This window comes from Paenibacillus sp. MDV22-iso6, from assembly GCF_058408365.1.
The window spans coordinates 470,354-528,024 of sequence record NZ_JBZVDZ010000001.1; the positions used below are offsets into that span (position 1 = coordinate 470,354).

Annotated in this window: 51 protein-coding genes, 2 pseudogenes and 1 riboswitch (1 of these 54 cut by a window edge); of the genes and pseudogenes, 48 read left to right on the forward strand and 5 right to left on the reverse strand. The window is 45.0% G+C overall.

Going from position 1 to position 57,671, the window contains the following annotated elements; genetic code table 11:
* The 4 genes from AC4PM4_RS02035 to AC4PM4_RS02050 all read left to right on the forward strand — a co-directional run.
* On the forward strand, window positions 1-695 hold a 695-nt coding region (locus AC4PM4_RS02035; protein ID WP_491612604.1), incomplete at its 5' end, for an exosporium glycoprotein BclB-related protein.
* Window positions 696-940: 245 nt separating this feature from the next.
* Complete coding sequence (locus tag AC4PM4_RS02040; protein WP_072732702.1) at window positions 941-1,771, forward strand: AraC family transcriptional regulator; 831 nt, start codon at window positions 941-943, stop codon at window positions 1,769-1,771.
* Between the two features lie 76 nt (window positions 1,772-1,847).
* Complete coding sequence (locus AC4PM4_RS02045) at window positions 1,848-3,077, forward strand: multidrug efflux MFS transporter (protein WP_072732703.1); 1,230 nt, start codon at window positions 1,848-1,850, stop codon at window positions 3,075-3,077.
* Window positions 3,049-3,642, forward strand: coding sequence for a hydrolase (locus AC4PM4_RS02050; RefSeq protein ID WP_063565215.1), 594 nt, complete (start codon window positions 3,049-3,051; stop codon window positions 3,640-3,642). The genes AC4PM4_RS02045 and AC4PM4_RS02050 overlap by 29 nt, the downstream gene beginning before the upstream one ends.
* A gap of 119 nt (window positions 3,643-3,761) precedes the next feature.
* On the opposite strand, the gene ytaF is transcribed toward AC4PM4_RS02050, so the two are convergent.
* A complete protein-coding gene (ytaF, locus tag AC4PM4_RS02055; protein WP_063565214.1) occupies window positions 3,762-4,385 on the reverse strand; it encodes a sporulation membrane protein YtaF in 624 nt (207 codons plus the stop codon).
* 165 nt (window positions 4,386-4,550) lie between these two features.
* On the opposite strand from ytaF, the gene AC4PM4_RS02060 reads away from it, so the two are divergent.
* From AC4PM4_RS02060 to AC4PM4_RS02180, 25 genes and pseudogenes are all read left to right on the forward strand, one after another.
* Window positions 4,551-5,210: a DUF1232 domain-containing protein gene (locus tag AC4PM4_RS02060; RefSeq protein WP_090949669.1), complete on the forward strand. Its 660-nt coding sequence runs from the start codon at window positions 4,551-4,553 to the stop codon at window positions 5,208-5,210.
* 653 nt (window positions 5,211-5,863) lie between these two features.
* On the forward strand, window positions 5,864-11,062 hold the full coding sequence (locus tag AC4PM4_RS02065) for a S8 family serine peptidase (protein WP_491612606.1): 5,199 nt from the start codon (window positions 5,864-5,866) through the stop codon (window positions 11,060-11,062).
* A gap of 226 nt (window positions 11,063-11,288) precedes the next feature.
* Window positions 11,289-12,047, forward strand: a complete 759-nt coding sequence (locus AC4PM4_RS02070) for a YheC/YheD family protein (protein WP_400344554.1) — start codon at window positions 11,289-11,291, stop codon at window positions 12,045-12,047.
* Window positions 12,048-12,286: 239 nt separating this feature from the next.
* On the forward strand, window positions 12,287-13,291 hold the full coding sequence (locus tag AC4PM4_RS02075; protein WP_240321393.1) for a Gfo/Idh/MocA family protein: 1,005 nt from the start codon (window positions 12,287-12,289) through the stop codon (window positions 13,289-13,291).
* An 18-nt stretch (window positions 13,292-13,309) separates the two neighbouring features.
* A complete protein-coding gene (locus AC4PM4_RS02080) occupies window positions 13,310-14,233 on the forward strand; it encodes an AraC family transcriptional regulator (protein WP_024634223.1) in 924 nt (307 codons plus the stop codon).
* Window positions 14,234-14,245: 12 nt separating this feature from the next.
* Complete coding sequence (locus AC4PM4_RS02085) at window positions 14,246-15,337, forward strand: Gfo/Idh/MocA family protein (protein ID WP_400344559.1); 1,092 nt, start codon at window positions 14,246-14,248, stop codon at window positions 15,335-15,337.
* 290 nt (window positions 15,338-15,627) lie between these two features.
* Entirely contained in the window at window positions 15,628-16,377 is a 750-nt protein-coding gene (locus AC4PM4_RS02090) for a FadR/GntR family transcriptional regulator (protein ID WP_079694345.1), read from the forward strand.
* Window positions 16,377-17,570 carry a M20 metallopeptidase family protein gene (locus tag AC4PM4_RS02095; protein WP_491612607.1) on the forward strand — a complete coding sequence of 398 codons (1,194 nt, stop codon included), beginning with the start codon at window positions 16,377-16,379 and terminating at the stop codon, window positions 17,568-17,570. Before AC4PM4_RS02090 ends, AC4PM4_RS02095 begins: the two co-directional genes overlap by 1 nt.
* Window positions 17,571-17,584: 14 nt before the next feature.
* Complete coding sequence (locus AC4PM4_RS02100; protein ID WP_491612608.1) at window positions 17,585-19,144, forward strand: ABC transporter substrate-binding protein; 1,560 nt, start codon at window positions 17,585-17,587, stop codon at window positions 19,142-19,144.
* Between the two features lie 99 nt (window positions 19,145-19,243).
* Window positions 19,244-20,161 carry an ABC transporter permease gene (locus tag AC4PM4_RS02105; protein ID WP_063565206.1) on the forward strand — a complete coding sequence of 306 codons (918 nt, stop codon included), beginning with the start codon at window positions 19,244-19,246 and terminating at the stop codon, window positions 20,159-20,161.
* A gap of 39 nt (window positions 20,162-20,200) precedes the next feature.
* The gene (locus AC4PM4_RS02110; protein WP_491613057.1) at window positions 20,201-21,106 is read left to right on the forward strand and encodes an ABC transporter permease; all 906 of its coding nucleotides are present in this window, start codon (window positions 20,201-20,203) and stop codon (window positions 21,104-21,106) included.
* A gap of 26 nt (window positions 21,107-21,132) precedes the next feature.
* Window positions 21,133-23,190: a prolyl oligopeptidase family serine peptidase gene (locus AC4PM4_RS02115; RefSeq protein WP_491612609.1), complete on the forward strand. Its 2,058-nt coding sequence runs from the start codon at window positions 21,133-21,135 to the stop codon at window positions 23,188-23,190.
* The gene (locus AC4PM4_RS02120; RefSeq protein WP_063565204.1) at window positions 23,187-23,657 is read left to right on the forward strand and encodes a hypothetical protein; all 471 of its coding nucleotides are present in this window, start codon (window positions 23,187-23,189) and stop codon (window positions 23,655-23,657) included. The genes AC4PM4_RS02115 and AC4PM4_RS02120 overlap by 4 nt, the downstream gene beginning before the upstream one ends.
* Before the next feature lie 189 nt (window positions 23,658-23,846).
* A complete protein-coding gene (locus tag AC4PM4_RS02125) occupies window positions 23,847-24,452 on the forward strand; it encodes a pentapeptide repeat-containing protein (protein ID WP_063565203.1) in 606 nt (201 codons plus the stop codon).
* A 194-nt stretch (window positions 24,453-24,646) separates the two neighbouring features.
* The gene (locus AC4PM4_RS02130) at window positions 24,647-25,030 is read left to right on the forward strand and encodes a hypothetical protein (protein WP_072732710.1); all 384 of its coding nucleotides are present in this window, start codon (window positions 24,647-24,649) and stop codon (window positions 25,028-25,030) included.
* Between the two features lie 156 nt (window positions 25,031-25,186).
* Window positions 25,187-25,582 (forward strand): VOC family protein, encoded by a 396-nt coding sequence (locus AC4PM4_RS02135; protein WP_063565201.1) that lies wholly within the window; start codon window positions 25,187-25,189, stop codon window positions 25,580-25,582.
* Window positions 25,583-25,865: 283 nt separating this feature from the next.
* Complete coding sequence (locus AC4PM4_RS02140) at window positions 25,866-27,566, forward strand: NAD-dependent malic enzyme (RefSeq protein ID WP_063565200.1); 1,701 nt, start codon at window positions 25,866-25,868, stop codon at window positions 27,564-27,566.
* A 541-nt stretch (window positions 27,567-28,107) separates the two neighbouring features.
* Window positions 28,108-29,584, forward strand: a pseudogene (locus tag AC4PM4_RS02145) (Lsa family ABC-F type ribosomal protection protein).
* Window positions 29,585-29,807: 223 nt separating this feature from the next.
* Entirely contained in the window at window positions 29,808-30,374 is a 567-nt protein-coding gene (locus AC4PM4_RS02150; RefSeq protein ID WP_072732714.1) for a TetR/AcrR family transcriptional regulator, read from the forward strand.
* 353 nt (window positions 30,375-30,727) lie between these two features.
* A complete protein-coding gene (locus AC4PM4_RS02155) occupies window positions 30,728-31,882 on the forward strand; it encodes a glycosyltransferase family 2 protein (protein ID WP_491612612.1) in 1,155 nt (384 codons plus the stop codon).
* Window positions 31,883-31,915: 33 nt separating this feature from the next.
* Window positions 31,916-33,196 (forward strand): aminotransferase class III-fold pyridoxal phosphate-dependent enzyme, encoded by a 1,281-nt coding sequence (locus AC4PM4_RS02160; protein ID WP_491612613.1) that lies wholly within the window; start codon window positions 31,916-31,918, stop codon window positions 33,194-33,196.
* 60 nt (window positions 33,197-33,256) lie between these two features.
* Entirely contained in the window at window positions 33,257-34,288 is a 1,032-nt protein-coding gene (locus AC4PM4_RS02165; RefSeq protein ID WP_063565196.1) for a zinc-dependent alcohol dehydrogenase, read from the forward strand.
* An 85-nt stretch (window positions 34,289-34,373) separates the two neighbouring features.
* On the forward strand, window positions 34,374-35,618 hold the full coding sequence (locus tag AC4PM4_RS02170; protein WP_491612615.1) for an MFS transporter: 1,245 nt from the start codon (window positions 34,374-34,376) through the stop codon (window positions 35,616-35,618).
* 65 nt (window positions 35,619-35,683) lie between these two features.
* Complete coding sequence (locus AC4PM4_RS02175; RefSeq protein ID WP_072732719.1) at window positions 35,684-36,277, forward strand: DUF1349 domain-containing protein; 594 nt, start codon at window positions 35,684-35,686, stop codon at window positions 36,275-36,277.
* A gap of 48 nt (window positions 36,278-36,325) precedes the next feature.
* Entirely contained in the window at window positions 36,326-36,967 is a 642-nt protein-coding gene (locus tag AC4PM4_RS02180) for an HAD family hydrolase (protein ID WP_063565193.1), read from the forward strand.
* Here the strand turns inward: AC4PM4_RS02180 and AC4PM4_RS02185 are convergent.
* Window positions 36,964-37,779 (reverse strand): AraC family transcriptional regulator, encoded by an 816-nt coding sequence (locus AC4PM4_RS02185; RefSeq protein ID WP_491612616.1) that lies wholly within the window; start codon window positions 37,777-37,779, stop codon window positions 36,964-36,966. The genes AC4PM4_RS02180 and AC4PM4_RS02185 overlap by 4 nt on opposite strands.
* A gap of 242 nt (window positions 37,780-38,021) precedes the next feature.
* On the opposite strand from AC4PM4_RS02185, the gene AC4PM4_RS02190 reads away from it, so the two are divergent.
* The 6 genes from AC4PM4_RS02190 (at window position 38,022) to AC4PM4_RS02215 (ending at window position 41,914) form a co-directional block, all read left to right on the forward strand.
* A complete protein-coding gene (locus AC4PM4_RS02190; RefSeq protein ID WP_491612618.1) occupies window positions 38,022-39,152 on the forward strand; it encodes an NAD(P)/FAD-dependent oxidoreductase in 1,131 nt (376 codons plus the stop codon).
* Window positions 39,153-39,160: 8 nt separating this feature from the next.
* A complete protein-coding gene (locus AC4PM4_RS02195; RefSeq protein ID WP_079694333.1) occupies window positions 39,161-39,451 on the forward strand; it encodes a hypothetical protein in 291 nt (96 codons plus the stop codon).
* 46 nt (window positions 39,452-39,497) lie between these two features.
* Window positions 39,498-39,596: riboswitch (TPP riboswitch) on the forward strand.
* 121 nt (window positions 39,597-39,717) lie between these two features.
* Window positions 39,718-40,389, forward strand: a complete 672-nt coding sequence (tenA, locus tag AC4PM4_RS02200; protein ID WP_063565189.1) for a thiaminase II — start codon at window positions 39,718-39,720, stop codon at window positions 40,387-40,389.
* Window positions 40,390-40,432: 43 nt separating this feature from the next.
* Window positions 40,433-40,651 (forward strand): hypothetical protein, encoded by a 219-nt coding sequence (locus tag AC4PM4_RS02205; RefSeq protein WP_491612619.1) that lies wholly within the window; start codon window positions 40,433-40,435, stop codon window positions 40,649-40,651.
* Window positions 40,652-40,668: 17 nt separating this feature from the next.
* Window positions 40,669-40,965, forward strand: coding sequence for a GNAT family N-acetyltransferase (locus AC4PM4_RS02210; protein WP_491613058.1), 297 nt, complete (start codon window positions 40,669-40,671; stop codon window positions 40,963-40,965).
* Between the two features lie 49 nt (window positions 40,966-41,014).
* Complete coding sequence (locus AC4PM4_RS02215) at window positions 41,015-41,914, forward strand: TetR/AcrR family transcriptional regulator (RefSeq protein WP_063565187.1); 900 nt, start codon at window positions 41,015-41,017, stop codon at window positions 41,912-41,914.
* Window positions 41,915-42,077: 163 nt separating this feature from the next.
* On the opposite strand, the gene AC4PM4_RS02220 is transcribed toward AC4PM4_RS02215, so the two are convergent.
* Window positions 42,078-43,517, reverse strand: coding sequence for a DHA2 family efflux MFS transporter permease subunit (locus AC4PM4_RS02220; RefSeq protein ID WP_491612620.1), 1,440 nt, complete (start codon window positions 43,515-43,517; stop codon window positions 42,078-42,080).
* Window positions 43,518-43,798: 281 nt separating this feature from the next.
* On the opposite strand from AC4PM4_RS02220, the gene AC4PM4_RS02225 reads away from it, so the two are divergent.
* Entirely contained in the window at window positions 43,799-44,404 is a 606-nt protein-coding gene (locus AC4PM4_RS02225) for a TetR/AcrR family transcriptional regulator (protein WP_064638644.1), read from the forward strand.
* 69 nt (window positions 44,405-44,473) lie between these two features.
* On the opposite strand, the gene AC4PM4_RS02230 is transcribed toward AC4PM4_RS02225, so the two are convergent.
* Window positions 44,474-45,133: a hypothetical protein gene (locus tag AC4PM4_RS02230; RefSeq protein ID WP_063565185.1), complete on the reverse strand. Its 660-nt coding sequence runs from the start codon at window positions 45,131-45,133 to the stop codon at window positions 44,474-44,476.
* A 451-nt stretch (window positions 45,134-45,584) separates the two neighbouring features.
* Here AC4PM4_RS02230 and AC4PM4_RS02235 point away from each other — a divergent pair, with 451 nt between their 5' ends.
* Window positions 45,585-46,817 (forward strand): cytochrome P450, encoded by a 1,233-nt coding sequence (locus AC4PM4_RS02235; RefSeq protein ID WP_491613060.1) that lies wholly within the window; start codon window positions 45,585-45,587, stop codon window positions 46,815-46,817.
* A gap of 227 nt (window positions 46,818-47,044) precedes the next feature.
* On the opposite strand, the gene AC4PM4_RS02240 is transcribed toward AC4PM4_RS02235, so the two are convergent.
* A complete protein-coding gene (locus AC4PM4_RS02240; RefSeq protein WP_063565183.1) occupies window positions 47,045-47,320 on the reverse strand; it encodes a hypothetical protein in 276 nt (91 codons plus the stop codon).
* A gap of 188 nt (window positions 47,321-47,508) precedes the next feature.
* On the opposite strand from AC4PM4_RS02240, the gene AC4PM4_RS02245 reads away from it, so the two are divergent.
* From AC4PM4_RS02245 to AC4PM4_RS02295, 11 genes and pseudogenes are all read left to right on the forward strand, one after another.
* Window positions 47,509-48,468, forward strand: a complete 960-nt coding sequence (locus AC4PM4_RS02245; RefSeq protein ID WP_274566812.1) for an ArsR/SmtB family transcription factor — start codon at window positions 47,509-47,511, stop codon at window positions 48,466-48,468.
* 108 nt (window positions 48,469-48,576) lie between these two features.
* Window positions 48,577-49,122: a family 43 glycosylhydrolase gene (locus AC4PM4_RS02250; protein ID WP_491613061.1), complete on the forward strand. Its 546-nt coding sequence runs from the start codon at window positions 48,577-48,579 to the stop codon at window positions 49,120-49,122.
* Window positions 49,116-49,385: a family 43 glycosylhydrolase gene (locus AC4PM4_RS02255; RefSeq protein ID WP_491612623.1), complete on the forward strand. Its 270-nt coding sequence runs from the start codon at window positions 49,116-49,118 to the stop codon at window positions 49,383-49,385. The genes AC4PM4_RS02250 and AC4PM4_RS02255 overlap by 7 nt, the downstream gene beginning before the upstream one ends.
* Window positions 49,386-49,701: 316 nt before the next feature.
* Window positions 49,702-49,806 (forward strand): annotated as a pseudogene (locus AC4PM4_RS02260) (carbohydrate ABC transporter permease); the annotation flags it as partial.
* A gap of 16 nt (window positions 49,807-49,822) precedes the next feature.
* A complete protein-coding gene (locus AC4PM4_RS02265) occupies window positions 49,823-51,577 on the forward strand; it encodes a glycoside hydrolase family 2 protein (RefSeq protein WP_491612624.1) in 1,755 nt (584 codons plus the stop codon).
* Window positions 51,578-51,633: 56 nt separating this feature from the next.
* On the forward strand, window positions 51,634-53,034 hold the full coding sequence (locus AC4PM4_RS02270) for a family 43 glycosylhydrolase (RefSeq protein WP_491612626.1): 1,401 nt from the start codon (window positions 51,634-51,636) through the stop codon (window positions 53,032-53,034).
* Between the two features lie 160 nt (window positions 53,035-53,194).
* Window positions 53,195-54,217: an ATP-binding cassette domain-containing protein gene (locus AC4PM4_RS02275; protein WP_063565243.1), complete on the forward strand. Its 1,023-nt coding sequence runs from the start codon at window positions 53,195-53,197 to the stop codon at window positions 54,215-54,217.
* Window positions 54,214-55,029 (forward strand): ABC transporter permease, encoded by an 816-nt coding sequence (locus tag AC4PM4_RS02280; protein ID WP_063565177.1) that lies wholly within the window; start codon window positions 54,214-54,216, stop codon window positions 55,027-55,029. Before AC4PM4_RS02275 ends, AC4PM4_RS02280 begins: the two co-directional genes overlap by 4 nt.
* A 132-nt stretch (window positions 55,030-55,161) precedes the next feature.
* Complete coding sequence (locus tag AC4PM4_RS02285; RefSeq protein WP_090806109.1) at window positions 55,162-55,836, forward strand: response regulator transcription factor; 675 nt, start codon at window positions 55,162-55,164, stop codon at window positions 55,834-55,836.
* The gene (locus AC4PM4_RS02290) at window positions 55,833-56,906 is read left to right on the forward strand and encodes a sensor histidine kinase (protein ID WP_072732732.1); all 1,074 of its coding nucleotides are present in this window, start codon (window positions 55,833-55,835) and stop codon (window positions 56,904-56,906) included. Before AC4PM4_RS02285 ends, AC4PM4_RS02290 begins: the two co-directional genes overlap by 4 nt.
* A 272-nt stretch (window positions 56,907-57,178) precedes the next feature.
* Window positions 57,179-57,671, forward strand: the 5' portion of a protein-coding gene (locus AC4PM4_RS02295; RefSeq protein WP_090949717.1) for a hypothetical protein. It continues 122 nt past the right edge of the window; the window shows 493 of its 615 coding nt (coding positions 1-493); its start codon is at window positions 57,179-57,181; its stop codon lies off the right edge, out of view.

Sequence of the window (57,671 nt, forward strand, 5' to 3'; positions counted from 1 at the left end):
GAGCCGCAGGATTGGCTGGAGCCACCGGTGTGACTGGAGCGACAGGAGTAGCCGGTGTCACTGGAGTGACCGGTGATACAGGAGCGACAGGAGTAGCTGGGGTTACTGGTATAACAGGAGCTACGGGATTGGCCGGAGTAACTGGTGTTACTGGCGTAACGGGAGCTACAGGTTCGGGAGCCATCATTCCGTTTGCTTCTGGTGGTCCAGCCATTTTGACAACACTCGTTGGTGGATTGGTTGGTACTACAAGCCTGATTGGTTTCGGTAGCTCGGCAACGGGAATAAGCTTGGTCGGGGGCACCATTGATTTAACAGGGTCAGTAGTTGGCCCGCTCATTAACTTTGCATTTTCAGCTCCAAGGGATGGCGTTATAACTTCCATTGCTGCGTACTTTAGCACAACCGCAGCCTTGTCATTAGTCGGTTCAACGGTAACCATCACAGCACAACTGTTCAGCTCGCCTACGCCAGACAATGCATTTACGGCTGTTCCTGGAGCTGTCGTGACGCTGGCACCTCCACTTACAGGTATTATCGCATTGGGCACCATCTCCAATGGTATAACAACCGGATTGGCTATCCCGGTGACTGCACAGACACGTCTTTTACTGGTGTTCTCGGCGACAGCTGCCGGACTCACACTTGTGAATACCGTTGTCGGCTATGCAAGTGGTGGCTTGAATATTACTTGATTTACTAACACGCAATGAGAATAAATAAGTCAGGAAACAAGCTGAGCTCCATTTGTATTGGAGACAGCTTGTTTTTTTGTTCTTTTAGGTTTATCTTCGTCACAAACAGGATTGAATGAATCAACTGAAAAACCATCCTCAGCAGAAATCCCTGTATACTAAACATGCCACTCTTTGGAAATCCTGAACAGGTGAACCGGAAGAGCGAATGAGACAGCAAGAACGATATGTGCGTGGAGGGAACCATGAATATAGAACAGCTTTTTTTTCATATTTTATACTGCAACTCAAGGAAGCCGAATGAACTTCGGACATTTTCCAATAAAGGGGTGCGAACGCTTCAGCATCATGAACTCATTTTTATTACAGGCGGCAAAGCGGAGATTACCATTGAGAGTAAAAGACATACCATTCAGGAAGGCGTCCTGATCTACCTTCAACCGGATGTGCCTCACTTGATAGAGATTGACTTTAAGAATCCCATAAGTTTTTTTTCGGTTCACTTCAGTTATGTCCGGATCGAGCAGAATGACAATACATGGACTGTAAACGAGGACGTCGAGATGTTTCCCTTACCAGCTGTCCAGCAATTACAGGATTATTATCAATTGGAAGAAGTATTTAAACATATGGTAGACACCTGGCATACGAAACTACCGGGTTATGAGTTTAGCACCAAGTCTTTACTACAGCAATTGCTTATCGCGATCGGCCAAAATATAAAAAAGCGGCATCGTAATTATGCGACATCCTTGAAAGTGGAAAAGATTATCAACTATATGAATCAACATTTGCATCGTAAAGTCACCTTGACCGAACTATCTGAGCTCGTGCAGTTATCAGCCCCGTATTTATCAAGAGCTTTCAAAGAGATTACAGGATACTCCATTATAGAATTTTTTAACAAACTGAAGATGGATAAAGCAAAAGAGATCATTTTGGAAGGAAACAACAAAGTTAAAGAGGTGGCGCAGGTACTCGGCTACACGGATGAATTCTATTTTAGTAGGCTATTTAAACAATTGGAAGGCATGAGTCCAACGGAATTTTACAGCAAAAATGTCCATGGAGTTTAACATAATGCATGGTGCATAGCCGTTCTGATCGCTAAGATGAGGATATGATTCTGAAGCGGGAGGAAGGCTTGTTGATATGCCGCTGTGGAAAAGAAATTTGATTGTATGCTGGTTCGGAATGTTTGTGACCGGAGTAGGCATGAGTCAGATCGCACCGATTTTGCCGCTGTACATCAAGCAGCTTGGTGTGAATGACTCAGCAGCGATTGCCCAATTCTCCGGAATTGCCTTTGGCATCACATTTATACTTTCCGCCATTTTCTCCCCCATATGGGGAGCGGCTGCCGACCGATGGGGGAGAAAACCAATGCTGCTTCGAGCCAGTTTGGGGATGGCTGTAGTGGTAGGTTGTATGGGGTTCTCAACAAATGTGTATATGCTCATTGGACTTCGGCTGCTACAGGGTGTCATCACAGGATATAGCACCGCCTGTACAACGCTGATAGCGACCCAAACCGATTCCAAACATGCGGGCTATGCTTTGGGCACACTTTCAACCGCCAACATCGCAGGTTCCTTGATCGGTCCGACAATTGGTGGATTCATAGGGGTAAATTGGGGGCTCCAGAATTCGTTTTTTATAACGGGTGGGCTGATGATGATTGCCTTTATTACGACCGCTTTGTTTGTGAAAGAATCGTTCACGCGAGAGGACAAGGTGGTGCTTGGTCTTAGGGAAGTATGGCGAAAAGTGCCCGAGAAAAGTCTGACGATTAACTTGTTTGTTACTTTTTTTGTACTCACTGTGGCCTTATATTCGGTGGAGCCTATCATTACCGTATATATTACGCAGCTTTCCGGTAACACTTCGCATGTTGCTCTGTTGGCTGGAATCGTGTTCTCGGCATCAGGATTGGCCAATCTCATTGCTGCGCCAAGACTGGGTAAGCTTTCGGACCAAATAGGCGCACAGAAGGTCATATTGGTTGCTCTTCTAGCTGCCGGAATTCTCTTCATAGCACAGGCGTTTGTAACGAGTCCGTGGCAGTTGATGGGCCTGCGTTTCTTATTGGGATTGGCGGCAGCTGGGCTAATTCCTTCGGTGAATACTCTGATCAAAAAAATTACACCAGCTTCCCTGACTGGTAGAATGTTCGGTTTTAACATGTCAGCAGGATATCTGGGAGTATTCGGCGGTGCTGTTTTAGGCGGACAAGTGGCTGCCTGGATGGGAATACGATATGTGTTCTTGATTACCAGTGCATTGATATTGATTAATGCTGGCTGGGTGTATTTTAAGGTATACAAAAAACTTGAAACGATTGGGAGAGAAGATCATGGAAAACTTGAAAAAAGCAGAAGCTGAACAGCTTACAGCTGAAAAAACAGCGCTGGTCGTGATTGATTTGCAAAAGGGGATTGTAAATAGCCCGCTACAGTCTCCACATACAGGTGAGCAGGTGGTGCAGAATGCGGCCAAGTTAGCACAGGCTTTCACGGAAAAGGGAGCTTTTGTGGTGCTTGTAAAAGTCTCTTCAGTCGATGGAAAAGACATGTTGAAGCCAAAGACGGATATGGAACGGGGAGCGATTCAGTTTAGCGCAGACTGGGATCAATTCGTGCCTGAAATGACTGCCCATACTCCTTATCATACGGTTGCCAAACGTCAATGGGGTGCTTTCTTCGGTACGGATCTGGACCTCCAGTTGCGACGTCGGGGAATAGATACCATTGTATTATGTGGCGTTTCTACGTCAATCGGTGTAGATACTACAGCCAGAGAAGCTTATCAGCACGGTTATCAACAGATTTTTGTAGAAGATGCAATGACAGCTGCAACCAAGGAAGAGCATGACTACGTTTGTAAAACCATTTTCCCCAGATTGGGTCGGATTCGCTCCAGTGAAGAAGTGGTTACGGCACTGAAATAAGATGAGCCGGTAAATAACCCAGGATTCGGACAAGACAATAATCCGTTAAGAAAAGGTTTAACATGCTCAAAAAGGAGACATCTGATCAGATGTCTCCTTTTTGGAATTTGCATACATGATCAGAACAAATTATTGGCTGCAATCAGCAACAAGAGAACCCCGCTGACAAGCGTTCCGAATTGTCCCAATGTGAATGAACCAATACGAACGTTTGCCGCTTTGGACCCCATCCACACGCCAAACCATACGGTAACAAAACTGCCGATCGCTGCGGTAAGGGAAATATACAAGGGGGATAAGCCCATCAGCCCTGCACTTAAGCCATTCGTCAGTGCGTTTGTCGAAAGGGCAACACCCAGAATCAACGCCTCCAGAACTCCAATATGATTCGATTTGTCCAAATCTACACGTTCCGGATTTTGTAAAATAGACCCGATCCCGAGGGTTTGGGAATCGGTCTCTTCGTGATCTTTCTTCTTGCGGGGAACGGATAACAAGATGATACGAAAACCGATAACGAGTAGGATAAATGTCCCCAGTAGTATAGGGAAAACGCCAGGTAGTACGATCGAAATCCATTTTCCGAACAAAATGCCTGAATAACTGAACAACAAACAAACAACGGCAATCAAAAAATTCGAAAATAGGCTGATTCTGATTTTTCTGATCCCGTACGATAGTCCGACACCCAGATTGTCAAGACTCGAAGAGACGGCCAAAGCAAGAATGAGCATCCACGCCATACAATCACCTCATGATCTGTATTCTGCTCTTAATGTATGTCGTGTTGAGATTCATGTGCCCGTCCTTGAGAAAAATGCAACAAAACGCTGCTGATGAAGAAAGAATAAAGTAAACTTTCACCACATTGTCCCATATACTAGACTATCGATCATATCTCTGGAGGGATGCTGGTGAGAGCAAATGATCAAACAAAGGATTGCCATATCGGAGATTTGATCAAGCCTCTGCTTGCCAGACGCTCTCTCTCGATGCGCAAATTCAGTACGTTGTGCGGAATGGACACGGCCACCATTTCTCGGATTCTGAACGGAAAGCAGCAACCGAAGCTCACGCATTTACAGATCTTTTCCGAACATTTGGATGTATCTCTGGATCATCTCATTGAGGCTGCAGGCTACAAAATCGATAACGCAAAAAGAGGGGCAGAGCGGGGGATTCTGGATTCGCTTGAATCGATCAAGACGGTACTGCAACATACGAAATTATTTGACCTCGATGTGACAACAGAGCGGATAGAACAGGAAATGGTTAAGTACGAACAATATGCACGTACAGATGAAGGGCATCGAATAATATGTAAGGAGTTTGATCTAAAAATCAATCAGATAAACGGTGCAGGACCGTTCATTGAACATTTGAAGGAAATGCATATTCAATACTGTGATGAGATTACACCAGAGAACGATCGTTCTCTGATTGGAAGTGCATTGTTATACTTTATTTCGTCTGCGGATCTGATCCCGGACTATCTCTTTCCGATTGGTTATCTGGATGATGCCATCGTTGTGTATCTGGTGTTGGATCGTCTGAAACAACGCACATGACACGATTGGTTTGGGAGAACACCAAAAGAACGGCGCGAAGTTTCTCGCGTCGTTCTTTTTACTATCAGAGTGAATCAGTCATAGTTATAAAGAACTGTTTGGATCAATTAAAAAGCCGTGGTATTCACATTTGCGAAAAACATATGGTTAACGGAGAGTCATTAGACTTATGAAAGCATTAAAAAGGCTTATTTTCTATTATTTTCTATAAAAGTGCTTGTATATCTCTTTTTATGACTCTATAATATACCATAAATATACAATTAGATTCTAAATTTTATATTATATGTAATTTTAAGAGTGTTTGTACATATTCAAGAAATCTCCTGATCTATCCAGAGCAATCATACTCCCATGTAAAGTAAGCGTTCTTGCTAACGCCGGTGATTACCCTCCTTAATGAATGCGAATAAACTTCCACCCACAAGATTAATTGATCTGAAATTCACCTCTTCCATATACGCTAAATTTGGCTATCTATAATCTTTCACATGCGATGTAATTTAATAACCTGTCCTGTAAAGGAGGTGAGGCTTGATGTAAATGAACGCAACACGTCTGCCCATGTTGAGGCCGTTTCATCGTTTTCATTTTTAGAAATGGATACAGTAAATCACTGTATTACAAAAACCGGGTAAAAGGAGTGGAAAAGTTTGATAAAGATGAATCGTTTACGCAAGCCGCTGTCCATGGGCCTGTCGCTTCTCCTTGCATTATCTATCATACAACCGGTTTCAGCTGAAAACGCCGCATCGCAGAAGATTGACATGAAATCCAGTTCGGACAAAATCACTACTTCCAAAGTCAACGCCAAATTAAGCAAGGAATTTGAGAGTAATGATTATGTAACTTATCTGGTGAAAATGAAAGAACAGGTAGATACTGCCTCTGTCTCCAAACAAGCCATGCAAAAGGCAACAATCGAAAAGCAAACGGCTTCGGCAACGAAACTGTCGGTACGAAGCACCGTTGTCAGCTCTCTGCGGGAAACGGCCTCGCGATCTCAGTACACACTTGAAAGTTTTCTTGAAAAGGAACTTGACCTTGGCAAGGTCAAAGAATATAAAAGCTATTTCATCGTTAATGCACTGGCAGTAACGAGCACCAAAGAAGTCATGGAACAGATTGCACTTCTGCCTGAGGTAGATAAAATATTGCCAAATGAGGAGCGTTTTTTGCAAAAAACCGAGGTCAGTAATGAAAAAGCAACCGAAGCCCCTGCGGCAGACACTACAACGATCCCGGCAAAAGACTCGCCAGCGAAAGAAAGCGCAGCGGCTAACGATAAGAGCCTGCAGACAGAGAACGTAGAATGGAATATCGATTCTATCAACGCGCCAGCAGTCTGGGATAAAGGAATCGACGGTACAGGAATCGTTGTTGCCAACCTGGACAGCGGGGTCGATTACACGCATCCAGCGCTTCGGAGCAAATGGAGAGGGCTTGATGCTTCGGGAAATATCGTTGATCCCGAACTAAGCTGGTACGATCCCCATAGCAATGCTTCGCTTCCTGCGGATGGAGACGGTCATGGTACACATACCATGGGTACGATGGTAGGCTCCGAAGCGAACGGCACCAACAAGATTGGGGTTGCTCCAGGGGCAAAATGGATTGCCGTTCGGATTTTCAATCCGAGTACCACGGATGCCATTATACTGGATGGCGGTCAATGGCTGATTGCTCCAGTGGATGCTGAAGGAAACTTGCATCCTGAGCTTGCCCCGGATGTGGTTAACAATTCCTGGGGTGGTGGTCCAGGATTGGACGAGTGGTTCCGTCCAATGGTACAGGCTTGGCGTGATGCACAGATCTTTCCAGAATTTTCAGCCGGGAATGTGACACTGACGAATCCGGGAGGTCCAGGTTCGGTGGCGAACCCTGCGAACTATCCAGAGAGCTTCGCTACGGGAGCAACGGATATCAACGGGAATCTGGCTTCTTTTTCCCTTCTTGGTCCTTCCCCTTATGAGGAAATTAAGCCGGAAGTTTCGGCTCCAGGTGTTAACATCCGTTCCTCTGTTCCGGGCGGAGTATATGAGGGTGGCTGGAACGGCACGTCCATGGCAGGCCCGCATACCACTGCACTGGCCGCACTCCTGCTTCAAGCTAATCATTCCCTTACGGTTGATCAGTTAGAGCAGATCATTATGGATACAGCGACACCGAGAACAGACAGCCGGTATCCAAATTCGCCAAATAACGGTTACGGTCACGGCATTATCAATGCACTGGATGCTGTGGGCTCTGTCCTCGAAGGCATAGGCACGGTATCTGGCAGGGTTGTCACAGCAGGTGACGATCTGGAAGCGCCGGTTCTGGAACATACGCCTGTCAATTCTGCCTTTACGGGGCTTGATATTCCACTGACTGCACGTGTTACCGATAATGTCGGTGTAACCACAGTGGAGGCATTTGCCAAAACAACGGGCACGAGCCAATACGTATATCTGCCGATGAATCGAGTAGCTGGGGATGCCAAAGATGGAACTTATACAGCGACAATTCCGGCATTTCTAATCGAGTCACAGGGTTTGGAGTACTATATCCGGGTCAATGATTATGGCAACAACGGATTCGAGAGTGAAGTTTACAAGGTTGCTGTCTCCAATGGAGTCCAGCCTGGGTATCTGCAAGATTTTGAGGAAGACAATCTGGGCTTTACTTCGGGTGGAGTTGGCAACACTTGGGCATGGGGAGCACCAACAAGTGGACCGGGAAGTGCCTACTCTGGTGACAAAGTGATTGCAACTAATCTGACTGGGACTTATGCAGCCAACAGTAATGCTTACTTACTTGCACCACCAATTGATCTTACCCAGAGCCCTGAGGGAGCATTGTTATCCTTCAAGCACTGGTATGATTTGGAGAGCAATATCGATTTTGGCAAAGTGTACATTGCAACAGAGGATAGTGACTTCGTATTTGAAGAGGCATTGAGCTTTACAGGTGCCGGTGGAGGCTGGAAAACGCAATATATTGACTTGCGTGAATACGCCGGTCAACAGGTATTTATCAAGTTTAATCTGACCAGTGACAATTCCGTTCAGAAGGCTGGTTGGTATATCGATGACTTTTCAGTACAAGCTCCAGATGATATTGCACCGGGAGCACCAAGCGGATTGTCCGCTTCTGCCGACATACTGGGGAATGTAAACTTGTCCTGGACGGGATCGGACGATGAGGATCTGAAATCCTACAACGTATATCGTTCAACGAATTCAGGCACAGGTTATGAATTGCTCGGAAATACATCTGCAACGACATTTACGGATACGGCTACAGTAACAGATTCGACTTATTTTTATACGGTAGCCGCTCTTGATTATAGTGGCAATGAGAGTGACAAGTCGAATGAGGTATCCGTGACCGTGGAGGTCCCTGAAGATATCTTCATCGATCACTTTGATGGCAACAGTGACAATGAGTGGACTCATTCCGGCACCAAGGACGAGTGGGAACGCGGAGTACCTGTCGTTGGACCTGCCAGTGCGGTTTCTCCGCCGAATGTTTGGGCAACCGATCTGGACAGTACCTATGAGAACGGTTCTAACTATTCTCTGGTATCGCCAGTCGTGGATCTAACTCAGGTGGATCAAGCTACGCTGACGTTCAATCATTGGTATGAAATCGAAAGTGGATACGATTACGGTTATGTTGAAGCCACGAAAGACGGTGGCAACACATGGTCGGAGCTCGGTAAATTCTCTCATTCTTCAAATGGAAAACAATGGACTCCGGTATTTTACGATCTGGCAGCTTTGAAGGGGAATGAAGTTCAATTCCGGTTCAGATTGACTTCAGACAGCAGTGTCGTCAAGCAAGGCTGGTACATCGATGACTTCCGCATTCTGGGTATCGCCGCTGAGACGGTTACAAAAGATACGGCAGTTGTTCTGAACAGCGACAAGCCTAAGCCGGAATATGATACTTCTTGGTACAAAATTTCAAGTACGGACAAGGCCGAATTTAATAAAACCAAGCAGGAACAGCCTGAAGTACAGAAACCTGGAACAGGTTCTGTAACGCCGCAAAGTTTGCCTGCAAGTGCAACGGTCACTGTTCTGGAAACAGGACGTTCAGTGAAGACGGACCCGACGACAGGCAAATACAGTTTCACTCACGTGGCGGGTGATTACACGTTGAAGGCTGAGGCCTATGGCTATTATCCTCAGACGAAGACGGTAACCATCACGGACGGTAGTGGAGCAACAGCCAACTTCAATCTGGAAACCATTCCCCAAGGAAAGATTGAAGGTACTGTAATCGATGAGCGGACAGGAAAACCTATAGCTGGAGCATCCGTCCTCGTGTTGGAAGATGCTCAAGTAGGTGCTGTACGCACAGGAGCAGACGGTAAATTTGCTCTGGATGTTCTGGAAGGAAGCTATACGTTATCGATCATCGCGACGGACTACTATAGCAAAACGGTAAATGTAACAGTACCTGGAAACGGTACAGTCGAAGCGAAAGTTGCCTTAAAACCATTTATCGGATTTCCTGGTGAAATCGCTTATGACGATGGAACGGCTGAAAATGCAAGAGCCTTTGTGGCCGCAGATAACGCATGGGCTGTACGTATGACGCCAGAACTAGAGACAGCACAGCTTACAGGTGCATCACTTCGATTCTGGAATACACAATGGCCTGTACCAGGTGGAACAGCATTCAAATATGCCGTCTATGATGCCTCCGGATCGGGTGGAGCGCCAGGCCGATTGCTGGCAGGACCTTTCGACGGTACGGCATTGCGCAATGATCAGTGGACAACCGTTGAATTTCCTGAGCCAGTAGTGGTACAAGGCGATTTCTATATCGTGTATGTACAGACTGCTGTTGGAACGAGCGCACCTGGACTCGCAACCGATGAAAACGGTGTGAATGCAGGGCGGAGCTGGCAGCGTGTAGGTGGCGTATGGAGTACTGCACCAGCAGAAGAGGGTAACTATATGATTCGTGCAGTCGTGAAATATCCAGTGAATGCACCTGTACTCACACAACCGACGAGCACCTATACCAATCAGTCGACATTTGCTGTGTCTGGAACTTCTCCAGCTTCAGGAGCCCAGATCAAGGTATATAATGGAAAAGAAGTAGCGGGAACAACGACAGTGGAGAATGGAAAATTTAAGCTGAATGTTAAACTTCGTGCAGGGGTTAATGCCATTACTGCCGAGGCGGTAGTTAACGGGAAAACGACCGATCGCTCCCTTCCAGTTGTGATCATCTTGGATCAGACAGCACCTGTGTTAACTGTCCTTACACCTGAAGAAAGAAGTCGAACTAACACAGAAGTGGTTCATGTGACGGGCGATGTACAGGACCAATTCCTCGACAAAGTGACCATTAACGGACAGAAGGTGAAATTGGAGCAAGACAGAAGTTTTAATCACCGCGTACTTGTGAATGAGGGCAAGAACACGATTACAATCATTGCGACAGATATTGCAGGCAATAAAACAACCGTGACACGGACTGTTTATGTGGAAACGTCTTTGCCTGAACTGACCAATATCTCTCCGGCTGAGGATGTACGGATTGTGGCAGGAGAAACTGTAACGGTTTCGTTCGACAGTATCCCCAAATTACAGGCCTCTTTCCGGATTGAACTGCCATCCAATTTGAGCACACAGGCTGGCGCAGAGATTCCATTGTTGGAAACGGAACCTGGTCATTATACAGGGACCTATACCACTGCATCTTCGCTGGTGCTTGAGGGTGGAGTGATCGTGATCCGTGCTCAGGATGCAGCAGGAAATAAAGTCGAGGTGGAAGCGCCAGGACGGTTATTCGTATCTGCAGCAGAAGCTCCGGACACGAATGTGCCAGTTGACGAAAATCTGTTACCTTAATCGAAGCATCACGGAGATGCTTATAATCCAGCTTCAAATTGAAACAGAAACGATGATTTGAAAATGTAAAGTGAAAAGCCGACAAGCCCAAAGAAGAGGGGTTTGTCGGCTTTTTGTATGTAAATTCAAGAAGTATTGCCTAAGATTCGTTCAATGATATTGCATATGATGCATGAACTTAATGAAACAGCATATGTGTTCAATATGAAGACTGGAGGAACGATCTGTGGGTATTGAGAAATCACAACCGTTAAGAAGCAAATGGCTAAAAACAAAGCAGCTTATCAATAATGATTCAATAAAACCGTTCATACCTGATACACAAAAGTTTAACAAGGTGAATCTAAAATCCATGATAGCCAGATATGGAATGTTATATATCAAGCCTGAAATAGGAACTCATGGAGTGGGCGTCATTAAGGCTGAGATGGAAAATCAACATGATTTTGCGTATCAGATGAATCAAAAACGTCTGACGTTTAATAGCTTTGATTCGTTCTATAAAAGTCTTGCACACGTTGTGAAACAGCGAAGCTATCTCATTCAAAGAGGAATACATCTGCTAAAACACAACAACAGGCGCTTTGACATCCGGGTCATGGTACAGTTAAGCCCAGAACAGCAGTGGGAAGCAACGGGGGTTATCGGTCGACTTGGACATTCCAAAAAAATAGTAACCAATTATCATAACGGCGGTCAGCCAATGGATATTCATAAGCTTCTGGAATCTCATGTGTCCGCAAAGCGCAGAAATGAACTGATTCAGGAGATGAATAAGCTGGGTGTTGGGATAGCTCGTCATATGAACAAGAAATACAAGCGATTGAAGGCAATTGGCGTGGATATTGGACTGGATCAAAGTCTGACACCCTGGGTCATTGAAGTGAATGCCAAGCCGGACCCTTATATTTTTAAACAATTAAAAGACAAGACGATGTATCGCAAGGTAATTCGGTATTTCCGCCATACGGATCATAAGCCATAAAATATCTTCAGCTTAACTTTGGACATCCTTGATTCCGAATTGTTACATGCAGAGAAAGCTTCCTATTATCACGACTTGGTGAGCAGGAAGCTTTTTTGCTTGTTTTCTTAAGAAGGTCATTCTAATTCATGTCGTAATTTTATATAGTTATTGTCGTAAGTTCCTATTAAAATTAGATCAGGTCTGTGTTAATTTATAGTTAGATGTCAGAATATCATATAGTATGGAGGTTAATCATAGTGACCATTCGAATAGGTAAAATAAGCTTATGGCACGTACATGCCTGGGATTATATTAAACAGGCTCAGGAGCACGAAGATACGGTGATGGCTGCTGTATGGGATGAAGATGCCGAGCGCGGACAGGAAGCTGCTGAACGTTTGAACGTGCCATTCTATGCTTCTCTGGAAGATATGCTGGCACAGGACAACATCGATGCCGTCATTGTGGATGCACCGACACGTCTTCACGAAGAGGTGATCACTGCTGCTGCGAAAGCGGGCAAACACATTTTCACAGAAAAAGTTATCGCTTCAACGATTAAAGAAGTAAATACGATCATTTCGGATGTACAGGATAACGGAGTGAAAATGACGGTATCTTTACCGCGTTTGAACGATGGATATACATTAACGATTCAAGATGTTCTGAACCAAGGACTACTTGGTAAGGTGACTTATGTTCGTGTGCGTTTATCGCATAACGGTGCGATTGGCAATTGGCTGCCTGAGCATTTTTATCATCTGGAAGATTGTCAGGGCGGGGCATTAATTGACCTCGGTTGTCATCCGATGTATCTGACGAATCTGTTCCTAGGTCAAGAAGTGACTGGGGTTAATGCTAATTTCGGATATGTTACTGGAAAAGAAGTGGAAGATAACGCGGTTGCTACGTTATTTACGGATTCCGGAGCAATCGGTGTAGTCGAGGCTGGGTTTGTGAACAGTCATTCGCCGTTTGCGATAGAGGTTCATGGTACGGAAGGCACACTTTTATACGGAACACCAGAGGATAAGCTGCTAATCCGCACGAATGTTGGTTCAGATCAACAGAAGGAATGGACAGAGATTCCTTTGCTGGACAGAAGAGAAAGCGCATTCAGCCAGTGGGTATCCCATATTCAGAATGATACGATTGCTACCGAGAATTTGCAGACGGCTACTCAATTGACTCGCCTGATGGAGGCTGCCAACCTTTCTGCGAAGGAAGGGCGCAAAATCTCCTTGAAGGAGTTACAGGGATAGGGTTTGGGAGGTGCCGCATTGAGCCGATATCCTTTTGAGAAGATGCTTGAACGACAGGATATCCTGGAAAGATTGGATGTCTCGATCCTGTGGGGACACTACGAGATACGAGTTCTGCGATTTCATCTGACTTCTTTTCCAGCAGGCAGAATCGTTGATTTTCATAACCATGCGGAATTCGAGTTACATTTCATCCCGAGAGGGAAAGGAAAAGTCATTCTGGGGGATGAGATGCATCCGCTCTCTGAAGGCATGCTGTATTTAACGGGTCCGGGTCTTGTTCATTATCAGGAGGCGGATTCCCAAGAGGCCATGGATGAACTATGCCTGCATGTGGATATCATTGAACATCCCAGAGAGGGTGTAGATCCGTGGGAGGCAGCAGAGTCAGAGGAAACGATCGAAAAGCTTAGAACACTTCCTCTTGCTCCGGTACATGATTATCATCGCGCCATGAACTGTTTCCTGGAAGCTTATGAGGCTTGTGACCGTAAACTGATTGGATATTACACGTCCATTAAGCAGCAGGTGATCAGTATTCTGCTGAAAACCGTCCGAGCCTACGATATCGGGGGGAATCGGGCGGAGGCTCCTGTGCGAGACATGTCTGTGTACAGGTACGATTATGCCATTCAGTATATGGAGGCAAATCATCCCTCAGCAGTAACGCTGGAGAATGTAGCGGAGAAGCTACATATTAGCAGCAGACAACTGCAACGAATCTTTTATCAGGTTCAGCCGGAAATGCCTTTCAGCCGTGTGTTGGAGGATATCCGCCTGCGCGCGGTGTGCCGCAATCTGGAAGAAAGTCATGTTTCCATCGAACAAATTGCCCTGGCTTCAGGGTTTACCAATGCTAATTATTTACATGCTGTTTTTCGAAAGCGTCTGGGGATGACCCCATCGGCTTTCCGTAAAATGAAACAACCAAACCAAAAGTGAGGGTGATTAGATATGAGTAAAACGTATCGTGTAGGGATTATTGGCTGTGGCGGGATTGCAAACGGCAAACATCTGCCAAGTTTGAGCAAGCTTGATAATGTAGAACTGGTTGCTTTCTGTGATATCGTTCAGGAACGTGCAGAAGAAGCCAAAGAAAAGTATGGTAGTTCCGAAGCACAGGTATACTCGGATTATCAAGAATTACTTCAGGATGAAACGATTGATATTGTTCATGTTCTTACGCCAAATATCTCTCACGCAGAGATTTCTATTGCTGCACTTGAAGCCGGAAAACACGTCATGTGTGAAAAACCAATGGCCAAGACATCTGCTGAAGCGCAAAAAATGCTTGAAGCAGCCGAGCGTACTGGTAAAAAACTGACCATCGGATACAATAACCGTTTCAGAGAAGACAGCTTGTACTTGAAGCAGCTGTGTGAAGCTGGCGAACTGGGTTCGATTTACTTTGCCAAAGCACATGCGATCAGAAGAAGAGCAGTACCTACTTGGGGTGTTTTCCTTGATGAGGAGAAGCAAGGCGGCGGACCGTTGATTGACATCGGTACACACGCACTTGACCTGACACTGTGGATGATGGATAACTATCAACCAAAAGTTGTTCTGGGCACAACTCATCACGAGCTTTCACAAAGAGAAAATGCAGCGAATGCATGGGGCCCATGGGACCCGAAAAAATTCTCCGTTGAAGATTCCGCTTTCGGTATGATCGTAATGGAGAATGGCGCGACGATCATGCTGGAATCCAGCTGGGCGCTCAATTCACTGGATGTGGATGAAGCGAAATGCAGCTTGAGCGGAAGCGAAGCGGGCGCGGATATGAAGAATGGCCTGCGCATCAATGGAGAGAAATTCAGCCGTTTGTACACCAACGAAATTGAACTGAGTGCAGGCGGGGTCGCTTTCTACGATGGAAAAAGTGAAAGTGCACCGGATGTAGAGATGAGAAAATGGATTGAAGCGATCGATAAAGATCTGGAGCCGGTTGTAACTCCTAAACAGGCTTTGGTGGTTTCACAGATCCTGGAGGCACTCTATGAGTCCGCTCGTACAGGTAAAGCCGTTTACATGAACGAATCCAATTAAGCCTAAAATACATTCCAGAAACCTTTATCCTCATCAGGAGGATAAAGGTTTTTGTTCTTTTATACGCTATCCATTTGTCTATACCGTGCCTTACTTCTGTACGTATATAGAGAGAATAATCCAAATTAAAAAGATGTGTCTGTCTAATGCAGATGCATCTTTTTTTATTTGGAAAACGGGTCGAGTTGAAAACTATTTTTAAATATATTCAAAAAAGTATTGCATATCTGTTTAGTCGGAATTATATTAATGGTATAAGGTCTAGACCATTTACAGATCGGAGTGTTTGCATGTCCAGTACGTTTTCATTTCGTTTTGAAAAAGTATCTACCAAAAAGGTCAGTGAATTTATTAGAGAACAACTGGAAGAAGCCATCATACTCAAAGAATTAATGAGTGAAGAACAGCTTCCTTCGGAACGAGAACTGGCCGAGATTTTTAATGCAAGTCGCATTACGGTACGTGAGGCTTTATCTACATTGGAAGACAAAGGTCTGATAGAGAAGCGCGTGGGGGCTAAGGGTGGAACGTTTGTCTTGCCTCTGACAGCCAATTCTCATAAACGCACAAGAGAAGAAATTAAACGGGATTGGGAACAGATGCTGAAAGTGTTTGAATACCGGACCATTATTGAGCCGGAAGCGGCTTTTCTGGCTGCTGAGCGGATTACCGCAGGCGAGCTGGAGCTGCTGGAAGCTTATATGGAGCAAAGCATTGAACCTCATTGTACAAGGGAATGGTTCCGGGCTCTGGATGTGAAGTTCCATCTAACCATTGCCAAGGCATCCGGGAATCCATACTGCGAGGCGGCCGTGAGACAGATCCGAACAAAAATTAATCCGGCATTGGACCTAATGCCATATGATGACCGAATCCGCTCCGTCAATCATGGGATACATATGGAGATTCTTGAAGCACTGAAAGCACATGACAGCATCAAGTCCCGGGAGACCATGAAAAGACACATTGAATTCTCGGCTGATGCGATCTATGCCCGACTGGTATCAGAATCGGATGACAAAGAAGGGAATGAGAACTAATGGACCAATCACAACTATATAAACATGCACAAGCATTGCAGCCCAAACTTTTTGCCTGGCGGAGAGATTTCCATCGCCATCCGGAAATCGGCTATGAAGAATTCAGAACGTCAGAGATCGTAGCCAAACACTTGGAAAGTCTGGGTCTTGAAGTGACGCGCAATGTCGGAAAAACCGGAGTTGTAGGCTTGCTGAGGGGAGAGACAGAGGGCCCCACTTTTGCACTTCGGGCAGATATGGACGCATTGCCTATACAAGATCAGAAGTCGGCTGAGTACAGTTCGCAAGTAGAAGGTAAGGCGCATCTGTGCGGGCATGATGCACATACAACCATTCTGATGGGAGCGGCGGAGCTGCTAACGAGCCTCGGCCGACCGAAAGCGGGTAACATCAAATTTGTGTTCCAGCCTGCGGAGGAAGGATTGGCAGGTGCACGTGCCATGATTCAGGATGGGGTACTGGAGAATCCGAAAGTGGACGCGATTGCAGGATTGCATATGACTCCGGGACAAGATACGGGTACCGTCGGGGTAAGCAAAGGTGTGGCGTTTGCCTCGGCAGATCGTCTGGTGATTCGGGTACTTGGCAAGGGTGGACATGCTGCGAGGCCGCATGAAGGTATCGATGCCATTGCCGTATCTGCTCAGGTCATCACTGCACTACAGAACCTGGCTAGTCGTATGGTAGACCCGCTGGAGCCGGTTGTGGTAACGATCGGTAAAATAACTGGAGGCTACATGGGAACCGCCATTGCACCGGAGGTTGAGATGATCGGCACGGTTCGAACACTCTCCCCTGCCATTCGTGAACGCATGCCAGCCTTGATTGAACAGGTCGTAAGTGGTGTGTGCAGTTCGTTCGGGGCGGGCCATGAAGTCATCTATGGTGATGGCTACCCCGTTGTGGTTAACGATCTGGGCATGGTGGACCTGCTTGCGGAGACCGTTGATGGACTCGAATGGGCGAAGGGATGGAGTAGTATTCCGCCATCTACGGGTGGCGAAGATTTCGCATTCTATTGTGAACAGATTCCGGGTGTTTTCTTCCGATTGGGTTCAGGGAACGAGGAAGAGCGAACCCGTTACCCGCTTCACCATCCGATGTTCGATCTGGATGAGACGGTCATGCCTTATGGTGTAGGCATGCTGTCCGCCGTAGCGCTTGAATATTTGGCAAGACATACAACTTCTTAGGGGGAGCATGGAAAATGAAAAAAAGACAATGGACTAGCATGTGGATCACATTATTGGCTGTAGTACTGGTACTGAGCGCTTGCGGTGGTAAGAGTACGGATAGCAATTCGGCATCCAGTGAATCTGGCAGCGGTACTGTTGCCAGCACTACACTTACAATCGCAGCTGCTACGGATATTGAGAGCTTTGACCCGCACAACAACAATAATACATCCAGTGAAGCAGTACTGGTCAACGTATATGATTATCTGATCAAAAATGATAGTGAACAGAAGAAGGTTCCAGGTCTCGCGACTTCATGGGAGCAAGTGAATGACACCACATGGCGCTTTAAGCTCCGTGAAGGCGTGACCTTCCATAACGGTGATCCATTCACATCAGCAGATGTGAAGTATACACTGGAGCGCGTAGCTAAAGACAGCACACTGAAACAAAACAGCTACTTCAAAAACATTGTTGAAGTGAAAGCGATCGATGAACATACGGTAGATATTATTACAGACGGACCAGATCCGTTGCTGCTTAACCGTCTGTCCAAAATGGGGGCAGGCATCTTGCCAGCAAAATATATTAAGGACAATGGGTTCGATAAATTCCTGAAACAACCGGTTGGCACAGGTACATACAAATTCAGCAAATGGACAAAAGATGATCGCGTTGAAGTGGTGAAAAATGAAAATTACTTCGATGGTGAACCGAAATGGAATGAGGTTGTATTCCGTGTCATCCCGGAAGCTTCCACACGTGTATCGGAACTGCTGGCTGGTGGTGTTGATATCGCAGCATCCATACCGTCGACAGATATTGCTCGCATTGAAGGCGAAGCAGACAAAAAGATCGTCAAAGCACCGATTCAGCGTGTACTTCAGTTGATTTTCCGCCAAACAGAGGGCAGCGTCACAGCTGATCCGAAGGTTCGGGAGGCCATTGATCTGGCGATTGACAAGCAGGGCATTGTAGACAGCATTGCCGGAGGTGCAGGTATTGTGACTCGCACATCCGTAACGCCTGGCAACTTTGGGGCAGATCCTTCGTTGTACAAAACATCGCTTTATGATCAAGAGAAGGCGAAGCAACTGTTGCAGGAAGCAGGTTATGCAGAAGGTGAAGCGGAGATGACCATCTCGGTATCCTCTCAATACAAAGAGCCTGCCGAAGTCGTGGCAGCGATGCTGGAGCAAGTGGGCTTCAAAATTAACCTGGACGTGCTGGAACCAAGTGCTTTCAGTGAACGTTACAGTTCCAAGTCATTCAAGGAAATCTTCATGATCGGAATTGGTAATTCCCTCTTTGATGCTTCAAATAACTACAATCGTTACATGTTGGAAGAGGCCAAAGGTGAGTCGGACTATAACAATCCGGAAGTGGAGAAATTGCTCCAGTCTGCGCTGATCAACATGGACCCGGCTACCAGGGAGAAAGAGTACCAGCAAGTACAGCAAATTCTTGCTGAAGATCGCCCAGCTGTGTATCTGTACCAGATGGAAGGGGTTTATGGTACCGATAGCCGTGTGAACTTCAAGCCGCGTAGTGATGAAATGTTCTATGCTGACGAGATTACACCTGCACAGTAACTTCAGACAGAACAACCTGTTATGACAAGGATAAGCCGAGAACGGCAGGGACTGCACCACGTTCCTGTCGTTCTTTTTTAAAAGGAGGTGGACAGAGAAATGGGCAAATATGTACTGAAGTCACTACTGCAGGTTATACCGGTTCTGTTCATTGTTTCGTTAATCGTATTTATATTGGTCCGCGTCACGGGTGATCCGGTAGCTCTGATGCTGCCCGAAACAGCTACTGCAGAAGACCGCGCTGTATTAACGCAGGCACTCGGACTGGACCAGCCGTTATACACGCAGTATATGAAGTTCCTTGGCAGCGCCTTGCAGGGAGACTTTGGTCAATCCTTCCGTTATGGAGAACCGGCTTTACAGCTTGTACTGGAACGATTGCCGGCCAGCTTTGAACTGGCTGTTGCAGCGATGTTTTTTGCCATTGTTATGGCTGTACCGCTTGGAGTTGCCTCAGCAGTCAAACGTAATACGTTTACCGATCTGATCATCTCTGGGATATCGGTCATTGGTAAAGCTATGCCAAACTTTTGGATGGGTATCATGCTCATTTTGTTATTTTCCGTGATGTGGGGAGTTTTACCTGTATCCGGCCGCGGCGGAGTATCACATCTGATATTGCCAGCCTTTACGCTAGGGGTAGGGCTTGCTGCACAAATGACTCGTCTGATTCGCTCCAGCATGCTGGAAATTCTGAGTCAGGATTACATCCGTACAGCACGGAGCAAGGGGCTTGGCCGGATGGTCGTGATTGGCAAACATGCGTTTCGCAACGGATTGATTCCGGTCGTGACGATTATGAGTTTGCAGTTCACAAGCTTAATTGGTGGAACATTGATTACGGAGACGGTATTCTCCTGGCCCGGGCTAGGTCAGTTGCTGGTTGTTGCAGTCAACACCCATGACATGGCGATTGTACAGGCCGCCGTTTTTGTCATTGCGTTTATCGTCGTTGTAACCAATATTTTGACAGATGTGGCCTACCGGCTGCTTGATCCACGCATTAAATACGATTAGAAGGAGGTGCAATCGATGACAGGCAGCAATGAAATGCCAATGCCGGGTGCAGAACAGGAACAAGAGAATGTACGTACACCAACAGGACTTCGCTATATCTGGAGACAACTGATCATCAGCAAGACCGGAATATTTGGCGCTGTGCTCGTATTGTTGGTTGTGTTAATCGCCATATGTGCACCTCTGTTAACGGGTCATGATCTTGGTGCAGTGAATCCTCTCAATCGTCTTAAACCGCCAGCTTGGCTTGATGGGGGAACGGCTGAATACTGGCTGGGTACGGATAATCTGGGCAGGGACATGTGGAGCCGAATCGTATATGGTGCGCGGGTTTCATTAATTGTAGGTATGGGAGCAGTCATCGTGTCCGGAATCATTGGTGCTATTCTTGGTCTCTTGTCCGGATTTTACGGAAAATGGCTGGATGCGGTTATTATGCGCGTGGGTGATGCATTCATGGCTATCCCTACGATTCTGTTTATGCTCGTTGTGATGGCTATTGTAGGACCAGGGATTACGACGCTGATTTTGGTTATCGGTGTGACGAACTGGGTGCCTTTCACCCGTGTGGTCCGCAGTGAAGTGTTGAGTATCAAGGAACGGGACTTTGTACACGCTGCCAGATCAATCGGTGCCAAGAATGGGAGATTGATTCTAAAACATATTCTGCCGAATATTTTATCTTCCTTTATCGTGATCTGCGGTATGAATGTTGGGACCACGATTATTATGGAAGCTTCGCTCAGTTTCCTGGGCCTGGGCATTAAACCACCTGACATTTCCTGGGGAGGCATGCTCAGTGATGGAAGACAATATGTTGCAACAAGCTGGTGGGTGGCAACTTTCCCTGGACTAGCAATTACGCTGACGGTTCTTGGTGTCATTTTCCTGGGAGATTGGCTGCGCGATGTACTTGATCCACGTACGGATACAAACAAGAAATAAGATGAACGGAGAAGGGAGCCATGCACATGAACAAAAGACCGATCTTGCCAGAGGACTTAGTTCAATACCGCTGGGTTAGCCAGCCTGTAATTAATCCAGATGGTCAAGTGGCGTACGTTGAACAGACGATTGATGAGCAGAAAAATGAATATAACACGCAAATTCGTGGCATTTCACTTGATGGTAGTGGGGACAGGCCACTTACAGACGGCGTAAAGGATTCATCTCCTTCCTGGTCACCAGATGGAACACAGCTCGCTTTTTTACGATTGGAAAGTGGGGGGAAAGGGTTATGGACCCTTGCGTCAGGTGATACAAAGGCTATAAATCTCATCTCGCCTGAGCGCAAGCTTTTACAATTTGTCTGGTCCCCGGATGGGCAATATATTGCATTTACAAGCAAAGTTGTGGAAGGCAAAGATGAAGCGATAACTGACAAAACATCAAAGACAGAAAAACCATCAAAGACAAACGAATCACCTAAAGTTAAAGTAACTCCCCTGAGAGGCAAGGTCTTTGAGCGCACGACACCCAAGGCAGAAGGCTCCGGCTGGTGGGATGGTCTGTATAGCCATCTGTTTGTATATGAGATCGGAAATGGAACCATTACACAGGTAACAACCGGATCATGGAATGTTGCTGCTCCGGTATGGTCGCCAGACGGTCAGGCTATTTCCTTTATTTCCAAGCAGGTACAGGATGAGGGGCTGGATGCCGATCTGTTGTACTTTGCGGATGTACATACCGTGAATCTGGCAAGCGGTGAGCAGCGCAGAGTAACGGATTCCAGTCTTCAGGTGAGCCAGTTCGCATATTCACCCGACGGAGAGCAACTGATTCTAATCGCCAGCGACCGAGAGTACGGAAGTGGCAGTCACAACAGACTATATGAAGTGCCGAGTAGTGGAGGTATTCCAAAGCAGCTGGCACCTGATGTTGATTTGCAGTTGGGGAACGCAGCACTTGGGGACATGAAATCGGCAAGCCCATCTCCGTCGCCACTGATGGATGACCATCATGCGCAACGTAAGGCATATGTACTGGGTACACAGGGTGGAAATGTGGACGTGTATCAAATCACCGAGGATGGGTATTGCCAAGCCGTGACAGGAAGCGGGGAGAAGGATGTATACCAATATACCCTGTCACCTGATGGTAAGACGCTGGTCATTGGCGTATTAACTGAGGATCACCCTGGAGAATTGTACCGTGTGGATGTTAACAGTGGTGACATGTTCAGACTCACCCGGCGAAACGATGAATTTTTGGCAGGTTTGGAAGTCAATGTACCTGAGCGTGTCGAGTTTACATCGTCGGACGGATGGCCCATTCAAGGTTGGTTGATGAAGCCGGTTATGCAGAAATCGGACACGAAAGTGCCGATGATATTACAGATTCATGGTGGACCGCACGCCATGTATACAGGCATCTTCAGCCACGAAATGCAGACACTTGCTGCACAGGGATATGCCGTTCTATGGGTAAATCCCCGGGGAAGTATGGGATACGGGCAGGAATTCGCCAGAGCTTGCCGAGGAGATTTTGCCGGGGGAGACTGTCGTGATCTGCTTGAGGCGGTGGACTATGCACTGGCAACATATGATTTTCTGGATGAAACACGTCTTGGTATTGGTGGAGGCAGTTACGGAGGCGTCATGACTAACTGGATCGTAGCTCATACCCATCGATTTAAGGCAGCAGTAACGCAGCGTTGTATATCCAATTGGTTGTCTCTGTATGGAACCAGTGATATTGGAATCTCCTATGTGGAGGGGGTAATTGGCGGCAATCCGACAGAACATGCAGACATGTTATGGGCCCGTTCTCCCCTTGCTCATGCGCACAAGATTGAAACGCCACTTCTGATTATGCATGGAGAGCAGGATTATCGTACACCGATCGCACAGGCGGAGGAGTTATATACTACGTTAAAACGATATGGAAAAACGACCAAACTGATTCGATATCCAGGCTCCAATCACACGTTGCTCAAAAGCGGAAAACCCTCGCTGCGCGTGGATAGCTTTGAACAGGTCAATGCCTGGTTTAATCAATATCTCAAAGATGGAGAGGGCGGAGCATGAGCCGTGTTCAGTTATCCATTCCTGTAGCTCTGCTAGTCGAAAATGTTCTGACGAGCGGTGAACCGAGCGAATTAATCATTGATCGTTTACAGAGAAAAGAGTTCTCTTCGTTGTTATCCAAGATCAAGGAACCAACGATGGATCTGGTGGAGAGACTGGACACAGCAGCTGAAGTGGGAGACAACTGGGAAGAGGCCATACGCAGCAGGGTTTATGAATTCAAATTTTTGCATATTAACGCCCTGAAAAGACTGCTCTATTTCCGGTTCGATCTCAAGGCAGATCAGGATTATATCCAGGAAGATCTGACACTGAAAGATATTCATTTGACCTTGCAAGAGACCGAGTTGCTGCAATTGTTAGTTGGCAGACAGTGGATTGTGCAAGAAGAACAAGGTAAAGACCAGAGAGACAAGGACAGAGACACATCGTTAAGTATCCCTGTTCATATCCGATTAAAGTACTAGCTAAACACATTTATGGAGCCAAAAGCCGCGATTTTCGCGGTTTTTTTATTTGAAGCAGCTCCGTTTTCTATAAAAAAGTGACTTGACTTTTGCAGACGTTTAAGCAGGTACTTGACATCCGTATGGTATATTATAAAAAGCTCTTTTAATGGTGAACACATGATAATCATACAAGATGGGGTGTACGTGATGTATCAATATAAGGATCAGGAATATGAAGCTGTACATTTTGAAGGACGCGACTTGCGTTATGGAGAACTAATCAGCTGTGTTTTCAAACAGTGTACCTTTATGAACGCTTCGATGGAAGAAATCGAGACAAGCAACTGCCGTTTTATCGAATGTGACTTTAAAGGTGCTTCCATGAATGGCTCCATCCATAGAGAATCGGCGTTTGAAAACTGCTTATTTGGTGGTGCTAATCTATTTGCTTCCAAATTCACCTCCTGCAAGATGACGGGATCGGACTTTTCCGGTGCACAAATGGATGGTATTACACTAAGTCAGGGTGATTGGTCTTATACGAATCTGAGACATACCCGGTTGGGCAAACAGGATTTGCGAGGAATTCGTTTCTTTGAAGCCGACTTTACGGACACGGATTTTACCAAAGCGGATCTGAGAGACTGTGATCTCACAAGAGCAGTTTTAAGCAGAGCCAAGCTGCAAGGGGCCGATCTTAGAGGCGCTAATCTGGAAGGAATCGATCTGAAATCATTGGATATTAAAGGCGTACGTTTGGATCGCGAACAAGCCGTTCTGTTTGTACGATCTTATGGTGCGAAAGTAGATTAATTTGAACATATACTGCTACAGTTCCTGCTAGTAATATAGAAAATTCAAAACTTTAAAAACGTCATAAACTGTATGAAGCCACCAAAAAGGTGGCTTTTTTGGCATGAATGATTTCCATTTAAAACAAATTTTGAAGGAATAAGAGATATAACCAAGGAATAGTAAACATAAGTTTCAAATAAAAGGAGGCCATTATGACGACTGCATTAATTACTATTGTTGCTGTTATTGGTTTTGGGATTATAACAGGCACAATCACTATGGTTATGATATTTAAACTGCTTCGTAACAATAAACACAAACAGCATTTTCGAAAAAGCATTTTAACGGAGGGAATACCCGCAGAGGCGGTTATTCATGATATTACACAAACTTCATCCAGTATGGATGGAAGGCCGGGAGTGCGACTGGATTTGACCGTAACCCAAGTTGACGGCCGTACCTTTCCCACGATTGTAGAGACATATATCCCGGTTACACATATTCCCCAATTTCAGAAAGGAAATGTCATTCACGTAAGATACATTGTAAACGGAAATGAACGAAAGGTTGAGGTAGAGGATGCCTATGTTCCGTGAATTTGACTGTTGAACGCAGCAAGGGGGGACATATTACATAAAATGGTTCAGGTTCTACATTGACTAGAGATATGAATTGATTTAGAATCAATTTATCTTGATAATCTAGATACTTTATTTTCGAGATAAATTGATAGAAGAATCGAGGCAGTTCATATGAAAATTAATCACTTAAACTTAACGGTAACTGACGTTATTGAGGTTCAACATTTTCTCGAAACATATTTTGGATTAACCTGTTACGTCAATGCAGGTAAAGCATTTGCGGCTATGACCGACGACGATGGATTTTTATTAAACTTAATGTATGGCAAGGATATCAAATATCCAGAAACTTTCCATGTAGGGTTCCCACAAGACAGTAAGGAAGAGGTGGATAACTTGAACCAACGTCTCAAGAACGATGGAATTCAGGTAGAAAGCCCGGCTATTGTTCATGGTTCCTACACCTTTTATCTTCAGGCGCCAGGTGGAATCACACTTGAAGCATACTGTCTCATCGAAGGGGAAGATCCAACCAAAGGACCTCGTCCATCATTTGGAAAACTATAAAAATGAATTCCATTGAAGCCACGAAATTTCGTGGCTTTTTTTGTATTCTACGATAATCTGATTATAAAATGAATTTGTTGAAAAATGACAAAGTGATAAATTTTATTTATCGAAATGAAATTGAATTTCATTCATGAAAGTTTCATGAGTTCGTTTACATACCATAGAAAATATTTTATAATTGTCATCGGAAGAACAATAACTAACTAAAAGTTATTAAGTGTTAAAAATATATTAAAAAGACGTAACGTCAAGAGACATCATGAAAGAAGGCAATCAGTAAATGAACTCATTTTTTGTAGATTCCAATGGAAACTTAAAAACCTCTTTGAAAGGTAAGGATGTTCTGTCCAATCCCATGTTGAACAAGGGTACTGCCTTTAACGAAGAAGAAAGAAGAGAGCTTAACCTGAATGGCATCTTGCCACCGATGGTTTTAAATATTGAAGAACAAGTGACTCGAGTATATCAGCAATTGCAGAATGAATCGGATAATTTGCGGAAAAGCATCATGCTTAGTGATTTGTTCAACCGAAATATTGTACTATTCTACCGTCTAATGAAGGATCACCTTAGTGAAATGCTGCCGATTGTGTACACACCTACGGTCGGACAAGCTATTCAGGAATATAGCCATCAGTACCACAGACCGGGTGGTCTATATTTATCCATTAATGATATGGACGGGCTGGAGGAAGCTTTCCGCAACAGTGGATTACAAGCTGGAGATGTGGATTTGATTGTGGTGACCGACTCGGAAAGTATTCTGGGCATCGGAGACTGGGGCGTTGGCGGCATTAAAATTGCCATTGGTAAACTCGCGGTATACACAGCAGCCGTAGGCGTTGATCCAAGCCGCGTATTACCTGTTGTGCTGGACGTCGGAACCAATAATCCCAAATTGCTGAATGATCCATTGTATGTGGGCAACCGTCATGAACGGATTCGCGGGGAAAAATATGATCAATTTATCGAAGCCTTTGTGAAAGAAACAACAAAGTGGTTCCCGGATATCCTGCTTCACTGGGAAGACCTGGGCAGCGTGAATGCCAGAAATATTATACAGAAATACGGGGAAGAACTGCTTACGTTTAATGATGATATTCAGGGAACGGGTGCGGTTACACTTGCGGCGATTATGTCCGGAGTTCAAGTGACGGGTGTGCCTCTTCGTGAGCATCGTATCCTTGTATTTGGTCCAGGGGCCGCTGGTATTGGTAACGCGGATCAGATTCTTGACGCCATGATGGAAGAAGGACTTGAGAGGGAGGAAGCGGAGAACCGGTTCTGGGCTTTCGATTACCGTGGAATCCTTACTGATGAGACGGAAGGCCTATTTGAATTCCAGAAACCATATGTGCGCAAAGCTGCGGAAGTGGAAGATTGGGCATTGAATGAGCAAGGGCAGGTCAGCTTGCTGGAAGCTGTGAAACAGATCAAACCAACGATTCTGATCGGCACTTCTGGTGTAACAGGTGCCTTTAATGAACAAGTTATCAAAGAAATGGCGAAGCATGTGGAACGTCCAATCATTATGCCAATGTCCAACCCGACCTCACTTGCCGAAGCAGCACCAAGAAGTCTGATTGAATGGACGGATGGCAAAGCATTGATTGCAACAGGCAGTCCATTTGAATCTGTCATGTTTAATGACACTTTATATGAAATTGGTCAATCCAATAATGCTTTTGTGTTCCCTGGTTTGGGCCTGGGAGCGATTGTTGCAAAAGCATCAAAGTTCACCAAAAACATGTTCACCGCAGCTGCAGTAGCCGTAGCTAATTCGGTAGACTCCTCTGCTCCAGGTGCTCCACTTCTGCCAAGAGTGAAAGAGCTGCATGCTGTTTCGTACAAAGTTGCAGTGGCAGTCGCTAAGGCGGCAGTGGAAGATGGCGTTGCGCGTGTAGAGCTGAAAGACGTTGAAGAGGCGGTAAAAGCTGCCATGTGGCATCCAGTGTACAAACCGCTGTATGCGGCCGTTTAATAATTGAAATAAATTGAATACAGCGCATGGTGACTATAAATCCATGAGGGTCGGGTGTAAGATGGAGTTTAAAAGGATCGACATGATTTCTCGCCTTGACCCATGGCTGTATTCCATGTTAAGTTTCTGATATTAAATTGTGGAGCTTTTAAAGGGGGATAGAGCGATGACTGAATTAGAGGTTGTAGATGTTTATGTGAACCTGTCAACGAACATGAACACTGACATGGTTCACAACATAACTAATCAGAATCCGGCACTTTATCCTCCTATGCATAGATCATCTTGGCGTTAAATTTTTGGACGCCAGGTTTCTTTATCGTATAGTCAGGTTGATGTAACGCAAAAAAGCACCGGTGAATGGGGGCTTTTTTGCGTTTTTTCATTTGAGGATATTCTAATCACTATGACAGAAGGAATGTGTCATTCATTCAAGGGCGGACTGAAATTCTGATTATGTTCAAATATAAAGTGAGGGACCATGTCGTGGTAAATACCCCGTCGGTTAACTTTTATATTTCACATAAAAAGGATGATCTTTATGTCTTTAATCAACGTTACCAACCTAACCTTTGCCTATGATGGCAGTTACGATAATATATTTGAAAATGTGAGTTTTCAGCTGGACTCGGATTGGAAATTGGGCTTTACCGGAAGGAACGGCAGAGGTAAAACGACATTCCTCCAACTGCTGCTTGGTAAATATGAATACAGCGGAACTATTTCTGCGAATGTCAGCTTTGAGTACTTTCCTTTTCAGGTTGAGAATAAAGGAGCTATGACCCTCGATATCATTGAAGATGCTTATCCTGAATATTTACAATGGCAGCTTGTGCGTGAGCTTAACCTGTTAAAAGTTTCGGAAGATATCCTGTATCGGCCTTTCGATTGCTTGTCTAACGGAGAACAAACGAAGGTGATGCTGGCTGCCTTGTTTCTGAAGGATAATCGATTTTTGCTCATTGATGAACCTACCAATCATCTCGATATTCATGCCAGAAAACTCGTTAGTAATTATCTTCGCAGCAAAAGTGGATTTATTCTGGTGTCACATGATCGATCCTTTTTGGATAACAGCGTAGACCACATCCTGTCCATTAATAAAAATAACATCGAGATTCAGAAAGGGAACTTCTCCGCTTGGTGGGAAAATAAACAAAGGCAAGATCAGTTTGAACTTGCAAATAATGAAAAATTAATAAAGGACATCAAGCGTTTATCCGATTCTGCCAAACGGACGGGTGGATGGTCGCATGAAGTGGAAAGAACCAAAAATGGTACGAGAAATTCCGGTTCTAAGGTGGATAAAGGCTATATTGGACACAAGGCTGCCAAAATGATGAAACGTTCCAAAAATATCGAGCAGAGACAGCAATCCGCCATTCATGAGAAGTCCAAACTTCTGAAAAATATTGAGAGCAGAACGTCTACAGATTCATCAACTGGATTTTCACAAAAAAGAACTTGTCGAATTGGAACATGTGTCGATTGCATACGGCTCCAATATGGTATGTAAGGACGTGAATTTCACAGTTGAACAAGGGGATCGTATTGCGCTTTATGGTAAAAATGGATCGGGGAAATCAAGCATCCTTAAACTGATTTGTGATGAGAATATCCCTTATACAGGTTATTTTCGAAAGGATCACCAGCTTAAAATCTCGTATGTGTCGCAGGACACTTCGAATCTCGGCGGCCATTTGTCTGACTATGCTGTCACGCAGGGAATCGATGAAAGCCTGTTTAAATCCATCCTAAGAAAGCTGGATTTTTCTAGGTTGCAATTGGAGAAGAATATCTCAACGTATAGCGCTGGCCAAAAAAAGAAAGTGCTGATTGCTAAAAGTCTCAGTGAGCAAGCTCATTTGCACATTTGGGATGAACCTCTCAATTTTGTAGATGTCATCTCTCGCATGCAAATTGAAGACTTGCTGCTGGAGTACTCCCCAACCCTTCTGTTTGTAGAGCATGACAGTGATTTTTGCGCAAATATTGCAACAAGAATTATCGAGCTATAAGCAACAGGGAAAGAAAAAAGATATAAATTCTAAGAGCCGCCGCTTGGCGGCTTTTAATCATCACATCTATCTTTGCAATACATAACCAATCATAGGTGATGATTGTTAGTGTTCAGACATCGGAATTATGAGCAACTATGCTATAATTTTATAGTCACAACTAATCAAATGATGGATCATTGAATCAATTTATAGAATAAACTCCCCAAGAGGTGTAAACCCGTTGAAAAAAGAAATGACATCGATGAAGCAAACGAGACTTAATTCCATCCTGGACGAAGCAACCAAACTGCTGATTGAAAAGCCCAATGCATCCATGAATGATATCGCAGACTCTGCAAAAATCGGCATTGCGACCCTTCATCGTTACGTGGAGAGTCGCGAACAATTAATGGTTTATCTGGGCTTGCGTGCGATTGAGGTGGTCAGTGAGGCCATGCAAAACATTCAGCTGGATGAGGAAAACTGTGAAACATATATTCCACAGCTGATTGAAGTGCTTATTCCGTTAGGAGATAAAATATTTTTCCTTACCCATGATGCAGCTATACACTATAATCCTGAGATTGAGGGAGCAGATTTGAAGCTGAGAGAGCCTATACTGCATGCGGTCAGCTTGTTGCAGCAAAAGAATTATTTTCGCCAGGATGTCAATAAAAACTGGATTGTAGATGTGCTGTATTCTATCCTGTTTCTGACGTGGCAGCAGGTTGTAAGTGGTGATATTGCGCGTAAATCAGCAGCTTCTCTGGTTGTGGATACGTTCTATCATGGCTTTAGGGCCAAATAAGTAGGCTCTACCTTATAACCACATACAATAATGCAATATAACACCCCATTGTGGAGTCAGTCGTGTCATTGGATACGAGACTCACTGTGGAGGTGTTTTTTTTCGTTGAGAGCTAGCTATGGGCGCTAATTGAAAGGTGCATATTTTCTTTTCGGTACGTATTCAAATTTTAACAGAGTTCAGAATTTAAGATTTCAAACTTACAAAAAATGATATAAATTTCTAGTAGATTCAAATCATTACCAAATTAAGACATTGAATTTGCGACAAGGAGGTCGATAATCTGCGCTGAACTCGATAACGTTTCAACTCGCTTTAGCACTCATTCCATCATATCCAACAGGAGGGATTCCATGCTTTACACCATTATTGTGCCAGTTAACCAGGACTATAACATTTTGAACCTTTTCACGGACTCATTGCTACGGACAGTAAGCCCGTCCACTCAAATCATTTTTATCAACGATGGTTCCGGTTCTGCTGTTTTACAGCATTTGGAGAAACTGAAACAAGAGGTTAGAGAAGGTGTAACGATTGAAATTCTTCAGCATGATTTTCCACTCGGTTGTGCTGTATCAATCAATAGCGCACTTCGGCGAGCAGAGGGAGATTATATTTTCTTCCTGGATTCCGATACGATTCTTCAACCGAACTGGCAATCAATGATGAAAGAGACGATGGACAGCGACATTACGATTGGTATGATTGGCGGTGTTCTGCTCTATCCGCAAACGGGAGGTGTGCAGCATTGTGGTATTGCATTTGCCGATACAATTGGTCGCCACTTATTTCTGAACGCTTCACCTGAAGACATTCCGAAGGAAACATTTTCAGTTCAGCTTGTCGTATTCGCCATGTTCGGCATGAAGAGAGAAGTGTATGAAACGGTAGGTGAGCTGGATGAGAAGTTCTTTAACGGATATGAGGATTTTGATTATCAGATGCGAGCACGGGCAGCCGGATATGATACGGTCATTAATCCGAATATTCTCGCCTATCACTGGGAACGGAGCAGTGGCATTCATCGCAACTTTAACCGGAAAAACAATCTGGCACGTTTCTGGAAAAAATGGGGTGGGGAAATTGAGGCCGATGTTTGGCCATTCGTATTCGGTCATCTGAAAGAACAGCTGGATAGCCAGGGTGAATATCATCATCTGCCGATCGTTGGCATTGATCTTGCAGAAGTACGCAGTGACGCGGATACGTTCTGGACCAAGCTGGAGGAAGCTGACATTGCGCCTGTTGCCGAGGTACGTGACTATTCCAACCGTTTTAACTCTAATGGAGCCATCTGGCTGCCACAGGTTCTGGGTAAGGAGCTGATTCATAGCGAGAACCGATTATTGTTTCTGGTGGACAATTTCGCCCGGTTGCTGGAAAACCGTTACTGGATCGAGATGAGACATGCTCATCGGGCTAAAGATCTGATTATTGATCTGTATGGCAATGTCATCACTATGGATCGCATATATGATGGCTGCTGGCCAGGCTCCAAAGTTCGCTAACTCACAAACCAAGTAAACAGGGAGGAACCAAAGGTGAAATCAAAAGAGAGCACGCTTGATCGTGCCGTAAGGTTTACACGGAATCTGGAGTGGTTGGAACATGTCGAGAAGGTTATTCCGAGCGGATGCAGTACGTTAGCCAAAGCACCAGAACGATTATTTCCGGGATATACACCCGTATGCTGCGCAGAGGCACGCAATTCCCGTTTTATAGATATCGACGGAAATGAATGGCTGGATTGTGAAATGGCCATGGGTACGGCGCCATGGGGACATGCACGGCATGAAGTTCAACTAACCGTCATCCATCAGCTGAAAAAAGGGACAAGTTATTCGATTCCTGCTGACATTGAACTTGAATGCGCTGAACTGATTTTGGAACGATTTGAAGGCCGCTACCCCTCATTACGTTTCACCAAAAGCGGCGCCGATGCAGTCAGTGGAGCCGTACGTCTGGCTCGTGCGGGAAGTGGAAAAAGCAGGGTCATCGCGACGGCCTATCATGGCTGGCATGACTGGTCTGCGTATGGATACTATGGCCGCGAAACGAAAGAACGAGGCATCCCCGTGGATATCGAGCGCACAACAATCTGGATAGATAAGCCCTCACCAGAGCGTATCGAGGCCCAAATCCAATCCTCTCCCGAGGATATCGCCTGCATTGTCCTTTGTCCAAATGAATGGAAACGTGAGCCGTTGGCGCAAGTTGTATCCCTATGTAGGTCCTTAGATATCATTGTCATATTTGATGAAGTCACCTCCGGCATTCGAATGGGCAAGCAAGCTACAGCTGGGGAGTATGACATCTGGCCGGATCTGCTTTGTATTTCCAAAGGCATGGCAAATGGACTGCCACTCGCAGCCGTAATGGGACCAGAACATCTGATGTCATTATCAGAACAGGTCAGATTCAGCAATGCGCATTCCAGCGAGACCACTGCGCTTGCGGCAGCGATTGCATGTGAGCGATTGATGAAAAGCGCTAAAGTATGGCCTAGCTGGCGCGAAGCCACCATTCGAATTATGGATCTGATTGAAGCTGAACTCGTACTTCTTGGATTAACCGATCAATTGGTGTTGAAGGGTACCTATGCGAGCTTCTCCATTAGCTCTATTTCGGAGGAAAACTTTCATACCGATCCGTTCCGTGAGTTTATGGTCAAAAGAATGGCCCACTTCGGAATTTTTACCAAAGGGTACTTTATTTTTTCAGATGCTCATACCCGGGATGAATTATTATGGGTGGAGGAAGCTCTCTTGCAGACACTTTCCGACTGGAAAGAAATGCTGAAACAGGAACACCTTTCGAATTGAGATTTACGAAAACGTTTAAAATTTTATTCAAATAAGAACATCGACTAGGAGGAATATTCAATGAAAGCACTCGTATATCAGGATCTTAAACAGGTGACTTACCAGGATATTGATGAGCCAACCATACAAAAGCCAAACCAAGTAAAAATTAAAATCTATGGTTCAGGCATCTGCGGTACAGACCTGAATATTGTCAAAGGCAAAGTGCCGGCGAATAAAGGAACGATTATTGGTCATGAAGGTGTAGGTACAGTGGTTGAGGTGGGCGACGAAGTTCGTGGCTTCAAGATAGGTGATCGGGTATTGGTTGATCCCACGCAATCTTGCGGTACCTGCTCCTATTGCCGTGAAGGTCTTTTCATCTATTGCGAGAATTTTGATGACTATCAAGTAGGGATGACGACGCACGGTACATTTGCAGAATATTACGTAGGGGATGAGAAGTATATCTATGCCATCCCGGATTCCATGAGCTGGGAAACCGCTATGATGATCGAACCACTGGGATGTGTACTTCAGACGTTCATGAAAGCAGGGACTAAGCCAAGTGACTCTGTACTGGTCCTCGGTTCTGGTGCAATCGGTTCTCTGTGTCAGCTTGTGAGCAAACGATTGGCAAGGCTTACTGTAGGAACGGAAGTTGATCCATTCCGCAAAGAGTTCGCTTCAGAGATCGCGGATCATGTGTTCTATCCTCAGGATCTGACACTGGATAAAGTATACGAGATCAATAATAACAAGAAGTTTGATATTGTAGTGGACGCGGTTGGTAACCAGCTTCATGTGGGATTTGAGATGATTGCCAAAGGCGGCAAGATCATTCCTATGGGTTATGACGACAGCTATGAGGTGACGTTCAAATCAACTGCCGTAATTAATGATGGTATTAGTATCATTGGTGCGGTAGCTAATCACTCGATGATCAGTACAGCATTGAAATTTGCACAAAGTATTCCGGAACTGGAGCAAATGGTTACCTCCAAGGAACTGCTGAGTGATTATGAACAGGCATTCAATGGGACAATTGGGTATCATCTGCGTAGCGGAGAGAAATTGCCCATGAATTCGGTTAAAACAGCTCTGATCTTGTAAGTATGTAGACATTGTCGGGTTTGCCGCTGCGAAAAGAAGGAGTTCGCAGCGGTGAAAACCACCGCAAAAAAGGGGGAGATATCGATTGAAGCTGCTACAGGATTTGCCGAGAAATCCGCGGTACTCCATCTTACTTGAACCGGTATGGGCCATTCCGGGCACGATTGTTCTTTTTTATGCTCCCTTATATATGAAGGAAGCCGGACTTTCGGATATTGAAATTGGTTTGATCAATTCGGTGAATCTTTATTTTGCCTTTATATTTCAGTTATTTGCGGGTTCAATCACGAATAAGCTTGGCCGCAAGCGAACAACACTGATTTTTGATCTGATTGCTTGGAGTGTTCCCATGTTCATCTGGGCTTTCTCCCAGAATTTTTGGTTGTTTCTGATCGCTTACCTGCTGAATGCAACCTCCAAATTTGTGACGGTTTCCTTCAACTGTCTAATTATTGAGGATGTTGAGGAACACAAGCGATCCAAGGTATTCGCCATTCTCAACATGATCATTACTGGTGCTGGAGTACTGACACCGATCGCCGGGGTAGTGATTGCTGATATTGGCATTGTGCCAACACTAGCCAGTATTTATTTTGTCGGTGGCATCCTCATGACCGTCATGTTCTTCATTCGCAACCGATATACGGATGAGACCGCAGTAGGGAAGGAACTTATGGGAATGCATAGCCAGACCAGGGTGATCCAAAGTCTGGCCTCCAGTCTGCGACTTTTCGGCAAATCGTTCTACAAACGGAGGCTTTTACCGATTATTCTCATCACGGTGCTTTCCAATCTGATCCTGCAGCTGAACTTTTTTCAGGTGATTTTTTTCAAGGAACAATTAAAATTCAATGATCGGATTATTTCATTTATCCCGGTCGTCACCGCTGTAACCGTCATGCTCTTGTATTTGGTCATTATCCCGAGTCTGAAACGGCGTTCAGAAGAGAAGTATGTCAGTTTCTCGATCATTTTGAGTACAGTGGGGGCAATACTTTTTCTGTTGATCCCTGCGGGAAATATAGCCATGTTATTTCTGACTCTAATTGTACTGGCGGCAGGCAATTTCATCTTACAAACGTACCGGGACTCACTGCTTATGAACCGATTGGGTACACATGAAAAAGCGGATATGTTCTCGGCAGTGCAGACCGTCATGACGTTAACCGCAATTCCATCAGGTTACCTGACAGGGCTACTGTATCACTATAATCCTGTGCTGTTATTCAGTGTCATTCTTGTACTTTACATCGTACTCATGGTCATTATGTTATTCCTCCCTGATCCCCAGAAACACTCCCAAGTGATCAGTTCTTACAAAAATATGTAGGAGAAGGGGTTTTCTGTATAACGAACGAATATATAATACAGAAAATGAACCTGGGAGGCATAGAAATGACAAACGTATTTGCAACAGAAACAAGAAACCAAATGAACTGGATTAATGAGCCGAAGACCTGGTCTTATACCGATCAAGGCGTTCTAATTGTAGAAGCTCAGGCTGATACAGACTTTTTCCAGGACCCAGCGGGTAAACACATCCGTGCAACCGCGCCATTTCTGTCGATGCCGGTGCCTAACGATTTTGAAATGACGACCCAGCTAACCGTGGACATGCAACATCAGTATGATTCCGGATGTTTGATGGTGATGGCGGATGAACGAAACTGGTGCAAGCTTTGTTTTGAGTATGATGGAAAAGCGGCTACCATTGTGTCGGTAGTAACGAAGGAAGGTTCATCCGATGATTGCAATTCGGTTGAAGTTCCCGTAACCAACCCTTATCTGCGCATACGCAAAGTGGAGGACTGCATTTCATTCTTTTATTCACCCGATGGGGTGGAGTGGAAATTAATTCGATATTTCGGCATGCCGATAGAGGGGGAGATCCGGGCTGGAATTGTTGGACAGTCACCAGCCGGAACGGGATGCACCTGTCACTTTTTATCGATGAATGTTACCCGTCCGGACGTGACTGCACGCTTCTAAGCCCATTTTCCCGCCAAATCGGCTGATCATTGGAGGGAGAAAAGCGTAATGGTAAAAGCCTTTATTTTGGATTTTGATGGACTTATTGTGGACACGGAGACTCCCTGGTTCTATGCTTTTCGCGATATTTATAAAGAGCATGGACTTGAACTTGGGCTGGAGCTTTGGTCGAAAAACGTAGGAACATCGTTTGAAGAATTTCATCCTTTTCTATACCTGGAGCAAGCGCTGCAAAAACCGATCGATCACGATCATATCAAGTTGCTCTCTGAACAGAAATACGAAGCATACCTGGGGCAGGCAGCAATTCTTCCAGGCGTGCATGAGTTGCTCCGGTCTGCCCGTAAAAAGGGAATTCAACTTGCCGTTGCTTCCAGCTCTACCCGGGATTGGGTTCATGGTTATTTGCGCACACTCGGCATTTTCGAACTATTCGATGTCATTCATACAGCCGAGGACGTCAAGAGGGTTAAACCGGACCCGGAATTGTATCTGCTCGCCCTGGAGAGTCTCGGGATCGGGGCATCCGAAGCGGTTGTGTTCGAAGACTCGCCGAATGGACTGAAGGCAGCCAAAGCCGCGGGGATTCGCTGTGTCATTGTGCCTAACGAGGTAACGCGTAATCTGGAATTCTCGAAGTATGATCTGCGGTTAACCTCGCTGGCAGAGATCACGATGGAAATCCTTTAACTCTGGTATTGCTTGCGTAACTCGATAGGGGAGATTCCTTCATATTTTTTGAATACGGATCCAAAATAACTGGCGCTGTTGAAACCAACAGCCCGGGCAATCTCGTGGGCCGTTATTCCGGCGTCATGGACGAGCATTTCTTTGGCTTTCAATAACCGATACCGTGTCAGATAATCAAGCGGAGTCATTTGGAATTCCTTTTTGAATATCCGATTCAAATGCTGTTCGGTGACGTCCATTTGCTGAGCCAGCATGGAGAGCGAGATATCCTGATCATAATTTTGCTTGATAAAAGTAACCAGTCCACCCAGCTTTAATCGGGCATCCGAGCGTTCATAAGCACCATAACGATCTCCATCAATGGTTAACCTGACCAGTAGCATGTATAGCAATGCGGATACCTGCCAGATCTGATCCTTGTGCCGGGACTGTAGCGCCAACGTTATTTCATGCAACAGGATATGAAGCATCCCATCCGGCTTGAAGGCGCGCAGCTCCCCGATCTGCAAGGTATGCAGAAACCGGGGCAATAAATAGCCATTAAAGGACAAACAATCGAACAACAATGAATCACTCAGATTGTCGTAACGGTATGTGACCTCCGGGAACATAATAAGAGCTGTTCCTTTCCGAATCGAAAACTCATGATTTTGGGCTGCAATTTTCCCTGTTCCCCCGATACACTGCACAATACTGTAATCCCGTGAATGGCCGTTCCAATTCATTAATTCATCTACGGTCAGCTGGTTTTGACCTGTAATCATAAGCGGCATATCGGTATCCAGTGAATTCCCCGTACTAGGTTTCGGCATCGTTGTGTTATTCCTCATTTCGTTAAAGGTCGTGTGCGTAAATGGCGCGGATACAGAGTTAAAAGAAACCTGATTTGAATTATATTACATAAATAACATTAATTTAAACGAACTATTTACTTCGATGAACGACTTATCGAAAACCTTTTAGGATTATGTATCATCATGTCGATGCCTTGCCATTATCAGACCAAACAGTATACGCTATAATGGATACAGTGATTTAGGAAAGGGATGCAGTCATGAAGAAAGTCATCGTCGTAGGATCAGGAATTCTTGGGGCTTCCACAGCATATCAATTGGCAAAACGGGGTGCGGAAGTTCTTATTATAGACCGGAAAGATCGAGGGCAGGCTACGGATGCTGCTGCCGGGATCATCTGTCCCTGGTTATCTCAGCGCCGTAATCAGGATTGGTATCAGCTTGCCAAGGCTGGTGCACGTTTTTATCCCGGTTTGATTGAAGAACTCAAGAGTGAAGGGGAAACGGAAACGGGTTACGCTCAAGTGGGTGCTCTTAGTATTCATACGGAAGTAGAGAAAATCAACAAGATGCAGGAGCGAGCACACCTTCGTAAAGAAGATGCACCGGAGATTGCCGATATTACCCGTCTGGATGCAAAAGAAACCCATGAGCGTTTTCCTCTCCTGGAGGAGAACTTTCAGTCCGTCTACATCAGTGGTGCTGCGCGTATCGATGGACGTGCACTGCGTGATGCCTTAATCCGATCGGCACAGCGAAATGGAGCGGTCCTGATTAATGGGGACGCGACACTTCAATATGAATCGGACCGAGTAACTGGAGTGGTTGTTGACGGTAAAGTCATATCGGCTGACGAGGTTATTGTGTGTGCCGGCGCTTGGGCTAGTGAACTGTTGAAGCCCTTGGGCATTGATTTTAAGGTTCATTATCAGAAGGCGCAAATTATGCATTTGCAGGTTCACGATCGAGAAGACACTGGGAACTGGCCTGTGGTCATGCCTCCTTCGGATCAATATCTGTTAGCCTTTGATCAACAGAAGATTGTGATCGGGGCGACTCACGAAAATGATATTGAAGGCTATGATATAAGAGTAACCGCAGGCGGAATGCAGGAAATTTTGAATAAAGGATTGGAACTGGCTCCAGGTTTAGCCGATAGCACGTTTCAGGAAGTAAGAGTAGGTTTCCGTCCGTTTACACCAGGTTTTCTTCCGGTAATGGGTGCTGTTCCTGGTTGGAATGGCTTAATCACAGCCAACGGGCTTGGTGCGTCTGGGCTAACGATGGGGCCTTTTATTGGAAGTCAACTTGCCAAATTGGCTCTGGGTATGAAATTGGATATCGATATTCAGCCATATGACCTTGGAAAAGCAATGGATCATCAGAAATGAGGTGAACGATGACGTATTCACAGCGCTTAACTCACGGTAACTCATCAGACATTATTTATCTGGAGCACCAGATTGGCATCACCGAGGAGGAATTAGCAAAAGCCGAGGAAGAGCGGAGGGGTTACGAATCGGATTTAAACAAGTTAAAGACGTCTCCGGCGTATCATTCAAATTCAGCGACGAACGTCTCTAATGAGCAAAAATGGGTAGATGAGTTAAACAAATTGCAAAGTATGATTAAGGATATCCGCACCCGACTTAAGAAGTTGCAAGAAGATTTAGGGGAACTTGAAGATTAATAGGAATGGATTGACATTTGGAAAAACACATGTTGTAATAAGCCTGAGCTATTTGCAGGGGGACTGTTTGCAGTTGAGAAGGTTAAAACCTGACCCTTTGAACCTGTTAGTTAATACTGACGTAGGGAGCAAATGACATGTACTCATGTTATTTTGCCCTTGCCGAAAATAGGACAAGGGCTTTTTGGTCTGCATTTTGGATGACAGAACGCGATAGCTGGATGTGAAGCGGGAACATTATAATTTTAATATAAGGAGAAATGATCATGTCATTTTCAAGAACGTTAAAAGATAAGTCCAGAACCGTATGGGAAGATGGATACAACCATCCTTTTTTACATGAAATGGGGAAAGGCACACTGGATCAGGAAGCGTTTAAGTTTTATCTTCTTCAGGACTATACATATCTGATTGAATATGCGAAGATTTTTGCCATGGGTGCGGTGAAGGCGACAGATGAAAAACTGATGACGAACTTTACGGTGATTCAACACGCTATTCTGTACGAAGAAATGGATTTGCATCGAAATTATATGAATGAATTTGGGATTACGCTGGATGAAAATCATGCTGTCAAACCCTCTCTTTATAACAAGGCCTATACGTCGAATATGATGAGTGTTGCACAAACAGGTGGGGTTGCCGAAATCATCGCCGTCATTTTCCCTTGTGCGTGGACGTATTACGACTATGCCACAAGATTAAAAGAACAATATCGAGATTCATTAGAGGGCAATTTCTATCAGACTTGGATCGAAAATTATGCAAGTGATGAATTCCGCGACTCATTCGAATGGTTCTATGATACACTGGATGCATTATGCGAACATAAAACCGAGCAGGAACTGGAGGCCATTGAAGACATATTCAGAAGAAGTGTTGAATTTGAATATCTGTTCTGGGATATGGCTTATAAACGGCAACTCTCGTACTTCTGATGAATGCAATCTACTACAACCAGAGATAAGGATGAACATACAGATGGACAATCGTGGGGAACGCATCTATTTACGATTTTTGAACGTGGAAGACGCTGCTGAACTACTGGATTTGCAGTTCCGAAACCGGGCTGTTTTCGAAGAAATATCGGCAAGCGAACGATCGGATACATTCTATACATTGGAGGGTCAGGTCGCCCTTCTTGAAGGTGGAACAAGGCGAGGGAAGAAGGGAAACGGTACTCTTTCGGGATCTTCCTGAACCATACGCATGAGCTTATTGGGGAGATCTCTCTGTTCGAACTTGAACTGGATTCCACCACCAAATGGATTGTTGGTTATGTGCTCGATCAGGTGCAGAATGGCAAGGGATATATGAGTGAAGCCCTTCAGCTAGCACTGGATTTTGCTATGAATGAAGCGGGCATAAAACGAGTAGAGGCAGGTGCGCTGCCCGACAATGCCGGATCGATTCGAGTGCTTCGCAAGGCGGGCTTTCAGGAGACGGACCGGCAGAATATTAAAATCAAGGGGATTTGGAAGGAACATATGATGTTTGCAGTGGATTTGCAATAGGTTATTAGATATCGTAACGTGAACCACCTAAATCATCCAGGGGGAACTTATGAATAAGCGGAAACAAATGTTATTGGACTCAGCGCTTGTACTCTTTGGGAAACATGGAGTGACCAACACCTCCATACAAATGATCCTAGACGAGTCAGGTGTGTCCAAAGGAACATTTTATAAATTCTTTGGCTCGAAGGATGATTGTATTCTTGCCATTCTGGAGCAACGTGTACAGGAAGATATGATGATTCGTAAAGATTTGGAGAGCCAAAGCTATGCTTCCGATTTTGATTTACTGGTGGATCAGATTATGGTGCCGATGATTTTGCCAGAAAAAAAGCTTGTTGTGGAGCTATTCTGGACAGGCTTCTACTCTGGAGAATGCGATCTGAAAAACTTGACTCGCATGCAGTTAAATTGGTTATCTGAACGACTGGTACAGGTATTTGGGAAAGAATTAAAACCTTTTGCTTATGAAGGGGCTATTTTTGGTTTTGGCATGATCCATCAAATCTCGAACATGTGGAGAAACTTCCATCTTGACCAACCGGATTGGAACCATCTTGTGCCCAAAATCCTGAACTACATTGAAATCTTGCTTCGTTCCATGCTGGAAAGACAAGAGCATATTATTGATTTTCCAAGTCTTTTGATGATCGCTCCTGATTCCAAAGAAATTGTGTTGGATAAAAATAACCTGATTGCAGGTCTTCAGAAATTCAGTCATTCTATTCTCCAATTGGAAGTACCTATTAAAGCGAAAGAACTGACCAAAGGGCTGCTTGTTTTAGTTGAGCAGAAAGAGATCAATATCTCCATGTTGGAAGTAACGCTACAGGCGTTTCAAACGGAATTTGAATCGTCTTCTCTTCAGTGTGAGGCAAACAGGATTGTCAAAGATTGCAGATCGTATCTCGAACAATTCAGGCAGATCCTCATGGAGAGAACGAGTTAACGCAGCTGTTCTTACTTACGTGTGCAGGCAAATTGTTCATTTATATTATGTAATACACCACAAAAAAGCGGCAGATTGGACATAAAACTTAGTGTCCTGATCTGCCGCTTTTTATATAAGATACAATAGGCTCTACATGATGTAATTCATGTAAATATTGTTCTTAATTTGTATTCATCGAGACTTTTTGTCTTACAGGCTGCTTGGAGTCTTCCTCCGTCGCTTGTTTGGTACGTTTGATGAAGAAGGAAAGGAGCAATCCGAGAACGGCAATGCCAATAATGACAACATAAGCATCATTAATTCCCTGGATCATGGATTCCATTCCCAACTGCTGCTGGGTTAAGCCTTTGGCTGCACCCGTTACAACCATATCTTGAACATGTGCTGTTGTGCGACTGGTCATTACACTTACGAGCAATGAAGTACCCACAGCGCCAGCTACCTGTCTGACAGTGTTTGATATTGCTGTACCGTGTGGTCCTAGTCTTGGTGGCAGTTGATTCAAACCTGCTGTTTGGATAGGCATCATAAGCAAGGCCATACCAATTCGGCGACCTGTTGACATCAATACTAGGTAAGTATAGCTAGTAGAATCCGTTAGATCGATGAACCCGATGGTGGTTACAATCGTAATGACCATCCCGATAATCGCCAGCCATTTTGCGCCAAACCGGTCAAACAATCTACCCGTTATCGGCATCAGGAAGCCCATGACAAGCGCCCCTGGAAGCAATAATAATCCGGACTCCAATGCAGTGTAACCCCGTGCATTTTGGAGGTATAAAGGAAGCAACATCATATCAGCATACATGATCATCGTGATCGCGATATTAATGATTGTGGTCAGTGAGAACATATTATACTTGAAAGCCCGCAGATCGAGCAGCGGATTTGCAGACGCGAGTTGTCTCCATGTGAACAGTCCAAGAGCAATGACTCCTGCTGCAATGCATATGATTACTTCTGCGCTTGACCATCCCAGAGTTCCTGCCCGGCTGAAGCCATACAGCAATGCGCCGAATCCAATCGTGGACAGCAACACGCTGAGTGTGTCGAACTTGAGATTGATTCGTTCCGATACATTTTTGAGATATACAAACGCAAAACCAATAACAATAACGGTTAGTGGGATCATCCCGTAAAACATCGTTTGCCATGTGTAGTTCTCAAGAATATATCCAGCAAGGGTTGGCCCAATCGCTGGAGCGAAAATGATGGCAAAGCCGACCATCCCCATCGCGGCGCCCCTTTTCTCAGGAGTGAACAAGGTAAGAATGACATGCATTAACAATGGCATGATAATACCAGCACCGGCTGCTTGAACCATACGTCCTGTCAACAGTGTACCAAAATTACTCGCAAGGGCAGATATAATCGTACCTATGAGGAAAATAAACATCGAAGCTTGAAATAATTGCCGTGTCGAAAAGCGTTGCATGAAATAGGCCGTGATGGGAATGAGTACACCATTCACCAGCATGTAGCCTGTCGTAAACCATTGGGCTGTTGCTGCCGAGATATTAAAATCCCCCATCAGCTCCGGAGTTGCCACGCTCATAACGGTTTGGTTCAATGTGGCAAGAAATGCACCCAAAATCATAACAAACAGTATGGGGCCCTTTTTTACGTCATCTCTTTCTTTTAATCTAGCCTGACTCAATCCATTCCATCCTTTCAATCCACACGTGACTAAATTTACAACGTGTTGTATAGTTTACATTGTATTTATTGAATTATATACATATTCCCGTAGATTACAATTTACGATTTTGGGTATTTTCGTTGCTTATTTTACGAAATAATAAAATATGTCGTCTAATTCGGAAATAAACGACTGATCATTTAAAATTGTAATTTTTAAAATTTGAGGAGTGATATTGCATGAAAAATGAAAAGAAGTCTGCTACAGATCCTCGTATACTTCGTACAAGACAGTTGATTCGTGATGCTTTTGTAGATCTGTTGCAGGAAATGGACATCGAGAAACTATCCGTCAATCGAATTGCAGAACGTGCGACGATCAACCGCGTGACTTTCTATCTGCATTATCGTGACATCACAGACATGATGGAGAAAATGGCGGACGAGATGATCGAGCACATTGAACGAATTGTGGACGAATATGCTCCTCAATTTGAAGATGCTGCCAAAGACGATGGTTGGCCAGTGCTTGTAAAATTGCTTGAACACTTTGCTGATCATTCCAAATTCTATCGTGTCGTTCTCGCTTCCAGACGAACCCCCATTTTTACGGAGAGGCTCATGAAATTACTAACGACACTCGTTTCGGCCAAGATCGAAAGCTTGGAGCTGGGAAGCTCTCTTTCACAAGCGGGTATTCATAAGGAGATCGCAATCTGGTACAGTTCCTCAGCTCTGATTGGTACCATTGTATCCTGGCTTCGTAATGACATGCCCTATGCACCGCATTTCCTTGCCAAACAGTTCTCTTTAATTCGTGCTTATTCTTACAATGACTTGATATAACAAAAAAAACATCCAGCTATAGTTAGACTCAACTATACGCAGATGTCTTTTCAACAGACTATAAATGGGCTAATCTCCTGTCGGAGTTCGTAAAATCATATACAGCCCGATGAGTGCTGCCAGAGCACCAAAAATGATGCCGGACAGTCCATTGTAAAAGGTGGGATCTCCTTTGTATGAAAATGACATGATCGCAGTTTGTGTTAATGAAAGTGAGATCAATGATGAAGAGAAGTTCGTCAGTTTGATGGCTTCAATGACCGGTTCATTATTCCGTCTCGCCATAATGGCGCCCCCAAGAGATACTGCGATTTCGGTAAAAGTAACGGCAGCAATGATGAAGGCGGCATAGTGAGGATAATGCGTTCTGCTGCCTGTAACAAATAATAACTTACTGCAATAAATGATGTACACCGCACTTGAAGCGAGCACAATATTACCTATAAATCGGTATGCCGCGTATTGTTTTTTTAGGATTTCCTCCGGGCTGGAATCATCAAGATTCGAGTCCTCATGTGCTTTGGCTGCGTAATACTTGGCAACAGCGATGCCAATATTATAAAAGGCGTTAATACATAAAAAGAAGGAGAGCGTAAAGATTCCTAAAAGTATTTTCCCAACTGCGATAAGGGCATTAAGTGGAATAGATAATTTTGCAAAGTAGATAATTCGATTATTTTTAACTTTAAAGACAGATTCTCCTCTATTCACTGGACGTATCCAATTCACTGTATCCCTCCCGAACGAAACCTCGATGTGCAAAAAAATGAGTCTAGTGTTCAAGCATACCATAGTAAACCATATGGTCCACGTATGAGGTTTAGACATGTTCATCCCTACCTATCTGTAATCCCAGATTAATGATGTTTTCATTTCTTGAGCTTGTTTATTTTGCCCAAAAATACATAACCCTTAAGAACTTAATTCTCGTCATTAAATATACGAGCGGTATAAAAATATGCCTTGAATTTTCCATAAAATGAATATAGTTCGAAAGTTTCATTCCAAATAATATACGATTAGTATAAAATTGGTTGTGTGCTGAACTGTCAATTCATGTGCAACAAAGGAGGAATCAAAGGGAGCCGAAGAACTGAAGTGGCGCTGGGGATGATTATCAGAGGCATGGAAGAAATCCCTCTTTCCTTTGGATAAAATAGTTCGAGAGGCGGTGTACTGGATGTACAAAGAAGTGATTCGTGTTCACGATATTACCAATTTCCAGTCCAGATCGGAAGAGTTTTTTCCTCTTCACTGGTTTCGGAAAATGTTGTCAGAGAAACCTGTCTACTATCATGAGGATACGGACACATGGAATGTGTTCAGATATGACGATGTCAAGCAGGTACTAAGCAATCATGAATATTTTTCATCCGAAGGCTCAAGAACTACCATTTCAGTCGGAGCTAAAAACAAGGAAGGCACACCGCCGGACAAAATGAATATTTCGAGCATAGATCCTCCACGTCATCAAAAAAGCCGTTCGTTGCTCTCAGCTGCTTTTACACCCCGCAGTCTGAAAAACTGGGAGCCACGGATTCGGAACATTGCGAAGCAACTGGTGGAGGATATCGAGCTGAATACAACAATCGACATTGTGCAAGCACTGGCAGCACCATTGCCTTCCATGGTTATGTCTGATTTGTTGGGCATACCGCTGACGGACAGCCACCGCTTCAAAAGTTGGGTAGATATTCTGTTTCAACCCGCCAATAGAGAAAATGCAGAGGCAATGGAAAAGAAAAAGCAGGTCGCAGCGCAGGAGTATTACCAATTCCTGTACCCTATTGTCGTTCAGAAACGGACTCAGCCTGGCGATGATATCATTACAGATCTGTTGAAAGTGGATGTAGACGGCGAGAAGTTTTCCGATGATGAGATTGTTCGAACCACAATGCTTTTGCTCGGGGCCGGTATCGAAACAACTAGTCACATGGTATCTAATACATTTTATTCTTTTCTCTATGATGACCCCAACCTGTATGTGCAATTACGAGAGAACCCTGAACTGATCCCACTTGCTGTGGAAGAGATGCTTCGTTATCGCTTCCATAACGCCAAGCGACACCGGACCGTTAAGAAGGATAATGATCTGTTGGGTGTAGAATTGAAAAAAGGGGATGTCGTCATTTCCTGGATGAGTGCGGCGAATATGGATGAAACTATATTTGAAAATCCGTTCGACTTGAACATTCACCGTCCCAATAACAAAAAACACCTTACCTTTGGAAATGGTCCACATTTCTGTCTGGGTGCTCCGCTGGCGAGAATGGAGTTGATTGTTGCTTTGACAGCATTCGTAGAAAGGGTACCTTTCATCGAATCGGTTGAATCATTTGATTTGGAAAACAACCTTACCGTCTCGGCTCCAGGTCAGTCGCTGACGTACTTGCCTATGAAGGTTGTGCATTAGGATATAGATTAAAATCATACAGTCAAAATAACAAAAGCCGTAGATTGGATGTTTAACAACATCTGATCAACGGCTTTTATAACGTTCAAGGCTTTTTTCTGTCAGGAAAGAATGGGAAAATAAAACAAGACTGATCAGAACGATGTAGTCGACTCTTACGGTGAGTGAGTAAGCCTTTGATTTAAAAGAGGGGAAGGGTCATCTCACACATAAGACATATGAGAAGATCACATTAGAGGAGGTTGCGATGAAGACTCGAAGTGGTCTTCTTTGTGCATCATGTCTCTGTTTCCGTTGGGAACGGAGAACTGCTGAGCTAGAAGCTGCTGTTCCTTGATGAGCAGATCGACTTTATGGTGCAGATGGTCCAATTGTTTGTTGTAATGTTTGTAGGTGTAGAATCCGATTACAGCCTTAATCGCGAAGAAAATAACAGCTGCCGTAATAATCAATATATAGTTAGAAGCAATATGCCTGATCCAGCTATTGAGTTCACTTATCACGTATAACTCTTCCTTTCACAAGAAATGCAGATTACTTCTATTCATTGCCTTCGTTATAGGAAAGATTACGTGGAAAATGTTCTCAGATGGATTCCTCCGAAAGCAAGATGGAGCATAGCAACATTGTGTTTATTCCTGTTATTCAGTAGAATTATTTTAATTAATATTTTCCAAAGGAGAGCAAATACGTGCTGGAACTCAGCTTTAACGACCCGGAAAAACTGGTAACTGTAACCCACGCCTTGTCGACTCGTTCCCGGATTGACATTCTCCAGCTTCTTAATGCCAACAAATTAAACATTATTGAAATTGCCGAAGCACTTAACCTGCCCGTGTCAACGGTAGCCAACCATATTAAAGTGCTGGAGGCAGCCCATTTAATACATACGGAGATGCTCCCAGCCTCTCGTGGGGCCATGAAGGTTTGCAGCCGCAATTATGATGATATTCATATCGCCCTGGATCGAGTGACTTCCTTTCCCACACGGGATACGAATGTCTATGAAGTACAGATGCCGATAGGGCATTACAGCGACTGTGAAGTTGAGCCAACATGCGGCATGGCGAGCACGGAGGAGATGATTCTGAAGGAAGACGACCCGGCAAGCTTCTATCATCCTAAGCATATTGATGCTCAGATCATTTGGCTGGCAAAAGGTTATCTGGAATATTTGCTTCCAATGGATATTCCGCAAGGTGCAACGATTGAATCTTTGGAATTGTCCATGGAAATCTGTTCTGAAGTAGCAACTTATAACAATGATTGGCCCTCGGATATTTCCATTTGGGTGAATGGCACTGAGATCGGGATGTGGACTAGTCCCGGAGATTTGGGCGACCGCCGAGGTAAACTGAATCCGGCATGGTGGTCTGATGGTTCCACACAATACGGCATTCTCAAAAAATGGCGTGTGGACGACAACATGACCATGCTGGACAAGGAGAAAATTTCGGATGTGTCCCTGTCAGATCTTCATCTTGAGGATAAACACAAGTTAAGATTACGCATTGGAATTCATCCGGATGCTAGGCATCAGGGAGGCATGAACCTGTTTGGCAATGAGTTCGGAGATCATGAACAGAACATTATTATGCAGGTAAGGTATACGATGAATGCGGGTGATCAGGATGCGAGATATGCCAAATAACGGTACCTCATGTATCATGAGTATCGAGCGTTTTAAACCGAACTTGTTTCATCTGGAGCAACACGTTCCAATTACCTGGAGCTAATTCAGTCCACCCGATTATCTCAAATTGACGAAGGTAAACGGAAAATCATCTGGTCACCGGAGCCTGGCGGGCGTTATAGCCATCATTTGTGGGCACCAGAAATCCATTTTTTGAACGGAAAATGGTACATATACTATAGGGCCAATGATGGGGGAGGGGACGATTCACGGCGGATTTGCGTGCTGGAGAATGAAAGCCCAAATCCCATGGATGGCGATTGGGTATGGAAGGGGGCTATGGGCACTCCTGTCCCTGGTCTGGATGGTACCGTGCTGAAATTGAGTGCTCAATTCTATTTTCTGTACGCAGTCTACGGTCATTTTCCGGACTATGGGTCAGCGATCTATATTATGCGGATGTCTAATCCTTACACATTGACAGGTGACCATGTGCTGTTAACAGCTCCAACCTTTTCGTGGGAAAAGCAAGGCGGGATGGCGATTAATGAAGGCCCGGTTATACTGCATCGAAATGGACGAGTTTTTCTGATTTTCTCGGCCAGCACAACCTGGACGGAAGATTATGCACTTGGCATGTTAACCAGGATGAAGAAGATGATCCAATGCTAGCTTCATCATGGACCAAATCCCCGCAGCCTGTTTTTTGGAAGAGTACGGAGAATGGTGTATATGCCACAGGGCACAACAGCTTTACTACATCACCGGATGGTCTGGAGGACTGGATCGTATTTCATGCTCTTCCGGCACCGGGTGCTGATACTGGTTTGCGGGCTACGCGCATTCAAAAATTTGAATGGAACAGGGAGGAAACACCTGATTTTGGTGTGCCTTTCAGCGATGATCATGCGCTCCAAGTTCCATCGGAAGCGTAAAACAGAAGACTTGAGAATAGGGGCTGGGTATGCGTATAGTTACAACTATTTTGTAATTAATGGCGGAGTAGATAAATGATTTGGTGAAAACGAATGCTCTCATTAGACGAAGAAAGTAATAATTATTTTGGCTTGAACTGGATTTTTCCGCATTGGAACAGTATTTTAATGGTGTTATTCGGTGGAAAATTAACTTTCCAATGCTGTTTGAAGGAAATCTAAGCAATAATACCAGACAAATTTTATTACAAGAAAATAGATTGAAAACGTTGACATCTAATTATTGTGTAATTATACTTTGATTCAAATACAGAACAAATATTGCCCCATTGTTGTGTCCACCGGTCCAATACTGATGGTATACCCTTTCCTGCAAAAGTACTTTGTAAAAGGATTATATATCGGTTCAATCAAAGGCTAATAGGAGTGATTTTCGTATGAATAAAGACAAGATGACATTAACACCACGCCCGGAATACCCTCGCCCTCAGTGGGTGCGTAACCATTGGATCAATCTGAACGGAACTTGGCAGTTCGAAATGGATCATGGCAAAAGTGGAAAAGAACGAGGTTATGAACAGTCCGAACATCATCTCTCTGGGACAATCACTGTTCCGTTCTGTCCAGAGAGTAAACTGTCCGGGGTGGCCTATACCGATTTTATGGCAGCAGTATGGTACAAACGGGAATTCTCTATCCCGGATGCCTGGATGAATGGGCGCATTTTGCTTCATTTTGGCGCTGTTGATTACGAAGCCGAGATCTGGGTCAATGGAAAAGCGGTTGGCAAACATCGGGGAGGCTATTCGCCATTCCATTTTGATATCACATCTCATGTTTCGTCAGGAACGAATATAGTCACGGTTTATGCGGAAGATGATGTGCGTTCTGGACTTCAGCCGCGAGGAAAACAGAGCGAACGATTCCACTCACATGGCTGCGATTACACGCGGACTACTGGCATTTGGCAAACGGTGTGGCTGGAGCAAGTGCCAGAGATGTATCTCTCCGACATGAAAGTCGCAGCTGATCCGGATAATGCATGTGTGCACCTTGAAGTGAAAATATGCGGTAACGCTGCTGGAGGAGAGCTGGCTGCAACTGCCCACTTTGACGGCAAGAATGTTGGATCGGCAATGGCGGTTGTTCATGGACCTGCTGTGAAGCTTACCGTCCCATTATCCGAAATCCATTTATGGGAGCTGGGGAATGCCAAATTGTATGATCTGGAGTTGAAGCTGCATGGGCAGGATCAGACCATCGATACGGTAGACTCGTATTTCGGACTGCGGACGGTAAGGCTGGATGGCATGGCATTTCGTATCAATGAGAAGTCCGTTTTTCAGCGGCTTGTACTAGATCAGGGCTTTTACCCGGATGGCATCTACACGGCACCTAGCGACGAAGATCTGCGCAAGGACATCGAGATCTCCATGGAGCTTGGCTTTAATGGAGCGAGATTGCACGAAAAGATGTTTGAGCCACGTTTCCTATATTGGGCTGACCAGCTTGGTTACCTGGTATGGGGAGAACATGCCAACTGGGGACAGGATATTACAACGACCGAAAGCCTTGCCCGGTTCCTACCGGAATGGATGGAAGGTATGGAACGTGACTTAAATCATCCCTCGCTTATCGGCTGGTGTCCGTTCAACGAAACGTGGGATCGCGATGGAACCCGGCAGGATAACGACGTGCTGCGCATTGTCTATGAGATGACTAAACGTATGGACCCGACACGTCCTGTCATTGATACCAGCGGTAACTTTCATGTGGTGACGGACATCTTCGATTTGCATGACTATGATCAGAACCCGGATACGTTCCGGGCCAGATATGAACCGATGAAAAGCGGTGGGGAAGTATTTAATACCTTTCCAGAGCGGCAGACGTATGAAGGGCAGCCATATTTTATCAGTGAGTATGGCGGTATCTGGTGGAATCCGGATCAGCAAGATGAGAAAGCTTGGGGTTACGGGGACAGACCACAATCCGAAGAAGCTTTCATTGCACGTTATGAGGGACTAACCAATGTCCTGCTGGACCATCCGAAGATGTTCGGGTTTTGTTATACCCAGCTATATGATGTGGAACAGGAAGTGAATGGACTGTACACGTATGACCGCCGTCCCAAATTCGACCCGGAAACGATTCGTCGCATTAATTCCCGCAAGGCTGCCATCGAAGATTGAACGTTGCAGGTCAGGTACGCGCATGATTCATAATCCTATAGGGAGCGTGACTGTAGATGAAAATAATGAATTACAGGAACAAATTGTTGCTGGCCTTATGTGTATTTCTTATTTTCCCGATGGGACAGACGACGCATGCAGCGACCGTTCAGAATAATTTCTATAATGTCGTAATGCAGGATGGAGCTGATCCATGGGTCTACAAACACACTGACGGATTCTATTATTTCACCAAAACAACAGGTGGTAACGTTACCATCTGGAAGTCAGCTCAATTAACAATCATTGATGCGGCTCCAACCACTGTGGTGAATACCGGCTGCTGTGGCATCTGGGCTCCAGAGCTTCATTACATCAACGGTGCATGGTACATCTATTATGCGAAGGATGATGGAGACAACGTCAATCACCGCATGTATGTCATGGAAAACACGTCAGCTGACCCGACACAGGGAACCTGGCAATACAAAGGGCAGATTACGGATCCCACCAACAAGTGGGCTATCGACGGGACGGTATTACAGGTAAACGGACAGCTCTACTTCATCTGGTCGGGCTGGGAAGCAGATACGAATGTAAGGCAGAATCTGTACATTGCCCATATGAGTAATCCCTGGACGATCGATTCAAATCGCGTGGAAATTGCGCGACCAACCTACGCCTGGGAAACCAATCATTCCCCGAATGTAAATGAGGGACCGCAGGTGATCGTTCGAAACGGAGTTATCAGTCTAGTCTACTCGGCAAGTGGTAGTTGGACCAACGACTATTGTCTGGGGCTTATTACCGCTAACGCCTCAAGCAACTTGCTGAATCCGGCATCCTGGAGCAAGCACAGTCAGCCTATCTTCAAATCGGGGAACGGCTTGTATGGTCCGGGTCATCATTCTTTTACGAAATCGCCTGACGGGACTGAGGACTGGATCATGTACCACACAGCGAAATTCAATAATTCCGGATGGAATCGTGAGATCCGCTTACAGAAGTTCACCTGGAATGCCGACAATACCCCGAATTTGGGTACACCGGTGAATCCCAACGTACCTATTGCTCTACCTTCGGGAGAAAAGTCAATCGTTCGATATGAAGGAGAAGAGGGAACCTTTGGTGGGATCGCTTATGCTTCCCAGAGTCCTTCTGGTTCAGGTGGCATGAAAGCTGGTCATATCGATACGGCGGACAGCTATGTAGAATTTAACGTCAATGCAGCAACTGCGGGCACATATATTCTCCTGGCGAGGACAGCGAATGGCACAGCAGGTGGCAACTGGTCCAACCTGCTGCTGAGTGTGAATGGAGGCACAGCCAGTCCTTTCTACATTACGAACAAGGGATGGGAGAACTGGGGACTGTCCACAGCGAGAGTTCAGCTAAAGGCTGGTGTGAACAAAATTCGTTTCTCCAAAGGTGAAGGATATGGAGAACTGGACTTCTTTGATATCAAACCTGCAAATTAGAGTATTATAATCGCATCCGAACCCTGCCGGTGTCCATTTGGACCTTGGCGGGGTTTTGTGATTTGAAATGGAAAACTTTCCGATTCCATTCATATTCAGTTCATAAAAGTACGATATTCTTCCCCTATAAACGATATGGGAGGAACCACAATTGACAAACATACAGCAAAGAGCAACAGGTAATGAACTTGGAGATTGGGCCATTGAGGCTGAGGGGCTTGTGAAAATTTTTGGAGATAAACGTGCAGTGGATGGTGTGAATCTGAACGTGAAGGCAGGTACGATCTATGGCGTACTGGGCCCGAATGGAGCAGGGAAAACAACAACCATTCGGATGCTGGGCACGCTGCTTCGGCCCGATGGAGGATCAGCCAAAATATTTGGACATGATGTGGTGAAGGAGTCACATATCGTACGCCAGCTAATTGGACTTACAGGACAATACGCATCCGTTGACGAGTCACTGAGTGCCAACGAAAATTTGATGATATTTTCACGGCTGCTGGGTCTTGGCCGCGCAGAAGCGAAACGCAAAACAGCCGATTTGCTCGAAGAGTTCGGCTTGACGGAGGCGGCGAAACGTCCAATCAAAGGGTTCTCCGGAGGCATGCGCCGCCGTCTCGATCTCGCAGCAAGCCTTATTGCTCAGCCGCCGCTGATCTTTTTGGACGAACCGACAACTGGACTTGACCCACGGACACGTGCACAGATGTGGAATACGATTCGCCAGTTGGTCAAGACTGGTTCAACCGTGCTTCTTACAACACAATATCTTGATGAAGCGGATCAACTGGCCGACCGTGTTGCCGTAATTGATCAGGGCCATGTTGTGGCCGAAGGTACGGTGGATGATTTGAAAGCCTCCGTTGGCACTGCATCACTTCAACTGCGCATCCAGGAACCGACACGGATTGAACACGCCCGTCAGATTGTAGAGCAGATCCTTCGAACAGAATCCAGCGTATCAGCGGAAGCGGGGAAGATTACTGCACCGATGGCAAATGCTAATATTGCAGCAGATCTACTGATTGCCTTTCGTTCCGCAGGCATTGATCTGGCAGAGATGAGTGTCCAGAAACCTACACTTGATGAAGTATTTCTCACCATTACGGGCCAAGATGCGAGTGGCAATGCGTCTCATACGTCTCAAGAATCAAAAGCAGTGGAGGAGTTGCAAGTATGAACAGTACAATAGCGAAACAAAATCCAAGCCGTAAGCTGAGAAAATACACAAGCTTTGGGCAAACCGTCCGGAATTCCTTAACGATGGCTTATCGCGGGATATTGAAGGTTAGACGAACACCAGAGCAATTATTCGATGTTACCCTACAGCCGATCATTTTCACATTGATGTTTACGTACATTTTTGGTGGTGCGATCTCGGGAAATATTCAAGCTTATTTGTTGGTCATTATTCCGGGTATACTTGTGCAGACGGTAATTACAAGCTCCGTCGTGACTGGTGTGCAATTGCGTGAGGATATGGATAAAGGGGTATTCGACCGATTCAAATCATTGCCTATAGCACGTATTGCGCCACTGGCCGGAGCATTGCTGGCAGACACGATACGCTATACCATTGCAACGTTCCTTACCTTTACGATTGGATATTTATTGGGATATAGCCCTGCAGGTGGATTGGGTCATGTTGCCTTGGCAGGATTGCTAGTTATTATTTGCGCTTGGGCCATCAGTTGGATTTTTGCTTTTCTTGGTGTTATTGCACGTACAGCGTCCAGTGTACAAGGGATTTCCATGCTCGTATTGTTTCCGCTCACCTTTGCTTCAAACGCTTTCGTTCCGGTAGATACGATGCCGAATTGGCTTCAGTGGGTAGTTAATGTCAATCCGATATCCCATTTGGTTTCAGCTGTACGCGAATTGGCGAATCAAGGGACAATGGGCACAGATCTGGTGACCAGCCTTGCCGGAGCAGCGGTTATTGTAGCCATTTTTGCACCATTGACAGTGCGAGCATATATGCGCAGAACGTAATTGGAAATCATCAAATATTGTTAAACAAGTGTAGCGTGTCAGGAAAGAGATGTTATGCCTTCATGGTATAAGGTCTTTTTCTTGACAGAATGTGGAGTATAAGGCAAGGTTGAAAAAATGGAGGTGGTCACTTTGACAAGCGTATTGGTCGTTGATGACGACCCGCATATCCGAGAGCTGGTAGGACATTTTTTACAGCAGGAGGGTTTGCACGTAATCGAGGCTGTTGACGGTTTGGATGCACTGCGATTACTCGCTGACCATAAGGTAGATCTGGTCGTTCTCGATATTATGATGCCAGGCATGGACGGATGGGAACTATGCCGCCAGTTGCGGCAGCAGACGGATCTGCCGCTCCTGATGTTAACGGCCAAAGGGGAAACCTCGCAGATCATCAAAGGATTCACCCTGGGGACGGATGATTATCTGGTGAAGCCTTTTGATCCGCTGGTGCTGGTTGCTCGGGTGAAGGCTTTATTGAAACGATATCGGATTATGACTTCACAAGTGATCCTGCTTGGTGAACTGGTCCTGCGGGGTGATACGTTTGAGTGCAAGAAAGGTGATCAGGATATTGTGTTGCCACGCAAGGAATTTGAACTGCTATTCACCCTTGCGAGTTACCCTGGCAAAACCTTTACCCGTGATCAGTTAATCGAAAAGATCTGGGGGTATGATTACGAAGGGGACGAGAGAACGATTGATGTGCATATCAAGCGACTTCGTGAACGGTTTCCGGAGGAAGAGCATGCTTTCGTCATTCGTACTATGCGGGGTTTGGGCTATCGCCTAGAGGTAAGGCAATGAAGCAGGAGGGTGGATTTCTTCATGTTTCCAGAAACGTCATTCTGGTATCTCTGGCCCTGTTTGCCTGCTGGACAGCAGCTTTCTACCTTACGAGATATGTGTATTCCTTTGTCCCATGGGAACCGCATGAATTGCTTGCTTTTCTGATTAATGCCATGCTGGGGTTCATTTTTTTTGGATTATGCATTACAATGATCGGTCCGCTGGTTAAAGGCAGGCAATATGAATTTTTTAATGAGATGATTCAGGCTTTGAAAAGCATTTCCCGGGGGGATTTTCGTGTGAATCTGGATGCGGAATTTGCCAATAGAAACGGGAGACAGAGAAATCCCCATCCGTTTGTGCAGTTGGTTGAAAGCATCAATGACATGGCGGCAAATCTCAAAGCGATGGAAGATTTGCGTCAGGAATTCATCTCCAATGTATCACATGAGATTGGATCGCCGCTCACGTCAATCAGCGGTTTCGCCAGGGCGCTGAAAAATAAAGATATGGACCAGGAAAAACGGGAAAAGTATCTGACGATCATTGAGACGGAATGTGTTCGTTTGTCCAGACTGAGTGATAATTTAATGAAGCTCGCCGTTCTGGATTCATCCGAGCATGCATCACATAAAACATCTTACCGCTTGGATCGGCAGCTGGTAACTCTGGTTCTAGCCTGTGAACCCCAATGGGATGACAAAAAAATTGATATGAACGTAGAGCTGGAAGAAGTTGAAATCTTTGCTGATGAGGACTTGATGATTCAGTTGTGGATCAACCTTATTCATAATGCAATCAAGTTCACGCCAGAAGGCGGAAAAATTGATGTTTTCCTTACACAAAGTGATGGCAAGATCAGTGTACGTATTTCTGACAGTGGACCCGGCATCACCAAGCAGGATCAGCTTCGCATATTCGAACGTTTTTACAAAGCGGATCAATCCCGCACACGTGCCTTGGGTGGCAGTGGACTGGGCCTTTCCATCGTGCATAAAATTGTGGAGATGCATGAGGGTACTGTCTCCGTGTTCAGTGAACCAGGAGCAGGTGCGACATTTATTGTACAGCTACCTGTCCATTTATAATAATAAAAAGGGTAATCGATGGATGTTGTCCGTCAATTACCCTTTTTATTTCAATTAATTCGGCTGTTATTGTACAAAATAAGGTATATAAGCGATAATCTGCAGGGTAGCCAATACATAAAGGCCCGTAAGGAGTGAGCAATCTGCTGATATCTCCCACTCAACAACAGTGTCTGATTGACGTGGTGAAATCATTCCCGATACAACCCAAGTACTCCAAAGCACAGCTGCTGATTAATGAGCTGAAATTAAGCTCTTCAGGAGAGGTGGAGATGTTCTATTCCCCACATAATGAATATATCAATGCAGCCGCAAAAGTCATGCTTGTGGGCATCACACCAGGTTGGCAGCAAATGGAGATTGCTTATAGAACGGCTATCCAAGCTTTGAAAGCACACAAATCATATGAGCAAGCCTGTAAAGAAGCCAAAATAGCGGCAAGAATGGCCGGCTCTATGCGTACCAATTTGATTTTAATGCTCCAGGAAATAGGCTTGCATGAATATATAAGAGTGCCCCATGTACAAAGGTTATTTGAAGCAGACTGTACATTGTTACATACAACTTCTCTGATTCGATATCCAGTCTTGGTGAATAAGCAAAATTACAATGGACATCAGCCTTCCATTCCTCAAAGTGAATTTTTGTATCAAGCTGTACTTGAGTCATTTCTGCCTGAATTGGAACAGTTAAAGCATCCTCTTATTATTCCATTAGGAAAGTCGGTGGAGGCTGTACTACATCAATTGCTTGATGAACATCGGG

What these genes read in the sequence shown, in the direction of transcription:
- AC4PM4_RS02040 (WP_072732702.1), top strand. Translation starts at nt 941, where the DNA reads ATGAATATAGAACAGCTTTTTTTTCATATTTTATACTGCAACTCAAGG.
- AC4PM4_RS02045 (WP_072732703.1), top strand. Translation starts at nt 1,848, where the DNA reads ATGCCGCTGTGGAAAAGAAATTTGATTGTATGCTGGTTCGGAATGTTT.
- AC4PM4_RS02050 (WP_063565215.1), top strand. Translation starts at nt 3,049, where the DNA reads ATGGAAAACTTGAAAAAAGCAGAAGCTGAACAGCTTACAGCTGAAAAA.
- ytaF (WP_063565214.1), bottom strand. Translation starts at nt 4,385, where the DNA reads ATGGCGTGGATGCTCATTCTTGCTTTGGCCGTCTCTTCGAGTCTTGAC.
- AC4PM4_RS02060 (WP_090949669.1), top strand. Translation starts at nt 4,551, where the DNA reads ATGCTGGTGAGAGCAAATGATCAAACAAAGGATTGCCATATCGGAGAT.
- AC4PM4_RS02085 (WP_400344559.1), top strand. Translation starts at nt 14,246, where the DNA reads ATGAGTAAAACGTATCGTGTAGGGATTATTGGCTGTGGCGGGATTGCA.
- AC4PM4_RS02090 (WP_079694345.1), top strand. Translation starts at nt 15,628, where the DNA reads ATGTCCAGTACGTTTTCATTTCGTTTTGAAAAAGTATCTACCAAAAAG.
- AC4PM4_RS02095 (WP_491612607.1), top strand. Translation starts at nt 16,377, where the DNA reads ATGGACCAATCACAACTATATAAACATGCACAAGCATTGCAGCCCAAA.
- AC4PM4_RS02100 (WP_491612608.1), top strand. Translation starts at nt 17,585, where the DNA reads ATGAAAAAAAGACAATGGACTAGCATGTGGATCACATTATTGGCTGTA.
- AC4PM4_RS02105 (WP_063565206.1), top strand. Translation starts at nt 19,244, where the DNA reads ATGGGCAAATATGTACTGAAGTCACTACTGCAGGTTATACCGGTTCTG.
- AC4PM4_RS02110 (WP_491613057.1), top strand. Translation starts at nt 20,201, where the DNA reads ATGCCGGGTGCAGAACAGGAACAAGAGAATGTACGTACACCAACAGGA.
- AC4PM4_RS02115 (WP_491612609.1), top strand. Translation starts at nt 21,133, where the DNA reads ATGAACAAAAGACCGATCTTGCCAGAGGACTTAGTTCAATACCGCTGG.
- AC4PM4_RS02120 (WP_063565204.1), top strand. Translation starts at nt 23,187, where the DNA reads ATGAGCCGTGTTCAGTTATCCATTCCTGTAGCTCTGCTAGTCGAAAAT.
- AC4PM4_RS02125 (WP_063565203.1), top strand. Translation starts at nt 23,847, where the DNA reads ATGTATCAATATAAGGATCAGGAATATGAAGCTGTACATTTTGAAGGA.
- AC4PM4_RS02130 (WP_072732710.1), top strand. Translation starts at nt 24,647, where the DNA reads ATGACGACTGCATTAATTACTATTGTTGCTGTTATTGGTTTTGGGATT.
- AC4PM4_RS02135 (WP_063565201.1), top strand. Translation starts at nt 25,187, where the DNA reads ATGAAAATTAATCACTTAAACTTAACGGTAACTGACGTTATTGAGGTT.
- AC4PM4_RS02140 (WP_063565200.1), top strand. Translation starts at nt 25,866, where the DNA reads ATGAACTCATTTTTTGTAGATTCCAATGGAAACTTAAAAACCTCTTTG.
- AC4PM4_RS02155 (WP_491612612.1), top strand. Translation starts at nt 30,728, where the DNA reads ATGCTTTACACCATTATTGTGCCAGTTAACCAGGACTATAACATTTTG.
- AC4PM4_RS02165 (WP_063565196.1), top strand. Translation starts at nt 33,257, where the DNA reads ATGAAAGCACTCGTATATCAGGATCTTAAACAGGTGACTTACCAGGAT.
- AC4PM4_RS02175 (WP_072732719.1), top strand. Translation starts at nt 35,684, where the DNA reads ATGACAAACGTATTTGCAACAGAAACAAGAAACCAAATGAACTGGATT.
- AC4PM4_RS02180 (WP_063565193.1), top strand. Translation starts at nt 36,326, where the DNA reads ATGGTAAAAGCCTTTATTTTGGATTTTGATGGACTTATTGTGGACACG.
- AC4PM4_RS02185 (WP_491612616.1), bottom strand. Translation starts at nt 37,779, where the DNA reads ATGCCGAAACCTAGTACGGGGAATTCACTGGATACCGATATGCCGCTT.
- AC4PM4_RS02190 (WP_491612618.1), top strand. Translation starts at nt 38,022, where the DNA reads ATGAAGAAAGTCATCGTCGTAGGATCAGGAATTCTTGGGGCTTCCACA.
- AC4PM4_RS02195 (WP_079694333.1), top strand. Translation starts at nt 39,161, where the DNA reads ATGACGTATTCACAGCGCTTAACTCACGGTAACTCATCAGACATTATT.
- tenA (WP_063565189.1), top strand. Translation starts at nt 39,718, where the DNA reads ATGTCATTTTCAAGAACGTTAAAAGATAAGTCCAGAACCGTATGGGAA.
- AC4PM4_RS02205 (WP_491612619.1), top strand. Translation starts at nt 40,433, where the DNA reads ATGGACAATCGTGGGGAACGCATCTATTTACGATTTTTGAACGTGGAA.
- AC4PM4_RS02215 (WP_063565187.1), top strand. Translation starts at nt 41,015, where the DNA reads ATGAATAAGCGGAAACAAATGTTATTGGACTCAGCGCTTGTACTCTTT.
- AC4PM4_RS02220 (WP_491612620.1), bottom strand. Translation starts at nt 43,517, where the DNA reads ATGATTTTGGGTGCATTTCTTGCCACATTGAACCAAACCGTTATGAGC.
- AC4PM4_RS02225 (WP_064638644.1), top strand. Translation starts at nt 43,799, where the DNA reads ATGAAAAATGAAAAGAAGTCTGCTACAGATCCTCGTATACTTCGTACA.
- AC4PM4_RS02235 (WP_491613060.1), top strand. Translation starts at nt 45,585, where the DNA reads ATGTACAAAGAAGTGATTCGTGTTCACGATATTACCAATTTCCAGTCC.
- AC4PM4_RS02255 (WP_491612623.1), top strand. Translation starts at nt 49,116, where the DNA reads ATGCTAGCTTCATCATGGACCAAATCCCCGCAGCCTGTTTTTTGGAAG.
- AC4PM4_RS02265 (WP_491612624.1), top strand. Translation starts at nt 49,823, where the DNA reads ATGAATAAAGACAAGATGACATTAACACCACGCCCGGAATACCCTCGC.
- AC4PM4_RS02270 (WP_491612626.1), top strand. Translation starts at nt 51,634, where the DNA reads ATGAAAATAATGAATTACAGGAACAAATTGTTGCTGGCCTTATGTGTA.
- AC4PM4_RS02280 (WP_063565177.1), top strand. Translation starts at nt 54,214, where the DNA reads ATGAACAGTACAATAGCGAAACAAAATCCAAGCCGTAAGCTGAGAAAA.
- AC4PM4_RS02290 (WP_072732732.1), top strand. Translation starts at nt 55,833, where the DNA reads ATGAAGCAGGAGGGTGGATTTCTTCATGTTTCCAGAAACGTCATTCTG.